Consider the following 55,979-nt stretch of genomic DNA (forward strand, 5'->3'; position numbering starts at 1 on the left):
ATGCCTGAATAAAACAGTCTCACCACCTAGTTTGTATTCTGTATCCCCTTTCCCTATAGTTATTGTCTTCATAAGTGGTGCTGTAGCCTCTGACAATTTTTCTATTGATTCCTTGCTCATATGAGGACATTTGCTTATTTCCGCCGCTCCAGATGCCACTTTCATTGAAAAAGCCAGGCAGGTTGGAAATCCGCAGTCCTTACAATTTTTTTTCGGTGTTAATTTAAATATACCTAATCCTGTTAAAGCCATTTTGAATCCCCCTTAATTTAAATACTAGTATAATTTTTTATTATCCCAACAGTTCACTGATAAAGCTTCTCATTACTTCCACGGATTTAGGATGGCGAAGTATTATTGCATTACTTCCGGAAGCCAGTACTCCTGCAGCGGCTGCAACTTCCATGGAGATTCCCCTGTCTTCCTGATTTCCCCACTCCGGAGCTTCTTCTTCAGGTTCCACAGATTCTTTTGATTTCCATGTTTCAGAAGAAACCGGAGATATAATTGGAATCTGAAGGGTTTTATCATTTTGAGTCAAGGCTGCAAGTTTCACCCTGTCCAAAGTTGATATAACATATTCATAACCATATCCACCTGCCGAACATCCTACATTATCTACAACATTTTCATTTCCTATTCCAAGCTGATTTATCAAAATATTGATCTGTTTTGCCAAATTTATATCCACTGAAGATTCAGCTACAACCTTGTTATTATAAGCCAGAACACCAGCGGCAGCGACGGTTTTATAATTGTCCTCTACTGCTGACATCAAAAGTACATTGTGCCCTTCAGCAGCCTGGGCAATTTTTTCAAATAGCTTGGCATCTTTTTCGTGATTTCCCGTACCCGCAACCAAAAGTGGAGTCTTTATAGCTTCAACCACTGCTTTGACCTTTTCTGCACAATCTTCAGGTGACGAATCCTTACCATTGGGATCCGCACTTACAAGTCTCAGGCATATGAAATCCGGACTATATTTTTTCTCAACAAACTGCGCCCATTTTACAGTATCATTTGAAACGTCTTTGTATAACTCCTTTAATGTATTTGTCCAGCCTTCCGGGTAAACATCTGAAATTTCCATACCAATTTTGGGTGTATTTCCCGTATTTCCGTCAAAGCTATAAAATGGAAGTACCGACTCTCCTCCAAGTTTTACAGCTTTCTCTCCAGTGCCAATTTCAACTTCACCAATTTTCCCTGTATATTTCTGTATTGGTTTTTTAAACATAATGCTGCCTCCTTAGTTACTTTTAAATTCAATTTTCGATAATATTTCATTTATTGCCTTTCTGCAGGATGAATCCTCCGGCAAATCCACCAGGGCTTTACCATCTGAATCATAGTCATATACCATCTGATCCATAGGCACAACTCCTATCAAATTCAGTTCCTGTTTTTTTATTTCCTCTTTTATGCCGGAATTTAACTTACCCTCTGGTGCCCTGTTCACTATGAGAAAAATCTGACCAACTTTCAAATTCAATTCAAGAGCCAGACGTTTTATTCTACCCACAGCCTGAATGCCCCTCCTCGAACAGTCACTTATTAGAAGCAGGGCATCAATAGGATCTATGAGCTTTCTGCTCAAATGCTCCATTCCAGCCTCATTGTCAACCACTATATAATCATAATTGCCTGAGAGCAGATCCACTTCTGCTTTAAGTATCCCGTTAACATAGCAATAACATCCAGGGCCCTGGGATCTTCCCATAACAATAAGATCATATCCGTCACCTTCAGTTATTGAAGTATTCAATTTGTACTTCAAATAATCTGCTTTTCTCATTCCTCCAGGGAAACTGTCTCCTGAAAGTGACTTGCGATTCACATCTTCTTTTATTTCTCCTATAGTTTCTTCGATTTCTGTTCCGAGCACTTCATTTAAATTGGAATTGGCATCGGCATCAACAGCTAAAATGGAGCCCATATTCTTCCTTATCAAATAATCTATCAAAAGACCCGTCAAAGTAGTTTTACCTGTGCCTCCCTTACCTGCTACAGCTATTTTATATCCCATAGTACAACCTCCTCATATCGTTATGGTAAAGATTATTTACAACTTACTTAATGGCATTAATACACTGGCCATGGACATCATGGAGTGCCTCCATTATTCCCTCTGAAAGCGTCGGATGAGGGTGGATAACCTCTCCCACTTGTTCTGCAGTGAGCCCAAGTTCACAGGCTACAGCAAGTTCACCAATCATATCCGTGGCACGCTCTCCTACTATTGCAGCCCCCACAATAACATCCTTCTCATCTGTTATCACTTTTACAAATCCCTGAAATTTGCCCATTGCCTGAGCTTTCCCAAGACTTCTAAAATCAAATTTGCCAACCTTGTAGTCCATTCCCCTTTTCTTTGCTTCACTTTCTTTAATTCCTACAGACGCAATTTCGGGTTCTACAAATATACAGCTTGGTACAGCTTTATAACTCATCTTTTTCCTCTTATCCAAAAGAGCATTGTAGACAGCTACTACACCTTCTCTGGAAGCTACATGTGCAAGAGCCGGGCTTGGTATCAGGTCACCTACAGCATAAATACCCTCTATGTTGGTTTCCAGATATTCATTTACAATTACCCTGCCCTTTTTGTCAGTCTTAATTCCAACATTTTCTAGTCCCAATTTATCAGTATAAGCCCTCCTGCCAACAGCCACCAACATGGTCTCTGCTTCCAAAATCTTTCCGCTTTTTAATTCAGCAGTTACCCCGTTTTCTTTAACTTCCACACTGGATATGCCGTCTCCTACAAAATATTTTATTTTGTTCCGTTTAAAAGATCTCTGCAGCTGCTTTGCCACATCTTCATCTTCAAGAGGAGCCAGGTGGGGCAACATTTCAACTACTTTGACTTCAGTCCCCATACTGTGGAGGAAATACCCAATTTCACATCCTATTGGTCCCCCTCCTACTAAAATCATGGATTTAGGAAGTTTATTTAAATTTAACACCTCATCAGAAGTTATAACTTTTTTACCATCATATTTAAAAAACTTGGGTGTAACAGGCACGGATCCGGCTGCAAGTACAATTTTATCTCCACATACAATTTCCTTGGATCCATCTTCCCTTGTCACTTCTATGTTTCTGCTGTTTAGAAGTTTTCCACTCCCTTTTATAATTTTTACTCCCCTATATTTAAATATTGCCTCTATTCCCTTGACTAGTTGAGATACAATCTTATTTTTTCTCTTCATGATAAAATCGAAATCGACTTTTGCCTCTCCGCCAAGGTTGATTCCAAATTTAGATGAATTCTTTGACATTTCCAGCACATCCGAGCAGGCAAGCAATGCCTTAGTGGGGATACATCCGACATTCAGGCAGGTGCCCCCCACACATTTTTCTTCAATTACGGTTACATCTGCTCCCAAAATAGCAGCCTGAACAGCAGCTACATATCCGCCGGGTCCTCCCCCAATCACAACTAATTTCATTACAATCGCCCCTTTTTTTATAATCCTGCTTCGTCCAATATCAAAGGTACATTTTCCTCTGCACCAATGGCCATTATATGAACTCCGTCAAATAATCTTTCTTCCTTAATCATCCTTATAAATTCTCCGGCTATTTTTATTCCCTCTTTAGTTTTGTCCTCGGCATTTTTTATTCTGTCAATAAGTTCGTCGGGTACAAATATGCCTGGTACATTTTTATTCATATATCTGGCCATGCCTGCAGACTTCAAAGGTACTATGCCAATCATGATCTTTGCATCCAGATCTTTGGTCTTCTCTTTGAATTCTTTTAAAGTATCTATGTCATAAACAGCTTGAGTTTGAAAAAATTTAGCTCCGGCTTTGATTTTCTTCCTCATTTTAATAATCTGAAGCTCTAAGGGCTCATACTTGGGGGTGACACAAGCTCCCAGATAGAATTTGGGGATTCCACTTAACCCATTTCCGCTCATGTCCTTCCCTGCAGCTAAAGTGCTAGCCACCTGCAATATTCCAACGCTGTCAAGATCATAAACCGGCTTTGCCCCAGGATGATCCCCCACCCCGGTGTAATCTCCCGTAAGTGCCAAAACATTTTCTATTCCAAAAATACCTGCAGATAAGAGTTCCCCCTGAATTGCTATCCTGTTCCTGTCTCTTCCCGTTATCTGAAGCACAGGCTCCAGTCCTTCATCTTTTAGGATCTTACAGGTGGCAAGGGATGTAGCTTTCAATGTAGCAGATTGAAAATCTGTAACATTTACCGCATGAACCCTTCCCTTCACCTTATTGGCACACTCGATCAGGTGAGAGAGATCTGTTCCCTTGGGAGGTGCCATCTCGGCCGTAACTGCAAAATTACCTTTTTCAAAAGCTTCTTTCAGCAAGCTCATTTTTTTAAATCCCCCTTTTGACTATTACTTATTCCTCAGATTTATTTTACCAGGGTGCGAATTCACTTGATAATCTCTGGGTTCTCTCAACTTTTCCAGATTATCAAGTTGTCCTAATTCTTTCAATCTATTGTAAATCAATATCCATGCACAATCATTTTCGGGGTTAACTTCACATTTACCGTCCTTTGCCCCACCACAGGGTCCATTTAAAAGTCCCTTCGCACATTTAGTAATAGGACAAATCCCCCCGGTCCATCCAAGCTGGCAGTTTCCACAGGCCCTGCAGGCTTCAGAATACTTTCCTATTCTTTCCACTTCACCTATAAACATGGTATTGTTTCCTGGATAAACTGGAATATCAACCAATTTGGCTACAGTCTGTGTTCCATCCCCACAGGACAGGGACAGAACCGCATCTGTCTCTTTCAGCTCAGATCTTAACGATTTCAAATCCCTTTTTGTTTTCAAAAAATTACAGGCAGGATCAAGTATTTTATAACCTAGAACTTTTTTACCGTTTTCCTCCAGTTTGGCTTTCATTTTCAGCACTTCCTCCTCCCCGCCTACTTTACAGGTGGTAGCACACAGGGAGCATCCAGTAATCACCACTTTTTTGCTGTCCTCAAGACATTCCAGTAATTCCTCAAAAGGTTTCTTTTCCGAAATAATCATATTTTATACCTCCATTTAACCAAAGGTCTATAGGTTATTTTGCAGTTTGCAGGCTTTTACAATATGCTGTGCCAATATGGAAGAAGTTACCGAACCAACCCCTGCCGGCACGGGCGTAATCATCGAAGTTTTTGGCTGACAGTCTTCAGTGTTCACATCTCCGCAGATCCTTCCATTTTCATCTATATTTATACCGACGTCTACGACCACAGCACCGTCTTTTACATATTTCGAATCTATCATTTTGGCTCTTCCTATAGCCACCACAAGTATATCCGCTTCCGAACAAATCTTCGGCATATCCACAGTTTTGGAATGACATATTGTAACTGTAGCATTTTTATTTAAGAGAAGCATGGCCATCGGCTTTCCGACTATCATGGATCTACCTATTATAACCGCACGCTTCCCCTGCACAGGTATTTTATAATGCTTCAATATCTCTATAACAGCAGAGGGAGTACAGGGAGCAAACCCCGTTTTATCCTTTTCCATCACTTTTGCAACATTCACGGGGCTGAAACAGTCCACGTCCTTTTCAGGTGCAATTATATATTTTATAACATTCTCATCCAGCTGCCCCGGAAAAGGCCTGAACACCATTACCCCATTTACACTTTTATCTTCATTTATCTTCTTCAACTCATCAACAAACCTATCCTGTGTCACATCCTCGGGTAATTCTTTAACAGCTGCTTCTATCCCAATTTTACTGCATCTTTTTAAAGCTCCTCTTTCATAAGCAAGGTCACTTCCGTTTGCCCCAACTCTCACCAACGTAAGCTTTGGGGTAATACCCTTTACCTTCAAATTTTCAACTTCTTTAGTTAAAGTTTGACTTATAGCATCCGCCACAGGTTTACCTTTAATTATCTGACCCATACTTATAATCTCCTTCACATTTAAAATTGGCTTTTACAAAGTTTACTTAAAACCTTCTTGTACACTCTGTCAGCAACTTCAATACCATCCTCAACCAAAGGTTCTGTTTCCAATTTTATTTTTCTTACATACTCTTCATCTTTAATGGAATTTATGTTTATTATCACATTGAGCTGAGCTCCGATAATAGCAGCCTTAAGACACTGAACTCCAACACCCACATCACTTATGGCAAGTTTTGAACAATTGTCTACAAGTGCCTCATGAAGTTTAATTGCCTCATAAGCTTTCTTTAAAATATTCACCGGGACAGTGCAAGCTTTCTTTAGACATTTTTCCAAGGTTTCAAATTTCAATCTTTTTTCCTCTTCAGTTTCTTTAGGCATTCCATAGGCTTTGGAAAGCGGCAGAAAACATTCTGCATCTTCATCAACCAGTTCTAAAAGTTCCTTCTGCAGGCAAGCTGCCCTTTTTAATATTCCCCTTATTTTTTCATCATACTGGGCATATTTTTTCTTGCCTATAGTGAGGTTGCACACCATACTCCCCAGTGCCATACCTATGGATCCTACAATTGCAGAAGCCCCGCCCCCACCTGGTGCAGCTGCTTTAGAAGCCAGAACTCCCACAAAATTCCCACAAGTTTCATCTGCCAATTTCATATATCACTCCCCCTAAAATGTTCTAGAAAAGTCCACTTATCACTCCATTTTCATCCACATCTATCTTTTCGGCTGCTGGAACAGTAGGAAGTCCTGGCATCTTCATTATTGAGCCAGTTATTGCAACTACAAAACCTGCTCCTGCTGAAACTGTAACCTCTCTTACCGTAATTTTAAATCCTGTAGGCCTTCCAAGTTTATCTTTATCATCTGTCAGAGAGTATTGAGTCTTGGCTATACAAACCGGTGTCTTCCCAAACCCCAATTTTTCCAGTTCGTCAATTTGCTTGTTTGCCTGAGCTGTAAAGACTGCATCATCGGCACCATATATTTTCTGTGCTATAATTCTTATCTTGTCCCTAATCGGCAGCTTTTCGTCATAGGCAAATTCAAAATTATTTTTGCCGTTTTCTATAAGGTTCAATACTTCTTTTGCAACTTCTATTCCGCCTTCTCCGCCTTTTGCCCATACTTCCGACAGCTTTACATTAACTCCCAGCTCTTTGCACTTATCCTCCACCAACTTGAGTTCAGCTTTGGTATCTGTAGGAAATGCATTTAGTGCTACAACTGCCGGTAATTTGAATACTTTAGTTATATTTTCCACATGCTTCAGCAGGTTGGGAATTCCTTTTTCAAGAGCCTCGAGGTTTTCACTGTCCAGCTGTGTCTTTGGAACTCCACCGTTATATTTCAGCGCCCTCACTGTAGCGACTATTATAACGGCATCCGGTTTCAATCCACCCATTCTGCATTTGATATCCAGGAATTTTTCAGCGCCAAGGTCAGCACCAAATCCTGCCTCCGTAATTACATAATCACCAAGATGCAGTGCCATTCTCGTTGCCATTATGGAATTACACCCGTGGGCTATATTTGCAAAAGGTCCGCCATGTACAAAAGCAGGAGTTCCTTCAAGAGTTTGTACCAAATTTGGTTTCAGTGCATCTTTAAGGAGTGCCGCCATGGCTCCTTCAGCTTTTAAATCATGGGCTGTCACAGGCTTCCCATCTCTTGTATAGCCAACTACTATTCTCGCGAGTCTGGCTTTTAAATCTTTTATGTCACTTGCCAGACAGAATATTGCCATGATTTCCGAGGCAACAGTTATGTCAAACCCGTCTTCTCTCGGTGTACCGTTGGCTTTTCCACCCAATCCATCTACTACAAATCTAAGCTGCCTGTCATTCATGTCAACACATCTTCTCCACGTAATCCTCCTGGGATCTATATTGAGAGAATTGCCATGATAAATATGATTGTCTATCATAGCGGCCAGCAGATTATTTGCAGCGGTCATGGCATGTATATCTCCTGTAAAATGCAGATTTATATCTTCCATTGGAACAACCTGGGCATAACCGCCTCCCGCAGCTCCTCCTTTTATTCCAAACACAGGTCCCATAGATGGTTCTCTAAGAGCAACAATCACTGATTTATTAAGCTTTGCAAGTGCGTCTGCCACTCCTATCGACGTAGTGGTCTTTCCCTCTCCGGCAGGCGTAGGGTTTATAGCTGTACACAGTATGAGTTTTCCCTTTTTGCTGGGCGTGGTTTTTAATAAATTGTAATCCACTTTTGCCTTATATTTTCCATATAACTCAATATCATCTTCAGAAATACCAATTTTCTTTGCAATATCCTGTATATTCTCCATTTTACATTCCTGAGCTATTTCAAGGTCTGATTTATAAGCCATTATTATACCTCCATCTCCAATTTTTCTTTTATTTTTTTTATCTCCTCTACAGTTTTATTGTCAGAATCATAGGGAGATTTATTAACTCTGTCGGAATTTCCCACAGCACCACTATAGTGTATAAACCCAAGGCATTCTTTTTCATCTATATTTTGAAGTACAAACTCTTCATCCTCACTGTCTTTAATTTTATTGGCCACCACAAATATCTTTTCAATACCTATGTCTCCCGCCAATTTTCTTACATGTTTAAAAGTTTGTATACTCCTTATACCAGGCTCCACGACAACAATAAATACATCTACACCTTGAGCTGTTCCCCTTCCTAAATGTTCAATTCCCGCTTCCATGTCCATTATTACAATGTCCTTATTTTGAAGCAATAAGTGAGAAGTCAATTTCTTCAGCAAAACATTTTCCGGGCAGAAACACCCCGTACCGCCGGTGTTAACCGTTCCCATTGTCAAAAGTCTAACACCATTATATTCTCTGCAGTATCTCTCCGGTATATCATCCACTTTAGGATTTAATTTAAACATTTTTCCAAAAGTTCCCGGTATAGATTTAGTTCTTTCAGCTACCAGCTTTTTCATTTCTGAAATCGGCACGATTTTTTTAGTTATCTCAGGGGGAAATCCTAAAGCCAGCGCTAAATTGGGATCAGGATCTGCATCCACAGCTAAAACCTTATACCCTTCTGATGCATATATTCTGCTTATCACTGCTGCAAGCGTAGTTTTTCCCACACCACCTTTACCCGTTATAGCCATCTTCATTTTCACCTATAATCCCCCTCTTTCCTTGATATATGCTTTTATCAAAGTGATACGTCAATATATTATGTATCACTTTGATAACATATTTTGTATCATTTTAATAATTCATAAAATTAAAACCCACTAGTATCCTGTTTCAGACACTGGCATATTAGTTGCTTGTATTTTAAACCTAAATTCCTATTTTTTTGCGTTTTTCATTCATCCTGCTGAGAATTTGTTCAACTGCCTTTTTAGGATCGGTTTCTATAAAAAATTTAGCTCCAACCCAATCCTCAATTTTGTTGGTAAGGATATCCACAACTTCCGGTCCGCCCGTTACTGGAGGAACCACACCCAACCAGACATCAATGCCAGAACTTACTACATAGGTAGCTATTGCTACAGCCTTTTCCGACATCCACTCCGGTGCTACACCTACAACTGGAAGATCATTCAAATCAGACCCCAGCTGATTTGCCACTCTTCCAACCAAATCCAATATACGACTTATATCTACACAAGAGCCCATATGAAGGACAGGTGGTATATCTACAAGTTTACATACAGTAGCTAGTCCAGGTCCAGCATACTTTACTGCTTCTTTTTGTAATAACCCGTATTTTGCCGCCGCCTGGGCTGCACATCCCGTAACAACTACAATAACATCATTTGCTATCAAACCTTTTATAGTTTCAATGTGATTATAATCTTGAATCGTTTTAGGGTTATTGCATCCAACCACAGCTGCAGCTCCCCTTAACACACCGGATGTTATAACATCTGCCAGAGGTTTTACAGTTTGCATTGGCCCTATCTCGGTGTTCACAACTTTGTCCAATTTATTTAGAATTTCTTCTACACTGTATCCTACAATTGCATTTGATTTTAACTGAGGAATCATTACTTTACTCTGATCTCTATTTTTAAAATTCAATATTGCTTCTTTTAAAATCTTTTTGGCTGAATCCAGTGGACTTTCTTCATCCAATTCGATATAAATTGAATCTTCAATGTGCGCCTTTGGTGAAGTTGTTATAAACTTAGTATGGTAGGACTGCGATAATTTTGCAAGTGCCGGCATTATACATTGTACATCTACTATCAACGCGTCTACCGCACCTGTAACAACTGCCAATTCCTGCTGCATGAAATTTCCCGCTATTTTAATACCATGTCTCATGGAAATTTCATTTCCGGTACAGCACATTCCACAAAGATTTATACCATCGGCACCTACCGATTTAGCCAAATCTATCAGTTCCGGATCAGAAGCTGCTTGTACTATTGATTCTGAAAGGATTGGCTCATGTCCATGCAAAACTACATTTACTGAATTTTTTTCAAGTACCCCAAGATTAGCCTCTGTATCCACAGAATGTGGCGTTCCATACATTATATCGCTAAATTCCGTACCCATATAAGAGCCAAGCCATCCATCCGCCAGTGAACATCTCATAGACATCTTAATCATATTCTCCGCATCTGCATTGCATCCCATGTGAGTTGAGTGCATAATTGCCGTTACTTCCCTGTCAATCGCCCTCGGATATACGCCAAGTTTCTTCCAGATTTCCTTTCTCTTTTCCGGAAGTGAAGGTGGTAAATTTACCTCTCCAAGTTGTCTTCCAAAATCATGAAGTCCCTCTTTAGCCACATCATGTGCTATATCGTACTTATTTCTTCCCTCGGTTTCAACATTGAACCTATCCGCAGATTTTTTTAATTTTTCTTCATCTTTTATCTTTATATTTCCGTCTTCCCTGGTACGATATAAAGCAAGAGCTATACTTCTACCATGATCTGAATGAGCTGCCGTACCTGCTGCAACCATCCTTGCAAAATTTCTGGACACTATGACATCTGCCGTAGCTCCACATATCCCCCTTGAAACTCCTTTTCCAGGTACAGGACTCACCCTACAGGGTCCCATAGCACAATTTCTACAACAGACTCCTGCTGAACCAAACCCGCAGGGTACCTTGAGTGCCGATTTTCTATCCCAAGCCGTTTCTACCTTATCATTTTTGGCTTTTTCAAGCAATTCCAATGTAGCCTTGTCAATTGAGATAGCAGTTTTTTCCATATTAATAATTCCCTCCTTCTTAAAACAACTGCCTTATAACAGCAGTCATTTTTAAGTTAACTTAAATTACCTAATGCCCAACATCATATTCATAAAATAATTGTATTTAAATACAACTATAGATATAACTTAATGTTAAAAAATAAACATATAATTTAAATGAATTTAATTAATATTTAGAAATTAATTATTAAAATTTATCTTTGCTCAATTCTAAAATAGATATATAAAAATTTATCAATAAGATAAGCACTAAAAACTTTTTATCACTTCTTACATATATACTAACATAATATCAATTGATATGAAAAGGTTTTTTTATAAAATTATTTGTTAACATTTTTTAATAAATGCATCCAAAATATTTAAATATTTTGATTATATAGAAAATTCAGTAGAAAAAATAAGATTTACTTAGCATCAATTATATTTAAATGTAATATTTTACAAGATATAAGTATATTACTTTGGTATATATTTAACAATTATTAATGCATATTTACTATTATATTAAATAAAATAGTATTTATTTTCAGGTTAAAATTTGTAAGCTTTTAAGCAAGTCCCTGTAACCAAAGACTATATAATTCCATATATTATAATTAACCAAACCTTTAAATTGACAATTTTTTTATTACAACGGAATAATACTCTAAAATGAGGAGGCAATATTATGGCTATTTTTAAAGCTTATCCAACTGATGATGTATATATATCAGAGTTTTTTCCAAACACAAACTTCATATCATCACCGGTTTTATATAGTGGGGAATACACCCAGTACAACGGATGTCCAGATGCTTATGCAAGTTTACTGAAATTCAGTATTAAAAGCTCAATACCATATGGATCTGTAATATCAAAAGCCTATCTATATATTTACGTAAACAGGAAAAATAAACTTGACTGTAAATATCCATGCCAATCCATAACGGTCTATAATAATTTAAATAATTTTAGCGGAAACACAGCTACATGGAACAATGCACCAGATATTTCCATAACTCCTTATAAAAAAACAGTATCAGATGCAGATGTTGGAAAATTTATAAAAATAGAAATAACAAACTTAGTAATTGGCTGGTATAATAATTATCTTTCAAATAACGGCATAACTTTAGTTGGAATGGAAAATATCGTGGACAGTTTAATTGGATACGATAGTAGTAGGACTCCTAATTCGCCCTATTTATCAATAGAATATAACTGCAATTCAAGACATCCAGATCATAATAAGCCTTGTCCTCCAAATCATAAATGTAAACCTGGCCCTCCCGGTCCTCAGGGTCCTAAAGGTCCCCAAGGCGATCCTGGATGCCCTGGCCCTCAGGGCCCTCAAGGCAAACCTGGTTGTCCCGGCCCTCAGGGTCCTCAAGGTCCTCAAGGTGATCCTGGATGTCCTGGCCCTCAGGGTCCTCAAGGCAGACCTGGTTGTCCCGGCCCTCAAGGTTCTCAAGGTCCCAAAGGTGATCCCGGTTGCCCTGGACCTCCTGGACCTCAGGGTCCCAAAGGATGCAAAGGCGATCCAGGCTGTCCCGGCCCTCAAGGCCCTAAAGGATGCAAAGGCGATCCCGGTTGCCCTGGACCTCAAGGCCCTAAAGGATGCAAAGGCGATCCAGGCTGTCCTGGACCTCAGGGTCCTAAAGGCGAAAAAGGTGATCCCGGCTGCCCTGGACCTCAAGGTCCTAAAGGATGCAAAGGTGATCCCGGCTGTCCCGGCCCTCAGGGTCCTAAAGGATGCAAAGGTGATCCAGGCTGTCCCGGCCCTCAAGGTCCCAAAGGTAAAAAAGGTGATCCAGGAGCTCAAGGCCCTCAAGGTGAAAAGGGTGACCCAGGTGCCCAAGGTCCTCAAGGCGAAAAAGGCGATCCCGGCTGTCCCGGCCCTCAGGGTCCTCAAGGCAAATCCGGTTGTCCCGGCCCTCAAGGCCCACAAGGCAAGCCCGGTTGTCCCGGCCCTCAAGGTCCTAAAGGCGACCCCGGCTGTCCCGGTCCTCAGGGTCCTCAAGGCAAACCTGGTTGTCCCGGCCCTCAAGGCCCACAAGGCAAGCCCGGTTGTCCCGGCCCTCAAGGTCCTAAAGGCGACCCCGGCTGTCCCGGTCCTCAGGGTCCTCAAGGCAAACCTGGTTGTCCCGGCCCTCAAGGCCCACAAGGCAAGCCCGGTTGTCCCGGCCCTCAAGGTCCTAAAGGCGACCCCGGCTGTCCCGGCCCTCAAGGCCCACAAGGCAGACCTGGTTGTCCCGGCCCTCAGGGTCCACAGGGCAGACCCGGTTGTCCCGGCCCTCCTGGACCTCAAGGCCCTAAAGGTAATCCCGGACATGGTTCCATAATACCTTTTGCATCAAACGATCCTATTACACTAACTTCCTTTCCAAATGGAACAACTAATACGGTAAGTATAATAGGATTCGGAAACTCAATCAACGATATTAATATCTATGAAGGCAAAATTTATCTCGGTGGAATTCAAAATATAGCTTTCTCTATTCCGAGAAATGGAACTATAACCTCAATATCAGCATATTTCAGCACCAGCAATTCATTCTCATTAGGAGATGGTTCTGCAACTATTAAAGTACAACTATACAGCTCGGATACTCCGGATAACAGTTTTGAACCAATTCCAGGTGCTAGTGTGATACTGCCGCCTTTGGCTGGACAAATCGTCGATATTGATACCATTACAAATAACCTCAGTACTAATTTGAATATACCGGTTCATGCACAAACCCGTTTATTAATGGTATTTTCTATAACAACATCTGATATTTTCTGCAGCAGTATAATAGAAGGCTATGCAAGTGCAGGTATTACTATAGAATAAAATAACATTCTTAGAATTATAAATCCACTTTTAATATTCAGGGAAGTTTGTTTCATTCAAGCTTCCCTTCAATTCTCAAATTTTTCAATAGTCATTATTATAAATATATAATTTCTATTCTCTCTTTTTGAACAATTTTGTTATAAGCGATTGGCTTTTCCTAATTTCCAATTGATTTTTAAGCTTTTCATTTTCTTCAAGTAAATAATCCACTTTTTCTTTTAACAGTTTATTATTTTTTTCCTTTTCCTCTAACCTATTCTGAACATTTTCCGTAATAATTTGCTGGCTTGAAAATTGTTCTTTAACTTCGTTCATCTGCTTTTCAATATTTTTTTTAACTTCCATAAAAAAATTTAAATTTTCCTCTAGTCTTCTTTTCTGCTGAACAATTTTAGAAAACTTATCTTTATATTCATCTGCAGCATATTTTTTCTTTTGTAGATACATGCTAAATGAATCAATTTTTTCTTTAAGAACAATATTCTCACGGCAAATATTCTTAAACTTTTCTTTTATCTCTTCAATACTTTCATTTTCTTCATCAATATTTAACTTCTTATTGTAATGTTTTTCTAATAAATTTATATTGTTTTCTGCCAGATCTGAAGGTGAAAAAATAAGCAGTCCATTTTCTTCTATTCCATAAACCTTATATGGATACCTGCTTTTCCCAATATCAATAAAATTATATACTCTAACTGTATTCTCCGGCTTCTTACTAAAAAGAACTTTACGACTCCATTTCCCAAAACTATAACTTGAGCAAAATAGATCGTTGTTTTCCTGCCAGCAGGCAAAAAGATCATTATCTTTATAAAATATAATTGGTTCAATAGGTTCCATGTTACTTTTATAGATTTCATATTTTTTCATATAAATATCGCTTTCAACACAAACATGTTCAAGCAAATACACAGATCCTTCTTTAGTTTTATTAATTATATTGAATATATTGGAACTGCTCACTGCTTTGAACAGTACATTATCCCCCTGCAGTCCATAAAGCCTTCTATCAGAAGTCCACAAACCATTTTCATATTCACAATAAGACAGTGATATTTCATCGCCGCTATCAGAGAGAAAAAAGACATAAATGCAATCATAATCTTTTACTTCAACCTCATAGTATTTCTTTATTTTATCTGACAGAACTATATTTTGAATAGTGTAAAACCTTATTTCCTTTCCGTCCCATATGTAATGTTTTAAAATTCCGCGTTTACTGCCGTCAGATACTTTAAGTAGATAAAAGAAATTCAATTTGCCCTTTAGAATCACTGCTTTTAATTCTTCAATTTTAAATTGACTGCTATCTATATAATAAAGTAATTTACCAAACCATTTGCCATTTTTCATAGTACAATATCTCATTTCATACTTTTTATTGACATATATGATGTGAATTCTATCATCTTCAATACAAACAGCAAATTCAACCACTTCCATATCAATAGATTTCTCTTTTGTCCATTTCCCCTGATCTTCCATTAACTTATACACCAATGTACCGGTATCATTCAAATAAATTTTCCATAAATCATTATCGATATTAAATATCCACGGATATACATTTGCCATAATATCTTTCACCCCTTTAAATTATATTTTTATTAATATAATTTATAACTTATACAATTTACATTTTATAAAATTTTGCTAAATATATTATGTTTGTATATCACAACTATGGTATTCAAACATAATATATAATGAAGTATTAAATATTGTCCCACACCGTCCAATGAGCTATTTATAAGAAAAACATAAAAAACCAATGGTAAAAAATTAGACAAACAAATGCCTACGGTATACCGCGGACAGTTAAATTATAATTTTTAAAGGAGGAAAATCTATGTCCATAAATTTTAATAAATTTGTGCCCCGTCCAGGTCTTGTAAACAAACAAGGGCATTTACCAGATCCTTCCGAACTAGTTTGTGTGGAAGTACCTAAAGTATTCGATCAATGTTTGATCAAAAGGTGTATTTCCTATTGTGAAGGTCCTGATACAGATACAACAGATTATGAATTGAGAAGCAACCCATTGGATAATCCAAAAATATACATTGGCTGTAGAGATTTTAAAATTACATTGACATCAATAGAAAAAATACCTCTATCCTGTGAAAACGGCTATAAAAAATTAATTATCAATTACACTATTTCATTTTATGCAGATTATATAGACTGTAATGCAGTAAACAGGTGTGAATTATTTGAAATCAACAGGCAGGATGTAATTGGCAAATTTTACTGCCCCAATTCATTATCCAAGGTGACAGATACTTTAACTTCCAAAAACTCAAAAAATAATGACGAAAACATTATAAAACTTGAAATGGTGGCCGATGCACTTCAGGCCGTATTACATGAAGACGAAAATAAATGTAAAGTTCTGGATATTACTTTGGGATATTATATAATTGTAAAATGCGAACTTATAGTCCAATTGCTCATGCCAGCTTATGACTATTGTCCTGTTCCCAAAGAACCTTGTGAACCTGAACCCGAGGAAAATGTATGTGATAAATTCAATAGAGAACCAGTACCAAAATTTTATCCAGATCAAAATTTAACTCCGCTATTCCCCGATTGTGATCCGGATTGTGAAGATGATTGCAGACCAAATTCTACAGAAAACAATGGACATACCAATTAATTGCATCCAGTAAATTCTTTATTTTAATAGAGAGGCATATTAGTCAAATTGCTTTTGTATGCTTCTCTATTAAATACATATTTCGGAGAAATCTAAGAATCACTTGGTCCTTCTAAGGTGACAACATATTTTTTATACCTGCAGGGTTCAATTGAAGATATATTATCTATATTCACAACTACCCCATTATTATTCCTGCAATCTTGAACTTTTAAAAACCTATTTTCTATAATATCAGGGCTCGATATAATCTGCTGTGGATTTTCATTTACAATATATTCGGTACCGCTGTTCATAATTATCTTAAAATTACACATCATATAACTTTCCTTTCCATCACCTATTCTAAATATAATATTTCCATAAAACCAGCTATTTATAAGTAATACAGCGAAGTATTTTATATAACATATTTGATTCCAACTGCCCAGGTGCAGAGGCAGCTTTAGCTGAACCAAAGGTAACTGCCGATCCAAAAATCTCACCCGATATACGGGTGATAACTCCCAATGGTCCCATGGATATGGCAATAACCGGAGTCTCATTGTGGTAACATGCCATTTCATCAGTAGAAGACAATAAAGCAAGTACATCTTTTGCACTGTGTGGCATTACTGCAACCTTGGGTAAATCAGCACCCAACTGCTGCATTTTACACATTTTATATACTAGCTCATTCTTTGTAGGTGTCCTTTTAAAATCATGACTGGATATAATAACCTTGACCCCATATTGATGTAAGTCATTCACAATTTTCCTAACCAGTCCAGTATCTCCGATAGACAATTCAACGTCGGCAATATCAATATTTCCAGTAGCTGCAGCAGTTTTTATAAGTTCTTCGTAATATTTTATTGTGATTTTCTTTTTTCCGCCTTCCCTCTCAGTTCTAAAAGTAAAAATCAAAGGAATATTGCCCAAAACTTTCCTGGCCTCTGCAAGGACTCTTTTCATTTTTTGAATATCATACACATCTTCATAATAGTCAATTCTCCATTCTGCCAAATCCATATTGATTGTCTTTAAATACAATATTTCCTCAATAATATCTTTATCGCTGGAACCCATAAAAGGTACTGCAATTTTGGGGATTCCATCTCCCAATTCTATGTCTCTCACTTGTACTATATTCTTCATTTTTCTCCCTCTATCATTTACAATTTTATAATAATTATATTATAAAGTTTATTTTTAATATTTTGTTAAAATAAAGTATAATAAATATAAGATGATTGGTTAATCATTAATAAATTTATACAAAGCGGTGATAATTATGGATAAAGAAAATGTTAAAAATCAGGTATTAAAGGCATATAAATTCAGACATGCCTGCAAAAAATTCGACGGTACGAAAAAAATTTCCGACGATGATTTCAACTATATACTTGAAGTAGGAAAATTATCTCCAAGTTCCTTCGGATTTATACCGTGGAAATTCCTGATAATTCAAAACAATGAAATCAGGGAAAAAATATCGCCCGTAAGCTGGGGTGCAAAACTCAAGCTTCCCGATGCAAGTCATTTTATAGTAATACTGTCAAGGAAAACACCGGATCTAATATATAATTCAAAATATATTTCACATATCATGGAAGATGTCCAGAAGCTTCCACAAAATATAATAAATCAAAGGAAAAAGGGATATGAAAATTTTCAAAAAAATGATTTTAAATTGCTGGAAAGCGACAGGGCCATGTTTGACTGGGGATGCAAGCAGACTTATATAGCACTTGGAAACATGATGACAGCAGCAGCTTTCATAGGAATAGACTCTTGTCCCATAGAAGGGTTCAACAGAGAAAAAGTAGAAAAAATACTGGAAAAAGAAGGATTGCTAGATAGAGAAAAATTTGGAGTTTCCTGCATGGCAGCCTTCGGATACAGACAGAAAGAACCCAGACCTAAAACTAGACCGGATTTAAAGGATTTGGTACAATGGGTTAGATAAAACTTTATAAATGAGTTCAACAAAGTACAAACATAAAAATATCAAATCCGGTTGACTTTCGGTTTTTATCCGAAAATCTCCGTCATTTGATATTTAATCAGGCTTCATTTTCCCATTTTCTATAATCTTCTTATCAATTCCCACACCAATATCATAATTTCATGGGGAATAAATTTGGCAACTATTCTATGAATAAAACACACCGGTCCCGGAGTAGATACCGGAAGTCCCATTCTACTGTCATTAAGAGCCATAGCAGCTACACTTCTTGCTTTACCTGCAAATATGAAATTTTTTATTTTTCTACTGTCTCCATTTTGTTTTGCCTTTGAAATAAATTCAGTATTTTTAATCCAGTAAGGACAAACTGCTGTTACATGAATGCCTCTTGGCAGTAATTCTATTCTAAGAGCCCTGCTGTATCTATATAAAAATGCTTTTGTAGCGGCATATATATTCAAATATTGAAATGGCTGAAAGGCAGCTGTTGAACATATTTCAATAATTCGACTTTTCTTTCTCATATACGGCAATACCGCCACAGTCATGTCCATAGCAGCACGGCAATTCAAATCTATCATATCATCGCTGTCTAAAAGGCTTATGTCTTTATAACTTCCGATCTTCCCAAACCCCGCTGCATTTACCAGTATATTTACATGCGGTTTACGTTTCGCCAAATATTCTATAAAATAATCTATATTTTCCCTCTTGACGAGATCAAGCGGTATAACCTGAACTGGAACATTAATTTTATCGGCTAACTCTTCAAGACGTTCTTTTCGCCTGGCAACAGCCCAAACTTCATCAATATCCTTTTCTTTAGAGGCAATTTGATAAACGAATTCTCGACCCAGCCCGCTTGAAGCACCAGTTATTATGGCAATACCCATTTTACCCCCTCCTCATGTTTCATATTTTTAAAAGTCTCCGTTACAGTTGGGTACTGTGATTTTTCCCCCATTGACACATAGCCTCTACAAGTGGTATGAGACTTTTTCCCTTTTTGCTGAGAAAATACTCTACTTTGGGTGGAATCTGCATATACTGTCTTCTCAGTACAATTCCCTTTCTTTGAAGTTCCTTTAACTGAGAGCTCAACATTTTATGAGTAATTCCATCAATATTTCTTTTCAATACACCATATCTTATAGTTCCCATACAGGCCAGCAAATAGATTATTTTCAATTTCCATTTTCCACTTACAATCGACAGAGTGTATTCAAAAGGTTCTTTATTTCCCACATAACAAAGCTTTTCCGACATATCAATACTCTCCTTTATGATAGTATAGCACAAAAAAGTGCATACTATTATTTATATTCATACCAGTTATAATAGAGATAATCAAATTTTTGAAAAAGGAATGATATTTATGATTATCGATGGACATTCTCATCTTACCTTACCTGTGAAAGAACATATAAAAATCATGGACAAGGCAGGCGTAGATAAAACAGTGCTGTTTTCTACATCTTTTCACCCGGAAATGGATAAAAATGCACAGGAAGTAAAAGCCTCAATGAATTATCTCAATGAGCTTCTGAACGGTAAAAAGGGAAATATGACTGAAATACGTAAAAAATCAGTCCAAGAACTGGTAAAAGCCATTAATCTGTATCCCGAACGTTACACCGGCTTTGGTGCTGTACCTCCCGGATTGGATTTAAACACCACAGGACAATATATTTCAGATAATATTAAAAAAAATCATCTGGCGGGAATGGGTGAGTTCACACTAGGAAGTGGACAAATTCCTCTTTTGGAAAATATTTTTAAACTATCACATGAATTTGGAAATCTTCCAATTTGGATACATGGCTTCTTCCCACTTGAACTGCATGATATTAAAAAAATATCCAACTTTGCACGGAAATATCCTTCTATTCCCGTTATTTTGGGACATCTAGGTGGAATCAACTGGCTTGAAACAATGGATATGGCAAAAGAAATTCCCAATTTATTTCTTGATACATCTGCTTACTGTTCTACCTTTGTTTTAGGAACTGTTGTCAACGAATTACCTAAAAAATGTATTTTCGGAGTAGACAGACCTTTCGGCGACCTTGAATTATCCAAAGAAGCCCTCTTGAAAGTAGCTAAATCAAAATCCATCGCCAGTGCAGTATTGGGAGAAAACATAGCACAGATATTGAAAATTTAATTTAAAATACAAAGTATAAATATAAGCAATTCTAAAAAATAGAGAGCTAAAAAATCAGCTCTCTTACTCTTATGCCTTGTACGCTTTTTATGCGGTTTTTTTATTTTAAATGGCAGGGGTAGAAGGCTTCGAACCCTCAACCAACGGTTTTGGAGTTCTTTATCTACTATGTATAATACTTTTAAAATTTATTAAAATCTTTGATTTAAGCCATCCTACAACCCGTTAGGATTAATTTTTTNTTCTTTATCTACTATGTATAATACTTTTAAAATTTATTAAAATCTTTGATTTAAGCCATCCTACAACCCGTTAGGATTAATTTTTTTGAATAAATTTATTAATTTTTTTGAAAATTAGACAGCCATTAGACAACCAAATAATACTTTAGCTTAACGAATTTATATATGTCTTTAAATTATTAAGTATCAGTTTTAAGCTTTTATTCTCATCTTTCAATGTTTTGTTTTCTGCTTCTAGTTTTAGTTTTTCTTCCTCTTCTAATTTCAACTTTTCATTTGTCATAAAAATCTCCCCTTTAATTAATTTATTTTTATTATAATACGTAATCATCAGCAAAAAACTTTTTTATTTCTTCAATATTTCTTATATATAATACCACTTTTAACCAGATAAAGCAAACATACGTTCGATATGTTAATTCCATATGAAATTTCCGTATATATATTATAAGCCCATTCTTGTTTACTGGCAGCAAAGGTTTCGACAAATGGAGGAAAATCGTTCTACATAGTCTAGCAATTTCCAGCATTTTAATATTTATTTTTTACCATATTTTATATTATTATAAAATAGATGTCGAATTATAGGAGAACACTTTAAATGTTACTGATAAAAAAATATAGACTTGCCAAAAATATCACCTTAAGAGAACTCTCTATTTTAGCTGGTTGTTCCTATGGATATTTAAGCCAGCTTGAAAATGGCAAAAGGAGGAATCCATCATGGAAATTAACTAAGAAAATAGCACGTGCACTTAGGATATGCCCTATAACGTTATTAGGAGGTTACTGCAGCCGTTTTTGTAATCCTAAATGCTATTATTATAAAAAATATTTTGAATAAAAGGTTATTAACTGTTTATAACTTTTAAGACACAGTTATAAACCTTTTATATACTTTATTTAGGTGAGACGTATGATAAAAAAAGAAAATACAATAGTTACAGCTGTTATTCCTAAAAAGGTATATGAAATGCTTGAAAAAGAAGCCGAATATGAAGATAGGTCTGTTAGTGGAATGGTACGTAAAATTATAAAAGATCATTATGGAATAAAAGATAATGAATAGAGAAAGAGCCCCTAAATAAATTAGGGGCTCTTAGACTTTCATGAGGTTCCTTATTTCAAAATGGCACAATGATTTAAGCGCTAACCTCATGTTTGTTTCTTACCACACATAAGAAACATTTTTTAAATTACACGAAAGAGAACTTTTTACTGTCTGTTATACATTTAATATCTCTATTTAATTATATTTTACCATTTATACGCTGCTAGTCAATACTTTTGATAAAATATAATGCAGCTTTACCTTGCTGCTTTTATTACTATAAGAATATAAACTCTCCAAACCTAAATGCATAGCAAAGGCTTCAATTCTTTTGTGAGAGTGTGGATCTCACCAGAAGGCCTGTATTTATACCTAATTGAAGCAATATGGGTGGGAAGAAAGAAATGCAGATCAGAGAAATATACCTATTTTGGATGATTATTCTGATTTTTTGCAGGCATATATAGAACTGCATGGGAGGCTTGACTATTCAACTAGATATATGAGTAAAAATAAGAGAGAAAGATATAGAGGACTTAGGCTAAGGATATATGGCAATTACATAATAATAAATTCTATCAACAATATATTACATAGATACATAAAAGTTAGTTTAAAAACTCCACAGCTTAATATAAACAAGAAAACAGCTATCCTTTACTACACCTCGTTCAAAGAAATAGATGCTATTATAAATTACATATCTGGGACACCTTGTTTCCTAGAGTTTTGGCAAGATGTAGATATGAAATTAAAGAAGCCAGTAATTTATAAAGAACCCCTTAAAAAACTTTTAAAAAACTTATAAAAAAGTATTGACATTGTACGTACATGGGCGTATAATAGCATTATAAGATAAAGAAAGTAAAAAATAATGGAGGGTTTTAAAAATGGGAAATGTTAAAATTTTAAAAGATGAAATTAAGGGAGCTATTAAAGAAAAAGGATTAGACGGATATGGACAGATTGAGTTAGATTTTGCAGATTTAGGCGAAGAGGAAGAAATTCGAGAGGCAAGTAAAGAACTAGGGTTTAAAATAGAAAAAGGCGAAGGCCAGGGCGTATACTGGTTAGTATTGCAGGAAGAAAAATATATAGATGGTGTATTAGGATTGGATGGTACAGAGTTCCAGATGAATGGGAACTCTGTAGAACTGAAGGTAGAGAAAGGGGATTACCCAGAAATATTCCTTACTATTATAGTGAACGGTCAAGTGATGTTTGAAGAACCCTTCAAACTGATTGATGAGCAAGATATGATATGGATGGATGATGTTGTCCATACCAGAGGATATCACGAGGAAGACGGGGAATATACTGAAGAGTTTGAGCATGTTGAAAATCTATTACTTACAAGTTGTGGTATGGAAAGTTCGTTATATTAGAAAATATTTTGGTTGGCAGTTATCCAGAAAACTGCCAGAAGGAGGGAATAAAAATGCTAGATGATAGAATATATCTCCGGGCGAATAGTTCGGAGAAAAGAATATTTAGAGAAGTAGCTAAAAGAAAAATACAGGATGGGAACGCTGTAATACGGGTTATTATGCGTAATTACATTAAAAGTTATTTTGTAGAAGAAATTCAAAGTGTTACTCTCCCGGCAGAAAAAGCACTTTGTGATGAAGAATGGGCAAAAGAGAAAAAAATACCTTTAGATGCAAATATAGAAGTTGTGTTTAAAGAAAATAGAATTGAGTACAACAGAAGTGACAATAACTCAAATGAACCCGTATTGGTAGGGCTTGACAAGTGGGATGATATATTTGAAAATTATCCAGAATTATTGGAATACGCTTTAGGAGCATAGAAAAATGGGAAGGATAAAAGACTTAACCGGTCAAAGGTTTGGAAAGTTAATGGTATTAGAAATAACGGATAAAAGGGATTTACATAATTCTGTGATATGGAAGTGTAAATGTGACTGCGGGAATATAGCTTATGTCTCAAATTCAAATCTACAAGGCGGACAAAAGTCATGTGGATGTCTAAGGGAGGAAAGACTAAAAGAACATAGGAAGAAAAACTTTAATCTAGTTGGAAAGAGGTTTGGGAAATTAGTTGTTTTAGAGCAGGCAGGAGTAGATAAATACCAACATTCTTTATGGAAATGTAAGTGTGATTGCGGCAATATAGTAATAGTTAGGAGGGAGAGCCTTACTCTAGGCATGACAAGATCGTGCGGATGCATGGTAATGAAACATTTGGAGGATATAAAAGAAAATAATTCTGTGGACAATACAAACATTGCTATTATTAAAAAATTAATAAGCAATAATAAATCTAAAGTAACCAAAAGTGGAATAAAAGGAGTAGGTTGGAGCAAGAAAAGGGAAAAATGGATAAGCTATATAATGTTTCAAAAGAAACAACACATATTAGGCTATTTTACAGAGCTAGAAGATGCCATAAAAGCCCGTAAAGAAGCGGAAGAAAAATATTTCAAATCGTTTTTAGAGAAACATAATAAAAAATAAAGCCCGGTGGGGATAACCTACCGGGCTAAAACTATTTCTGTGGAGTTGTTGTATCCTTCACGACAGCTGGAGCCACTGCACTTTGTACAGTAGAAAGTTTGTTTTGCAAGGTGCTTATATTGGCTTTTAGTTCTGTGTTTTCCTTTGTGGTCGCATCCAGTTTCTTCTGTATCGGTGCAATTTTCGCGTCTATGAGTTTGTTTATATCGGCAGAATCGCTTTCCTTTACAGCCCACTCCACAATTAAGCTTATAACATTTACAAGGGTATCGCTTACCTTTATGCCTTTACTTGCTAGAAAATCAGTCAACCCTTTTATGGCTGTATTCTTCCTATCTGCGGCAGAAAGCTGGCCAGATAAATACAACTGTTCCACTCCGCCGACAATCTTTAGGGCCATGTCAAACAGACCCGTGATGTCTATTTTCTTATATCGTAGGTACCCAAATACAAACAGAAGAATTACAACTACTGCAACACCAGATATTATATATACGTTATTCATTTTATTGCCTCCTAATTATTCAAAAATATCGACCAAGTATCAAGTCCCAATACTCCGCTTGTAGCTCTACCCCAATTTTTCTGGAGATTTGTAACTGCTTGGAATGTAGGCTCATCATATGTCATAGGCTTGTATGAGCCTTCTTTTAAATATCCATACATAACAAGTTTCTGCTGCAACCATAAAACTACATGAGACTTATGCCCCTTAGTTATCAAAGGTTCAATCCCCTGTAATGCCGCCGAAGTATTTCTTCCTGCTATACCGTCACATAAGAGTTTTGCATTGTAGTCATTGTTCAGTTGATATTGTAAGGCGCAAATCTGTTTTTGCAGCGTAGTAAGTTCCTTGGTTGGTATGACTCCTGTAAATATGGAATCGTTGAAGTAGTCCCTGTCTACGTCACCAACCATGCCTGCAACTGTTCCTGCGGCTGTATACTGCCAGCTTGCGGCATCTGGATATTGTACTGGCTGTTTTCCATAGCTTGCGAGCCAAATAGGTACGTTCCCGATATTTCCAGATAAGTATTCATAGTAGAATGAAAGCCCCGTATAAACGCCTATCTTGTAACCTCTGCCTTGAACATAGCCTATAAATTTGTTTGTAAAATCTATAGCCTGAGATTTTGTCCAATTCGGCTGATTCTCTATATCCAGCCATAAGATTGTGTCTAAATGTAGCCCCTGTATCTGGTTTAAAAAGTGTTGTGCCTGTGCTACTGGTTGACCGTTATTTGTGGCAAAATGGTAATATCCCACCTTAAAACCGTATTGAGGGAGCATAGAAGCTCTATAACTTAAAAGGCTATCATTATAAGTCATGCCTTCGCTAGCCTTCTGGATTACCACACTTACGCCAGAATTTTTAAGTTGCTGGTAATCTGAAATGTTGCTATACTCGTATACGTCCACACCTTTGTATATGTTTGTGGCTTGTACATTTGCGGGTATAAAAAAAACGCCAGCCGTAAACGCTAGTGCTACAATAAATGTTATTATTCTCTTTTCCATTTTATCCCTTCTTATTTTATTTGTTCTTCCAATCCATCTATTCTGTGATGAGCTGATGCCGTAGAATCTTCGACTTTCGCTAATCGTTCCCCCATATCTTGTTGCCTTACTCCTAATGCTTTAACATCATCACGTGTATCTTTTACATTGCCTCCCATAACATCAATTTTTGCTTCTATTATTGCCAAACCTTTAGTATTGTCTTTGCCGTCTTTTGTGTAAAGTCGGCTTAAGCTTATAATTGCAACAATAACTGCTATACCAGATATTACCGTTCCAATAATTTCCATTATCATTCCTTCTTTCAAGTAAAACAATTTATGATTTCTTATTTTTTAAGATGTATAATGCATATCTAGCCTCCTAAATTTTTGTATTAAAAAAGGACTTAGAAATTAATCTAAACCCTTGTCCATTTACTTCGCATTATTATTCGTTTATTTATATATTTGCATAGCTTTCTGTTTTATATTTTTATTTATCAAAATATTGTTTCCTACAACAGTATATTTATCAGGTACATCTTTCGTAACAACTGCATTTGCACCAATTTTAACATTATTGCCAACTTTAATATTCCCTAGAATTTTAGCTCCAGCTCCTATATAAACATTTTTTCCTATTTGTGGAGCAATCTTTACAATTTCTTGTTTTTCTATAGCCCCTATAGTAACCTGATGAAATATAGTACAATTTTTACCTATAGTAGTGTTCCTGTGTATTATAATTCCATATGGATGAGGTAATCTTAACCCTCCATCTATAATCGCTTTATATGGTATCTCTGTATTGAAAGGTATTTCTACTAAAATAATTTGCAAAATTCTTAGTAATGTTAAAAGTATTTTCTTTATTGTTTGTGGAATTTTAGAATAATAAATTTTGTTACCTAATCTATACCAAGTTAATACCCATACAGCCTTAATTTTAAAACCCGACTGCTTACAATCCAATCTTAACTTTATCATAGTATTCCCCCTATATTTACGATATATTTATTATACTGCAACATAAGGTAAAATGTAAGTATTATGAAGTTTGTCCTTGATCTAGCAAATCAACAGCATCTTTATATTCATCTAATGTTTTAAGATATTCATATCCTTGTTTAATAAAATTTTTAGATAAATCAGATATGTCTGGTGTAAAAGTATACTGTTTTTGGTTATATTTTTGAGTAAGAGTTTTATCTTTATATATGCCTACCGTAACATTAATGGAAGTCTTGTCTCCTTTATAATCATCTATTTTTATATAGCAATTATCTAATTGCTTATCCTCACTTCTTATAAGTAGGCCTTCCATTGTTATTAGTACACAACTTATTGTCATGTTTTTTTGTAAAGCCATTTTATTACCTCCTCTATTGTATTTTTACTATAGGTTTAAAAGCATTAGTATCAAAAGAACCAGTTAAAGAAACATTTTGTATGCATAGATACATATATACATCTCCTGTATTTACAGCACTTGTATTAACAATCTTGTCTCCTTTTCTCCATCCACCATAAATCGGTACCGTATCTACATATACTATATTATTATGAGGTATAAATGAGCATCCTGATATTACGCTCATGCTTTCTATAGTTGCTGCCGATAAATCACACTTAATAAAATCCGTTGCAACTGAAAGGCTATTTATTACACCAGTTATAAGACATTTAAAATATTCTATATTTGATGCGTTTACATCTGATGTAATAGACTTAATTTTGCAATATATAAAATTAATCTTGTGGGGATTAACTCCACTATGATCTAGTGTTAAAGTGTTAATTTCTACGCCTATAAAATTTGCCATACCATTTCCATGATAAGAAATGTTTAATGTATTAATAAAACTATTTGTAAATTTATGCGAGCCGCCTTGACCTAGTAGAGTAACAATATCTGCATTAATATTTGTTACCATAAGTCTAATAGTTATGCCTGAATGAGTACAAATAATTGATTTTATATTTCTTCCTCCTGTAAAGTTATAATTACCTCCACCATTGATAACTACTCCATTTCTCATGGACGCAGAAACATTACAATCTAAAAATTCAATATCAGCTGCATCAGATACTAGAAAATCAAAGTTATTAAAATCTTCACTATTTCTTGTTTCTATATGTGGGCTTTTGAATGTAATTCCAATAGCTCCTGCATCATGAATCCATACATACGGTGATACTTTATTCTGCTCTATTTGGCAATCATTAAATCTAAGCGTATTGCAATGGTCTCCCGAAACAGTAGAAATAAAATGAAGTGGTGCATATAATGTCTTAGAATTATCCGCCCTATCAGTTAAAGATGAATAATCTCCACTGGTTCTTCCACAATTCTGAATTACTAATTTTGCACTAGAATCTTGACACTTATCTAGTAGAAGCCCAGCTCCTTTGAACCCTTCAATCACACAATCAAGGTCATAATAAGCTACATCTTGCAAAAATATTCCATGACAGGTACTATCATTCCCTATTAGATGTATCCCTTTAATTTCAATACCTGAATAATTTGGATTTCCTGTATCATCATGTTTATATTCAAGTACAGCTCTATCTTCATACCCCTCTGGCATAAATACATTAAATACCGTTTGTTTAAGTGCACTTCTTGAAACTAATCGCGGGCCTGAGTTATATTTAAAAATAATAGGCTGTCGTATCATATACCATCCTCTTGTAAGCTCAAAATTTGTATATCCATCATCTATTGCTTTCTGAAAAGCTGGTGCCCAATCTGTTATGTTTCCATTAGAATCTTTAATTGCATAATCTGTATATTCATCTAGTGTTGTTATTCCTTTTACTTTATTCGCAATATCCGCCATTTGCGAACTTAAACTTGCTATATTGTCTGCGTTCTGCTTTATGTTTTCTGTAGTTCTTCCCGTACCTGCTAAACTGTTTAAATCGGATTGTTTAGCAAAATAAGTAGAATCATGGGAATCTAAAGTATTTGCGTCCCCCGTAATATCTGCAGGCAACTTTTTATTTGCATCCAATCGTAATACTTTATTTGCGGTTGGGGTTGTTACTACTTCGCTGGCTGGTAGGGCATTATCTGCTTTTGTACCTTGCGCAGCTGTTGCGAAATCACCAGGGCCTTTACCTCCTACGGTATCGGAATTTCCACCATTTGCAGGCATAGAAGAAGGGATTTCATTCACCATAATAAAATTGCCTGTAGCTGTACTATACCTAAAGAAGTATATTGCATTTTTCTTTAAACTTACATCTTCTCCGCTGGAATTTTTTAATGCCTTTGCTCCTAATCCGTTCCAATTCAATGTAGCTGAACCTGTACTATTGGATTGTATTCTTACCATTACGCCAATGCCATCTACATAAGATGTAGGGGCTGGGTCTGTAGATATAGAATAACTATTCCCGCTTGCAGTTGCTACCCCTACTCCCGGCATACGAACATAATCCTTATTTATATCATCAAACTTTGTATTTGTATCTTTGGCATTGGTATCTACCTTGTCCCAGTTATCATTTAATGCCTGCTTCACATTAAAGTTACTGTTTGCATCTGCTGTTGAATCGTATTTAAATAATCCTAAAGTTTCAGTATTTGTCGACATATTCTCATCTCCTTAAAATGCAAAATTATTCATAGGAACTTGTTCAAGCTGTGTTATAGTCATATTTTCCACTTCACTTATAGTTAGATATCTAAAGCTATATAATATTGCCAGATGTGCGGGTTTAGCTTTATCCAATGCTTTCTTTAAACCGTCTAAATCATTTGGCACTCCATACTCACCTATAAACTGTACCTGTATTTTCCCGTTAACAAAAGAAATTTTACAATCTCCATTTTTCCAACTATTAGCAAGGCTCTGCAACAGATATATATCAGATTTCCCATTACTTTTCCATCTGGCTTCAAGTTGTGCTCTTCTATCTTCTATGGGGGTATTGGAATTAGTTTTAAAATCCAGTATTTTCTCCATTATAGGTATGCCCCATGTCATTTTAGTAAAATCATATTGATTTAAAACATCCTGTATATTCTCAGCCAGATTGTCCATAGTAATTCCTGTAGCATTAAATATGGAATTTATATATGGGTCATTCCTATACAATTCATGTAGATTATTAATTAACTCATCTTTAAACATAAGTAATCGTCACCGCCCCAAGTACTGGTATCTCACAGCTCTCATTTGTAAGACTTAGAGGAATATTAGCATTGCCACCATTTATAGTTAGAGAGGAATAGTCCATAACACCATTGGCATTTAAAATAAGATTACCTACCTTTGCATAAGATACATAATTGTTATCTTCATCTAAAGCTATGCTTTGTAGATATCCAGTTATATAATCCGTTATGTTTTGTTTTACCTCATCATCTGTATAATTTGCATCCTTGGATACCTGAACATTTATATTTATAGTTTTAGCTATAGGACTTGCTACAGTACAATATGCTCCCAGAGGTGCTGCCCCTGCCCCAACTCCCCAAGTATTGTTATTTTCTCCTTTAGGATCTATATACTCTTGCACTGCATTTATAAGGGTCTGGTCTGGTAATCCTTGGTTGCTGTCTGTAATTACAACTTTTACGGTATTGTCACCATTCCATAGAGAAAATACCATTGCCCTTCCAACTCCGGTATGGCTTTCTGCCCACTGCTTGTAATTATCCATATTCCCACTTGCGGAAGGCTCCTGTAATTCTTGATAGTACCTATCTCTAAGATGGCTGTCTGATTCAGCTTCATATCCTCCTGTGGTTGCCTGCAAATTCGTACAACCTGTAATTCCCTGCAAAGTAACCGGCATCTGTGTAATGCTGTTAGCTCCTACCATACCTATGGTACCAATTTGCGTACATTGTACATTTACAAGCCCTGTCCCACTTATTGCAGTACTACCATCTACGCAAGAAAACTGTATGCCAGAAGGTGTCTCAAATAGATCACCTTTGGATACAGTGCCATTCCCGATTACAGCTAATTGAGCTTTTGCATAACTTCCAGGTACTCTTACAACTCCCTTTCTCTGGTATACGTATTTTTCTAAATCTTCTCCACTTAATTTATCTACATCTATCAAATCTACAATTTGAGATAGAGCGGAATATATTAGAGCTTCTTCTATTGCAAAAGCTCTTGATAAATCATAGGCAAGTTCCCCGGGAGATTTCTCATAATCATCTGATATATTATCTAATATCTGTTGGTGTATACTATCTATTGTTTTATCTTCATACATAAATTCACCCCCTATATGATTTCTGATATGCTTATTTCTTCATCACTGGCAAGCGTCACATCAAAGTTTATGTTCACATTCATTCTTTCTTGCAAAAATGAAAAATTCCCCACTGACTTTATATATCTATGTGTCAGAAGAGAGCTTGTTATATCACTTATTATTTTACTTTGCATATCGGGGGTCAATCTTTTTCCAGATACATCTTTTACGTTACAATAGAAATTGCTGTCCGTATATACATTAAACTTGTCTTTATAGGTATTTAGAATAAGCTTTATCCATTGTTTCACGGCATCTATTTTATCCAGTTCAACCAATTTCCCGTTTTCCAAAACAAAAGAGTTTGTATTAAAATCAAATTTAAAACATTTCCCAAGCTCTTGTATATCTTTGGTTGGTTCTCCATTTGCACTGTCTATTTGCTCTTGTAATCCTGGAATTAAAGGGAATATGTTTGCCATTACATCACCCCCAATAGAAACAATTTCTGATTATCATCTGTAGCTACACAGGCTACTCTATCACCTTTTTTTAGTCCTTCATGCTTTGCTGTGCCTGTATATGTTCCGTCACCTGTCGTAACCGTAACTTGCATTGTATACTCCGTACATTCTTTAGCTACATATAATTTATCCCCAGAAAAAATTCCCTGGCCGTTATATATACTAACAGTTAAAGGATCAATTCCCTCCACAATACCGACTATGGCACCTATTTTTTCTTCATTATCTCTTTTTTTAAATTGTTTTGCTAGTCTAACATCCCACCTCGCCATAATATCAACCTCCTAACTCGATTGTGTCGGATCATTAAAACTGGCATTACTAAAATCTATAGTGACAGATATTTTATGAATGTTATCTGCCAATGTATGTTCTGCAGACTTGACCTTGTAGTATCCGCTTACGCCATATTTAGGTATCTGCACGTTCAATTTTCTATTTGCTCGTAAATTTTCACATCCATATACATCCACCACATTAAATGTAAGCTCTCTTTTGGTGGCATCATAAGCATTTAAATAATTCTGAGCTGTATTCCTTGCCTGTGATTCATTTTGGCTGTCTACCGATAGAACCTTTGTCATCCTCCCGAAAGTTTTAATATTATCATTGTCCTCAACGTGTGCCAATATAGCAGCCTCACTTTCACTGTTGCTAGATACTGTTACGGCGTTATACATTTCCTCCATGCTTCTATCTACGGAGAAATCATTACCAAGTATATATTTACAATCAAGTTTTAAATTGCTAACCTTATCTACCCATAAAACGATACCTCGCATCTCCATGAATACATCCTCACCTATTTCAGACGAGCACTGAGAAACAATATCTTTTATAATATCCGATATAGTTTTACCTTTATAAAATTTAGTTATCTTCGTAGCTAAGGGCAAAACCGCACCGCTGATATAATATTTACCCAAGAGTTGATATATTGCCGTTTTGGCATCTGCATTATTGAATTGCACAATATCTTCATTCTTATTTAAATAAAAGGCATAATCTTGCGCAGTGTAACTACTCTGCTTGTCTTTATTTGTCTTTTTAGTTATAACCCCATAGAATACCAATGAACTATCTTTTTTGAGCATTATATGGCTCCTGCCCTCCGCTAAATCCAGCAAACTATCAAATTCTAGAGAGACAGCCAACGTATCTATATCATCTGTCCACTTTAGGTTATTGGAATACTGCATTATATCCCTGAACTTTCCATCATTATCGCCATTCACCATGTAATCTGTTTTTAAATACCACATATTACCACCTTATATCCTTGCCGAAGTCTACAAATACAACCTTACCTATAGACTGCAATGATTCACTTATAGTCTTTTTTTGGTTGCCTGTCATAACAAGAGGTATCCTGTACTCTTTAAAGCTTGCCTTGAACTGTATATCTTTTGCCTTATCTGGATACCAGCTTAAACTCTCTACACTCACATACCAATCTAAAATTGTAGGGCTTATATTATTTTCATTTTTACCTCTCATCATGATACATTCTATGGGTGTTTTCTTGTCCATTGCATTATTCCATAAGTTTATTAATAAATATGGATTTATCTGGCTTCTGGCATAATCATACTTATTTGCATATTCTGGCATCCATGACTCTATAGAAAAGGTATTTAAAGTAACATTCCCTAATAATGAATAGTTGCCGTCCTGATAGCTTTCAAATTCTTCATTCTTTGAACTTCTTTGTACTTCCGGCATATCTTTTGGAGGGATAGGCAATTGATATGATTCCTTTCCATCCGAGCTTTTAAAATATATATCCATAAAACCACCTCTACATATTTTCTATAGCAGATATAACGGTATTCCCAAGATATTCTCCCATTTCCTTGGCATATTGTTCATTGCCTATAACATTGCCTTGGACATTCAGGTTTACGGTAAATTTGCTTTCTCCGCTTTTATTAAGCAAGGATTTGAGCCTCTTACTATTTACAACTTGTTCTCCGCCTTCAAAATATCTATATTGTTTACCCACAACTAATTCTGGTTCTCCGTTTTCACTTAATGCCGCAAAACCTTTCTTGGCATTATCTGTACCGCCTATATAACCAACATATCCGCCTCCATGCATCATGTTTCTTATGCCTGGAACATTTGCTATACTTCCATAGGTACCAATCATATATCTTATGGATGCTGCCGCATTCGCTACTGGATTCCAGACATCCCCCAAACCAGGTATAGCATATCTGCTGAAACTGCTGTCTATCATCTGCATCAGGCCCTTAGATGGGTGCCCTTCTATCGCATTTATATCCCAAAGATTTATAGCCTTAGGATTGCCTCCGGACTCATGCATTGCTATGCTCTCCAGCGCCGGCAAATAACTCATAGGGGTTCCTGTTATTGCCATTGCCGCAGTTAACCAACCCGATAAATCTCCACTTACGGAACCCGTTATACTGCCTATCCATTTTTTAATAAATTTTCCCATATCTTTATTGGTTAACCCATTTATAAAACCTTGTACTATATAATTGCCTATCTTAAAAAATACTTTTGAAGGGGAGGCTATTCCAAAGCCATTCCTAAAAGCGTTTATCACTTTATCTGTTAATGTTTTTACTACGGAAAGTATATTGCTCTGTGCTCCACTATTAGCAATGCCCTTAGCCAATTCATTTACTGCACTTATACCAACAGGATTACAGCTATTGGTGAAAATCATTAATCTTCCTGACATTCCGGCGGTCATATTGCTTGTAGATTTCCATGCATTTGGTGATGCTGCATTAACACCACTAGCAATACCATTTACAGAATTAGCTCCGGATGGTCTGCCGGTGTTTACATATGCCTGTACTGTATTTGCCATACCGGCAGTCATATTATTGGTAGATCTCCACAAGATCGGTGATGCTGCCGTCATACCTGTTGACATACCTGTTATCATATCGGGCATCCATTGCCCATATTGCTGAAGCGGTCCCTCGTCTGGCTTTGAGAAATGCAGAAACTTTTTAACTATATCTGCTATTCCTTTGGCAGCTTTCTTAATTGGGGCAAATTTTTCTTCGATCCCTTTTACGAATCCATTGATCATATCATGTGCCCATCCCCTAAATTTAGAGGGAAGAGTCCCGAACCATGCGAATACGGCATTTACTTTATTTCTAAACCATACATTTTTTTGGTATAGAACCACCAATGCGCTCCCCAATGCAATAATTACGGATATTACTTTTATGATGGGATTTGCGTTCATAGCCAAATTTAAAAGTCTCTGGGCTCCTGCTGCAATTTTTTGAGCTGCAGCTATTCCCAACGTTGCTCCCTTGAATATTGCCATTCTTGCAGCGTTTATAATAAATATTGCTCCTTGCTTTGCTATTCCCAAACCCATTAAAGCAACATTTTTCGCCGCTATAAGTGCATTTTTACCTACACCTAATAAATTAGATCCTAAAGTTCTTACGGAGCTTATACCTTTACTAAATCCAGCACCGATATTAACACCTACCTTTTTTACCGCATTTCCTGCATAAGAAGCCGCTATTCTTAAATCTGTAAATGTAGGAAGACTTGCTCTTATAGAACTCCCAATTTTAGAGAATCCGCCCCCAACCTTTTGTACAATTGAAAGATTTCCTGTAGCTTTTCTGGCATCATCTATTGCTTTTTTTGCATCTCTAAATGATTTAATAAATTGTCCCATATCAGTAATGGTCTTGGTGATTTTTATAGTTCCTATGGCCGTTATAAAGCCAGTTAATGCTACCCTAGTAAGCCCCATATGATTCTTCAAATAGTCCAGTACATCTCTTAACCCATATAGTGGACCTGTTACAAGGGCTGTTATAGTTTTCCCTAAGTTTTGTGTTGAGCCTCCGAATTTAGGTATCAATTGTAATACAATGCCTCCAACATCTTTTGCAATTCCAGTTATAACAGGTCCGGCTTGTTTTACGATATTTGTTATTACCTTCGATATTCCTGGCAAATATTTTTGAACAATTGTTGTGCCTTTAGGAATTTCTTCACCCAACCAAGTTGTAAATTTATAAAGATATGGTATAACCGTTGTTGCAATGCTGGCTCCCAATCCAGTGAATGTATTTTTTATAATTGCCGTTTGACCTGGTATAGTTTTCGCCGCCGCGGCAGCACTACCCCCAAACTCTTTGCTTACCTCACTTAGGATTATTTGTTGTGCTTTCGCAGTTTGCCCGGTTTGGGCAAGGCTTTTTATCATATTTTTCTGCCCAGATGTGAAATTAACACCCACTCTTCCAAGCGCCGTTACACCCTTGATCGGATCGTTCAAGGCTTTACCTAACTGAATCGCCGAAGCCTTTGTACTTTGCCCCAAAGCTGTAGACATATCATTTACAGCAACCAATGCTTGCTTAAAAACACTACCCTTTATATTTGTAAAGGTAAGTAATAAATTCTCTGTTGCTATATTGGCGCCCTTAGAATAAGTAGTTACCTTGCTCTGTGCTGCAGCCAAATCTAATAACTGTTTCTTGGTTAATCCTGCTGCACCACCTGTGGATTTCAAAACAGTGCTCATTTGTGCCGTAGCTTTTTGTGCTGCTGTTGCATTTGCGATCATACTTTTCAAATTAAGTCCACTGGCTAAACCTAAGCCAAAGGTAATAGCACTCCTAGCCATGTTTTTAAAGGAGGTGCTTATACCACTTCCAGCAGTTCTTACACGGTTGTGCAAATGTTCTACTTCATTGGCATAATTTCTTACAGCCCTGCTTCCGTCTTTATCTAGTGCTTTAGTTATAGCTGTGGCATTTTTTGTCACTTGAGTAAAACCCAAAGTGCTTCTTACACAAGCCTGCATAGGGTTTGACCAATGGTTTACTAGATTTAAAACAGTAGATATTTGCTTTGCCATATCATCACTTCCAATTATTTTTTGCAAAATAAAAAAGCCCATAACATAAAGTTACAAGCTTTGAAATATTATTGTTCGCCTTCCACATCTTCTGATTCTGGCGGTTGTAATAAATTTATTTTATCTTGGGATAGTTCTGGCCTGACTGCGACATTTATCCATGTTCTGTTTTGACCTTCAAGTGCAATAAACTGCTCCGATGTTAAAGCCATAAAATTTTCTACCTTTTGCAACTCACTTTGGTCAAACGTAAACGTGATTGCCCTATCTCTGCTTTGCTTCCCATATTTATCAGTGAATGTCCCCATTATACTTATATGGATAAGGCTGAATTTTTTAAAATCGCTATTTTTATATACTGCATTCAAGCCTTTCATACAGTCAGGGATTCCACCGGTAACCATCATGTTTGGGCTGACGTTATTTCCTGTAAATTGTATTGTCAATTCATTGTCGCTTTTCACGATTTTGCCATCTTTGAAGTTTTGGGCGACCAAAGATTGCAAATCTGCTTTTTTGGGTTTGGATTTTTGTACAGTTTTGGTCGGTGACGCAGTCTTAGATGAATTCTTTTCTCCAGAATCACCGCATCCAGCAAAAGATAGAACAAATAAACTAATTACGAATAAGCATAATACTTTTTTATACATGATAAATCTCCCTCTCTATCTATTTATTTTTTATTTGTTATATAGCCTAAATATATAATAGTACTAATCAGCCATACAATAAATTCTTTTTTAAATGTAAATGTGTAAAATGTAATAAACATACATGCGAATGTAATTATAAAATAAATAGATACAGCAAAGGGGTATTTTGAGAATGTCTTCTTTAATTCTCTGTTTTGTTCTTGCTTTTTAAGGCTTTTAAGCTGTCTTTTACTTTCTGCTTTGTTCCATGGTACTTGTTTTCTATATTGTAATCCGCCATATCCAATAGTAGTTCTCATACCTTGCTTATTAAAATTAATGCTCCCTCGTTTTGAACCATGTACACTCAAGCTTGGGCCTCTTTTACTTAAATTTAATTTTATATGCTTCCCTAAATTTATAGACTTTCTAAAAGTTAAACCCATAAAAATATCCCCCCTTCAATAATCACATTATATCAAATCGGAGAATATTTTTCCATTAAGTATCAAATTAGCAATCATCTTTCATATACTTTATATCTTCATCTCTTAACCTGTATATAGCATTTATATCCCACATATCTTCCATTTTAAAATATTTCAGCACTTCAATAATTGATGTTACCTTATATCTCTTATCCTTAATTTTTTTATATAAGAATAGAACATATATCTATGGTCAAATATTGAAGAGGGGTTATTTGGATTTACAGTGTGGGCACATAAACCGACAGGAAGAAGACTTAGGACTGTACTACCTGCAATACATCATACAGGGGGTTATATAAACAATGATGATTTGTTTGTAGAAACTTATTTACCATTTGCTGACGATAACGCAAAGACTATGTTTAAAAATACTTTACCTGTAGTTAGAAAACAAAATTAAGGGATTCACTTTATCAGCTTCCGGTATCCTTAATCCATTGTAAACCAGTTGAACATTCTTCCTCCGTTCCTTCTCTTTTATCCTTTGTTAGAAAGCCTCTAAAACTTTGCTTATAATTTTATATATCTTTTCTTCATACCGATTTTTGGCTTCTATATAAAATATTTTTTCTTCTTCACTTATATCTACAAATCTGTTAGGATCTACTCCTTTGACAACATAGAAAGCAATTGTACCCCACCAATTGTTTTCCTCTATGAGTTTTTTATTTGTTCTTGCATCGCCTTAATATCAAATCCCGACATTTCCATCAAATTTTTCATTATTTCTTGCTGCTCTTGTGCATTAAAAAGAGCATCTACTAAATCAGACGGTATTTTTACTTCATAGGCCTTCATAAGCTCTTTGTAATGATTTTTTACTTCCGGGCAGCAGCTATATATAAGATAATTCTGCGCCTGTGCCGCCTTTTCTTCATCATTTTTGCCTGCCGCATCAAGCGTTTTTTTCATGAGTTTGACAGGGGGTGCCACAAATGTCACAAGACCGCCCAAACTTTTAATCTCTATATCAACCGTCTTTTCCTTTTCTTTATCCTTATTAATTTTTGCTTTTATCATATCTGCAAAGCCTAATTTTTTAGTACTGCTATTGTCAGCCATAATTTATCTCTCCTTTTTAAAATATTGCCCCGTTCAAATCGAACGGGGTCATTCATTTAAGATAATTTTTCCAATATTTCATAGTCAATGAATCTAAACGGAATAGCTTCCTGTGAAGATTTCTTGGTTTCATAATTAAATTCCGATTGTGTAAATTGGACTCCATAAAGGGCAATTCTTTCACTTTCACCAGTCTGTGCATTGGTTACACTTGCTTCAATCTCTACATCCGGGAATTTGCCATCTCTAAATGCAGCACCTATTGCGTTAAATGCTCTTGAATGCATCTTAAACAATGTAAGCGTGCCAGTACCTTTCCAGCCCATGAACCTTCCCATAGTAGCATAAACACCGGCTATTTCAATATCATCAAAAACTCCTTCAATTTTTATTTCAACTTTATTGACTTCCTCTATTTGTTCTCCATTGATCCAAAGCTTGCCCTCTGTACCGGAGAGCACTTTATTTGCTATATTCTCTACGCTGGCCATTTATTTCACTTCCTTTTATAAAATTGGATATAAAAAAAGAACAATCCAAAGATCGTTCTTTAATTGTGCATTGTTATTCCAAAATATAAGTTTTCCATTGCGAAGAGTATCTTTACATCTCCCGCAAGGTAAATGTCTCTTTTATATGTCATGCCTCTTATCTGGGCATCCGTAAGTTTGCTCGTATCAGTTCCGGCATTTTCCCAAACCTGTCTTTGCTTGGGCACATCTATCTCGGCTTTATTATCGTACTGATCATCTAAAATATTGGCAGTTTCGAGGCTGTCAAAATATCTATTTACAGCTGATAGAAATAACATCTGGTTGTCCAGGTTATTCTTCAGAACACCAAGGTATCCGGATTTAAAGGCTGCTCTTATATCATCTTGTATCATATCCTCAGCTTCTACTATTTCAATATAAGATTCATCATTTTCAGTGCCCGTAGGTGATCCTTCTGGTGCATCTGTCAAACTGTTTATGCCAACGCCTATTTTAACTTCTGCATCTTCATTAATAAGTATCAACTGTCCTGCATTTATAGCTGTCTGTACATCTGCAGGCTCCGTAACACTAGCAAGGTTACTTAAAACTGTATAAGTAGTACCTTTCATTACATTAGCCCCCGCCAAATATCCTATGAGGGTTGGAATTGCCTTATCTCCTGTCTGTGTTACTCTGCTGTCCTTAAATGTTATATTGGTATTTCCCAGTACAACTACACCCTTATCATTGGGCGGTGTTGTCGGTGCAAATACAGCACATTTAAAGTTTTTCTTATTAGCTCTCTGACCTTTCACAAATGTAACAAGAGCATCTTGATCTGCCTGTGTGGAAGTTCCTTCATATATCCCTATCCAGCCCGTTTCTAGCCCTTGCACAACGTTTAGGGCATCCGTAAATACTCCATCTGTGGCATCCACCCTAACTACTGTAACCTTATTGGGCTTTCCAAGGAAACAATCACTTATATAGGCGTAATTATCGGCTGTATATAGTGCTTTGTCTGCATCTAAATCGGTTTGCTGATTGTACACCTTGCTTGTAAATGTCTTATCTGTATCGTCTTTTACAATTAATATCACATTACCACGTTCTGATCTCTCTATGAAAGAAGATGCAAGTTGTTTAAAAATAATATTAATTTGTGGTAAATTTATAGACATATTACCACTCCTTTCGTTTTATATTCGTATTTAAGTTTTCCAACGGCTCTGAATCGTCTGTATCCGGTAATCCCTGCATAGAATATAAGTAAAATTGCAACTGTAAAACACCGTCTGTAATAATAAAATCAAGCCCTGAATCCTGCCCATCCTGTTGAAATGTTGGCATAAAAAAAGAAGGCGTTATCCAAACCCCTTCAAGGAATATTTCTTCCAGCTTATCTTGTACGCTTAAAAGTTCAATCCTGCTGTCATATTCATCTGTTGGGAAATAATATGTCCTTATGCTTACGGTTTTTTCTTTTAGTTGTGTATTTAATTTACTGGCCATGTCCCTATCCATCTCTACATAGAAACATGGCCGCTTATAACCTTGCCTTATATCTGTGCTCTGCCTTTTTACATCGGGGAAATTCTCTTTCAACAAATTATTTATAGCTGCCATAATATCTTTTATTCCTACCATATAATCACAACCCATGTTTGTTAATCATATCATCAACGAATTGCTCACAATTGTTATAGTATTTATTTATGAAGTCTTCGTACGCTCTTTGGAATGGGTGAAAACCTGGCACGAATCCTTTACCCACGGAATTGCCTTCTTTATCTGTCTGCAAATGTCCATATTCCAATAAATGGGCATGAGGTGATGTATTATAAGCCCTGCAAGATAAAGCCCCGTTATATTTATATACTTTGCCTGACTTGAAACCTTCATAATAATTGCCTGTTTCTTCTATAATTCCTAATTGCTTAGCCTTATTCTTGGTGGCAGTCTTTAATTGGTTGGCATTTTTCTTTAGAAACTTAGAAGATTCCCGTGGCATTTCTTTTTCTGCCAGCTCTAACATATCTTTCGTAAAACTGTCTAGTTCCTCTAAACCTTCAAAACCAGTTTCAGCCATATAATCACCTCTATTCGATAATCTCTTGAACAAATATCTCTACTGTCTCGTGGCTAAAATTCGGATCAAGGATATATTTTATATTAAATCTATGTCCAACCTTTTTTTTCTGGTCGCTTAAATATATTCGCCTATCTGCATCTTTCTCAAAATACATTAGCCAATTTGCAGTAGTTAAATTTTTAGCAGAAGAATATCTCATTATAATTTTGTGGGTTACATTGGATAACAAAGTTCCTATATTCTGCTGTTTAATTAAAGAGCCAGTTTGTGGAATTATGGAAGCCCATACCGTTTTTATCTTTGCATTTGTAAAATCATCTTCTCCTAGTTCATTCTCATATGGAACTTGTCCCCATATTTCTACTCTTCTATCTAATTTTCCAGGGTTCATATCAAAATCACCACATTTCTTCTGTTGGTACAAAAATGTTCCCGATTAATTTGCGATATAAACGCATTTTAAACGCTTATTAATACAATTACATGTCTAAAATATAAAGTCTCTTATTTAAGGCGTTCCACTGGTTCCAGTAGCGGAATAGCAGTTTTGGAGCTGTATTATAAGGCATTGAAGCCCATATGCAAGTTTATTGGCATTTCCTACAGGTTCTCTATTCTCATACCAATGATTAATAAGCATTTTTTCAGCTAATTTTGCTACTGGGTCTCCTGGATTTAAAGTACATCCTGCGTTTAATAAATATTTTTCTGCTGTATCTATTAGTTCTTGTATATCATTATCACCGTCAGTAGTATCATCACAATGCAAGTATTCTTTTGCCTCTTCTAAACTAAGCACCGACATAATAAATCACTTCCTATGCAGCTATTATAGTTACTTCACAAGTTGCAGTTTTAGCCTGATCTCCATGCGATTTAGCCGTAATGGTTGCTGTGCCTTCTGCAATACCAGTAACTTTCCCAGTAGAATCAACAGTAGCCTTAGTTTCATCAGATGAAGTCCATACTACGCCCTTATCGGTAGCATCTTCAGGCAAAATAGTAGCTATAAGAGTTTCATTTGCCCCTGCAGCTATGGACGTTGAAGTCTTATTGAGAGTTACCCCTGTTACTGCAATGCTCTCAGTGGTAACTTGTAGTGCCGTACTTAAAGGGCTTTCTCCTGCTTCATTTACAGCACTTACTTGATAAGAATATTCCGTATTAGATTCCAGACCTGTATCTGTATAATCCTTTTCCGTTAATCCTTCTTCTATTTTTGCTCCATTTCTATAGATGTTATAAGTAGTCATATTATCACTCTCCTTTAAATAACCCCTGTGAAAGTTACTCCCATCCCAAGGTCACACTGTCACTCGTTATGGAAGTAGCTTTCAGTCCTTGGGGAGTATTAGGGAGTTGGTACTGCGCCTTTTTTGATTATTACAAATCCATTAGGGTCAAGTATCTTACCATCAGCAATAAGGATACCTTTATCAACTATTTCGTTTTTATCATGGTCTGTATATCTGACCATTGTAAGTTGCATATTTGAATTTATTGCATAGTTATTCATGTTGCCATATATTGAAATTACATCTCCTGTTGCGGCATCATCATAATTTGATATTATGTCATCCTCAACTTCAACAACCGGTTTACCTCCAAATCTTTCTTGTGGCCCATCTGTTATGCCATAATTAACCCTTCCTATTGGTTGTCCATTCTTGTCTACCATTCCATCAATATATCCTTCAAATGTTCCTGAAGCCATGTACAATGATGCGCCACCCTTATAGGATAAAGGCATCTTAGCGAATACTTTCTTCTTCCATGCGCTCCAATCAGCGAATTCATCAGGTGTAAGGGTAACTATCTGCCCTGCAGGAATCCTATCATCTACTGTAATTCCTTTGGGTTGTCCTATTCCGGAGCCTTTAATTATTGCAGTATCAAGTGCTTTTACAAATGCTTCTGCCAATAGACTTACTAAAGTATCTTCAAACATTTGTAAAGTTACAGTCTCAGTAAGTAATGATGTAGATATCTTACACTCCAATCCATAATAGCTAAACATTATATTTTGATTAATCTCAATTTTTTGTCTATCAGAAGGAGTAGTTTCACCAATCCAACTTGCTGATGGTTTAAGTGTAAGTATTGGTACTTGTACACCACCTTTTATTGATAATTTCCTTACGGCTGCATATATCTGTCCATAGCTTTGTACTTTCTGTATTACTTCTTGAAGAATTGTAGTTGGAATAACTGCTGAAGCATCCCCTGTTGTAGTTACAGTATCTGCATTTTTTATAATTGGTTTAATTAAATCGTTCTGTAATATAGGTGATACTTTACCACTAACGCAGAAATCTTTGAAAGCATTTCTATATTCTACGCTAGATAATGTATCTTCAAATCCTGCTTTTTTCTTAGGCTTATTCAGAGTTTCAGTTACTTGATTTCCTTCATCATCAAACTGTTTTCCTGAATCTAGGGATTTTTGAGTTTCAATTTTAGCTTTTATATTGTCAATTTCTTGAGTAGATTTATTAAGTTCTTCTGCTGTTACGTCATCTTTGTTCATCAAAGTTTGTGCCTTATCCTGTGCTGTCCTTAATTTATCAAATAGTGCTCTTAATTCTTTACTCATTTACTATCATTCCTTTCTAATTTTTTGCAAAATAAAAAGCTCTAAAGTAATCTGCACTTTAAAGCCAATTTAGCTTTTAACTGTTTAATTTTTTCTTCATCTTTCGGTTCTGGTTCTTTAGGGGCTTTATCCTCCAATTCGTCAAGCCTATCGTTAATTTTGTCAAATTTATCATTGATTTTCTCTAGTACTGCTTTAATGTCATCTTTAGGCTCCTGGATATTTCTGCTTTCTTCAATTTTAATAAGTTTTTGCATAGAATCTTTGGCACAGTTTTGAATTGCAAGCCTATTAAAGCAAAAATTTATAGCCTTATTTTTAGGTTCATCTTCCTCTTTGTCTGTATATAACATTTCATCTGCAAAACCATTCTTCATAGCTGTATTGGCATCCATCCAGGTTTCATCATCCATCATTTGGCTTATCTTGTTTCTGGATCTACCGGACTTTAATTGGTATGCGTTCACGATAGATTCTTTTACTGAATCCAAAACATCAGCCTGTTTTCTCATGTCACTTGCATATCCCTGCACTGAACTCAACGGGTTGTGTATCATCATTATTGCTACAGGTGACATCATTACCTTATCTCCTGCCATTGCTATAACACTAGCTGCCGACATTGCTTTTCCATCAATTTTAGTAGTTATTTTACCGTTATGATTTTTCAAAGCATTATAAATCCCTGCTGCTGCAAATACATCTCCACCATAGCTATCAATCCATACAGTTATATCCTTGCCGTCATATTCATTCAATTCATCTCTGAAAGCGTTAGGGCTTGCATGATCCATTTCAAGCCATTCATATATCCATACATCATCATCGCTCACTATATCTCCCTGTATCCTAAGCTCGACATTTTCCTCTTGCCCGTCTTCGGATTTATTGGTTATGAACTTCCAGAATTTACTCATTACTATCACCGCCTTTGTTATATTGTTTACCTACCATAGTAAGAGGAATATAATTTCCATTCACTATCAATTGGTCTCCTCCGTCTAATGGGGGATCTTCTTCAAGTGCTCTACATTCATTAGGGGTCTTAATACCGTTTTGTACTGCTGTTGTATATGCTTCAATCCTGCTCTTTGTATCACCCCTCAACATTACATCAGCGTTAAATTTCGTATAATATCCCTGCTTTATCTCTGCTGTTGTAAAAAGCTTGTAAGTAGATTCCTGCTCATACATTGTTAGAATGGCCATCATAGTGTCGCTATAGAATTCCCTGTTTGCTTCACTTGTACTGGAATAGGAACTTTTTACAAGCTCGTTTAACTGGTGCAGCTTTATTCCAAATGCCGCCGATATTTGTTGTGCACTATACTTTGTATTCTCAAGGAACTGTGCATCTGTAAGCTTTAATGCTAACGGCTGAAATGTATATCCATAAGGTAATAAACTTACCCTATTGGCATTTTTAAGTCCATTTGCCATCTGCTCAAATTTATTCCTGAATACTCCCTCTGCTTCCGGGCTTAAATCTCCGGTGTAATTTATAATACCTGCTGTCTGCATACCGTTCTGTATGCTGTTTTTAAGAAATTCTACAGCAGAGCCACTTGTATTTATAGCCCCTTGAAGTACCTGTATGGGACTTATTCCTACTATTCCATCTGTTGTAAGGCTTTTAAAATGCAGTAAATCATAGCTTTGTAGCTTATGCCTTACCCCCGCATTGTCCGTGTAAATATACCAGATAGTATCTTTAGAACTTATAAGCCCTTCATCATCAATCCATATTTCCATCTTGGTTGGATCTAATGGATACAGCCCTTGTATAAGCCCTGCATATTGCCCGCTCTGGATAAAATCAATCCATACATACGAATTACCATATATATTCCTAAGTGTTTCAACGCATTTCCAGAAATCACTTGCTGACATAAAAGGGTTAGGTCTTAATTTAAGTAATGGATATAAATAGTGTTCTGTAGCCTTTTTAATTCCCCCGCTGTCCTGGTATATCTTGCATGGAAGTTTCCCCATTGTTTCAGATAGTATCTTAATACACGTGTAGGTCACTACCTCATTTAAGGCATTTTTACCGCCTAAATTTAATTCTCCCGGGGCTATGCCTAAATACTGTACTAATTGGCTCATGTTAACGGGAACTTGTGTCCCATCGCCATTTAATACCGTCTGGTTTCTTATCCTGTTTATTGCATTTTTAAATAACATTCACATCACCTGCTATCCGTGGCCTTGCTGATTGTATAGGCAAGTATTAACAATATAATTCCTACTACGCATATACCAGCCTGCCACATAAAAGAAAAAGCAGCCACAGCAAAACAAATTAGTCCCATGGTTGCTAGAATATCATCTATATACTTTTTAAAAATCTTTCCTATTGTTTTTATCATGGCATCACCTCCATAATTTATCAAGGAATTCATTCGTTGCGTATTGGTTAACATCAACATCATATTCCTTATTTTCTATCATAACCTTGTGTACGTCTATAATTGCGTCCACAGGGTCTATCCTTTTAATCCTGTAGTTTTTATCTATCTTACATTCTCCAAAACTATTATAGGTAAGCTTTGCATTACATACTGACCATGTTAAAAGCCCGTTATTCTTGTCATATTGAATATTTCCACCGTCTACAGATAGCTTAAAATCTTCTGTAGCACTGTTTAAATTCCTTGCGGACTGTGTAATTTCAATACAATCACACCCAAAGGTATCTAAATCCCTTAAAAAAGCATCCGCATTATGGGGGTCATAAGCAATAAATTTATATTTCAGTCTATATTTTTCTTGTAAGTCTCTTAAATACTGGATTATATACTGGTAATCTGTTTTAACTCCGCCTAAAGTTTCAGTAAGAGTTATAAGTTTTTGTCTTACCCATATATCATACGGAGCCTTATCCGTCTGAATATGCTCCTGCAATCTTTTTTTAGGCATGAAACTATGAGAATGTATAAAATATTTATCTTTAGGAAGCTGAAATTCCAAGGCCAGAGAAGTCAGGTCTCCACCAGAACTTAAATCCAATCCTACACCACACTCTCTGCCAGACATATCTTCAAGAGTATAGCCAGTCCCACAGCTTTTCCAATTCACGATATTTATATAATCGTCATCAGCCATCTGAACCCACATATTAAGGTCTTTGGTCATAAAGTTCCTTAGTTCCTCGCCCTGCATCTCTTTTGCTTTTATTGCGTCTGCTTTTAATGCAGTAAGGGTTTCTGGTGTCCACAATGGATTAGCCTTCTGCCAGTTCTTTTCATTCCAAATATCGTCATTCTTGTCCAATTGGCATATATAAACAAATTGGGTTTCATCAGGTACAACGCCTTTTAGGACTTTGCAACAATATTCATAAAGGTCATAGCATGGGCCGTTAAGATTAAATCCTGCTGTAGTTATAACGCTTATCAAACATTGCTTTAACTTTTTAGTACCATCAGACAATAGCTTATACATCTGGTTGTCTCTATGAGCATGATATTCCAATATTGTTATCCTGTAGGCTTTTTATCCTACAGTTCTTACAGTTTCCTATAAGTTCAGCGTACATTTTCAACCAATAAAAAAGACAACCTTTTTATTGGTTGCCGGATACTCTTGGGAAGATTATATTTATTCACTTCCTACGCGTTACGGTGTTCTATAGCCTTTCGTAATCCATAGAATTACCTCGGTATTAGCATGAGCCTTTTGTCCATTCCGTAATAGTGGTTCTATGCTTATTTAATAAATTAGCAATGCCTTTAACAGTCATACCTTTCTTTCTTAATTCTAACGCTTTAGCCTTCATTAATTTATTTTTTTCTTCCCTTGCCTCTTTAGTAGCATCTTTATACATATATTCACTTAAATTATATTTTTTGATTAAATCTTTTTTACTCATACCATTTAGAAAATCTTCTTTTACTTTTTCGTTTCTTTCGGATACCAATTGATTTATTGTTTTGCCCGTTGCTTTCTTTACCGCTCTATAATCATACCCATACTCATTCACTATATCATGAATAGAAATGCCTCTGTTAAATAAATTTTTTATTTGTTCATACATTTGTCTTATTCCGATTTTATTTTGTTGCTTTAAATAGTCATTCAAATCTTCTCTTATATACCCCCAGTTTGCACCGGTTTGAATCTTATTTATAGTGGTATGGTCCACGTTATATTTATTAGCTAAATATTGTTGGCTTTTCCCATGATAAAGAGCAATTTTAATTTCTTCAACTTCCTGCGCATTTAATTTATTATTTTTGCCTCTGCTTGAATTAATCATTTTATTTATAACTTTTTTACTATGATGTTTACCATACATTGGATTTTTATCTCCAAGTTTCATTAACCTCATCTCGTCTGAAATTTCCTTATTCTTTCTTCCCCCTCCCTCTATGTTGTAGCCTTTGCTTCTTGAGGTAGACTCATAATAATTAATCCAATATATTTCTCTTTCATCTAGTTTATTTATTTCCACATATTCAAGTATTTTAAATTCAAAATTGGTAATCCCGTATTTTTTAACTGATCTTTGTAGATATGAATTCTCATGTTTTCCTTCTTTAAGTTTGCATTTGTGAATGCTTAAGCGTTCTGTAAGATTATAAGTTTGTCCTATATAAATTTTACTATTTACTAAATTTTTAATGTAATAAATCCCACTTTTCACAGTATAACACCTCATTAATATTATACCATAAAAATCTACGGATGTAAAATGCAGCTTTTATCCTCCACCGAATTTACCCGGTTTTCACTAATAAATCTCTTTATTAGGTGACGAATAACTCATCAATGCTAGCAAAATAGCTTCTGAAGCCATCTATACTCTTGGAATCTCTACCTAAAGCCCTAATGGTACCGCCTGTAAGATTACACTCTATTGTGCTTTTATAATCCTTTATTGTAAATAATCCTTGCTTTGTTTTTGTGCCAGATAATTCTTTATCTGCATTTATAAATTTATAGCATTCTTTTAATACTATTTTTGCCTGGTCCTCTTTAGTTGCGACTGTATAACATTGCGGATAGTTATACCCTGAAAAATTGGAATAATATAAAGCCGGTACTGCATTCCCGACACTCTTACCATTTTGCCTGGCAACTTGTATATACGAAGTTCTAAATCTTCTATATCCGGTGTCCTTATGCACCCATCCATTCCATGAGCCAAACATAAAACATTGAAACGGATATAATTTCATAGGTGCAGGTTCTTCACCTTCGGCGAGTATTAAATTTTCAGCAAAATCTATAATATCATTTGCCTTGTCTTCATCCCATACATAAGGGAAATCATCAGTCCCTTGTCTTTCTAAATCGTTAAGGTGTCTTTTGCAAGATAATATTTCTAGCTCGCCTTTATTGTATTTGCCGTCGCAAACATCAGCAGCAAATTGAGTAGCTCTATCCATTATTACCACTTCGCTTATATCTATCCCATTTACTCTTAGGTTTGTCTTCATCCTCATTTTTAGGTATCACAAGTTTACATCTACTAGATATAGTCAATCCCAAATCAGACGCCGCAGATCTGCACTGCTTAAAATATTTGTCTTGTATACTTACAATATCTTTATCAAGCAAGTAATTTGCGTCTTCAAGCATTTTCCGTGTAATATTTATATACATCTTTTTTGCAATAATAAATCTAGCCAATGCATCTTCATCAAGATTACTCATTATCTTAATCCTAATGAGTTCCTTGGCTATTTTATTGAATTCTTCTTTTAAATCATCATCTAAATAAGACGGTGCTCTTATATTATCATTTGGTGCTTTTACTTCTGTATTTTTTCTTTCCTCAATTTCAGCCTTAGTTAAATGCTTTTTCCCTTTAGCTGCAATCAAGTCTATAGGCTGTCTAGGTCTAGCCATTCTATGACCTCCTTCCTTCATTTCACGTTATGAATGGTGCATAAAATTCTATTTAGGGACTTCATGCGAGAGAACAGGCCCCCATGTGGTGCTACGCAGTGAGCCCAAACTTTTTTATATCCCCCTCATACCAACGGTTTCAGGACATAGGCTTTAGAACTAAATTCCCTATCATAAGCCCTTTTACTTTATTTCCCAACCGTTGTATAATTATTGCATAATTCATAATGTCATCTTGCAAATTGTTTATTCCATTCATTCAATATGAATCTTAATCGTTCTTGTGCCCTTGCCTTATCCTTCTTATATAGTTCATGTATATATCTATGGTTCATATCGGTTAGTGGTATAAGGTTATCTATCTCTAGTCTCTTACTATAGTCATCTTCTATCGGCATGATATGGTGTACTACATTAGCTTGTACTATCATGTGCTCTATGTAGTAAGACCATAGACATAATCCTTTATACTTTATATTTATATATTGTCTTACCTTTCTCCATTCATTAGTAGAATAGAATTTCCAGTTCTTATTACCCTTTCTCCTGTTGTCATACTCTTTATATCTTTCCTTCTGCCTTGCTTCATACTTCTTGGTACATTCATTACAATACCTTTGTCCTGCATCTATTAGTCTTCCACACTTAGGGCATAGCTTCTTTAGCGCCATATATAATCATCTGCCTTTTAACATTGTCTTGCTGGGTCATTAGGTTTACTTCCTATCGGTGGTTCGCTATTGATATCTCTAGTACTATGACTATTAGATATCTCAGTCCCTATACAAGATGTACTTATCATCTGACTTGGTATATATCGTTCTGCTCTCTCCATATTCATTACTAAATCATAGCAATACTTTATTCCTCCTTTAAAATAAAAAAAGAGAGCCACATACTACAGAATTTAATCTGTAATACATGGCTCTCTAGGTGCTCTATATTATTCTATTTAATCATTTTCTTTGATGTAGATCCTGTTTTAATGTCCTTATATGTAATTACATTTTCACTCCTATTTATACTTGTAATGACCTTCCAATTCCTAAAATCTGGCGTTCGTAAAGTATCTATCAAAAATAGAATTCCTAAAATAACGCCTATTATTGTCCATATTCCCATTCCAGTAAATAAATATTGTGCCAACCCATTCATATTGTTTCGCTTCCTTCTTCCCTATCTATATCAGTAAGCTTTATACTGTATTTATTTAGAGTGCCACATCTAGGACATTTTATTTCTGCATCTGCTGTACCATCTATCTTTCCTAAAAACTTACCACATTTAGTACATCTTAACTTCATATCTCTAACTCCTTCACATAAAAATAGAGCCTATATTATAGACTTCTACATCTACAATATAGGCTCTCTAAGGTGCTCTTATTATTTAATTAATTCGGCTATCTTTTTAGCTTCTTTTTCTATGAAATCCCATAAATCAGTAGTCAAAATAAATCCCCTAGGTATTTGTATATTGTATGGTATTATTACGGTCTTCTCATTCTGCGTTACTTTTAAATTAAACTCAATTGATGTTATAAGTTGCTCGGTTCCACCTATACGTACAAGATCTACTTTATTCTCTTTATAATTCAAAACTTCATATCCCATATTTACTCCCTATGTATTTAATGAACATGCTAATATATATTCTGGAAACTTGCTTAACGCTTCCTCCTTCATTTCTTCTGGATATAAATTTTCAATTATTAGTCTGTTTTCTATTTGTCTTTTAACCCTATCCGTTAGATAATCTATTGTTACTGGAGCTAATCGTATTCTTGTATTTTTATCTAGAGGTATGTATTTAGCCATATTGTCTAATTCCTTTTTAAGCATCTTATTAATTTCTATATTTATTTCATTAATATTTTTATTATATATTTCTTCTGTTTTTGTTTTGAAATCCATAGTGCCATCTTCTGTAGTAATATCTGTCTCATTACCTCTAGCCTGTCCATCTATGTATATAGTTGAATTACTCATATATCCTCCTATCCCAGTGCATAGACACATATATTATCCATGCATCTACAAGAGCATATTAATTTTGTTCCTCTATTTTTGCACCCTCTACAATGCTTGACCATAAAATCCTCTTCACATTCAGCCCTTTGCTCTCTATTTTTCCCACATGTTGAACATTTCTCCGTACATGCTATTTTATTTTCATCTGATTCACTCACTTATCTAACCTCCCTCAAGGCTCCTTTAATCCTCTTGTACACCCTATTACCCATACATTCCTTTAAATTATCCGTAGCTTTCTCTGTATGTAATTTAGAACTAGAACAATAAGGGCATCTTAATTCTCCATTAAATCTCTCCTGCTGTTCTGTCAGTAATACAAATTCTCTACTACATCTATTACATTTAATACTTATGTATATTGGTTTCATTATTATCAACTCCTTTCAGGCATAAAAAATAAGTACCAGGTTTTCTGGTACTCTAAGCTATCTTCTTTATATATTTTTGATTTAATATATCCTTAATTTCATTATATCCCATACCTAATGAAATTAATCCTGTTATGATATTCTCAAGTTCCTGAACTTCTTTCAATTCATCAGGGTTAAAATAATCTCCTGAAACTCCACGTGGCTGAAGCCAGTGGAGTTTCAGTACTTCTCTTAATCCTCTCATATTGAACCCTCCCATAAATTTGTTACTCCAGGAGCAGCCGGAACATACCCGGCTATTCGTCTCCCCTGGGAAGGTGGCAGGTGTTCTCCTACAAACCTAAAAAGCTTGGCTACTTATTAGTATCTCCACAACCAAACTTTTTAACTAACCTATATATAAATATGTTGACATTTCCGATTGTTTTTATTCACCAAACTAGATTTTTAAGTCTAAAAAAGTACCCGGGATTAACCAGATACCTTGCAAAAAACTATTTTTATATTTTTTCTATTAGCCCAAATCCAATTCCATTTTTACTTCCCAAGCCTGCTTCGTATGCCATTTCAATCAATTCTCTACTTCCCTGCATAGCAATTATGCCTATATATCCTTTGTATACATTCCGCTTGTATTTGACATACTGTCTTATATAACTCATAAACTTTATTTTTAACTCCATGTTTTCAGGAAATTTCTCATACATGGAATAATACTTTTCAAGCAAATTATTTACTAACTTATCTTCCATATTGCCAGGTTTTAAATATCTATGGTTTACATCTTGCAAAAATATTGGGCTTTTTATTTTTGCCATCATCGAATTTGTATATTTGGGTTCATCTATATTTTTTATAGATATTATATCAAAGCTATGGCTCAATAACTGTACCTTGCCTATTCTTATAAGCCCTCTAGTAAAATGTATTATTGTTTTATCTAATGTAGATGATAAAATTAATGTTGCCATCCCTCTATTTAAAGTATCTTTTACACAACTACCGTTTTGGGATAATGAATAAACATGGTATACAAATTTCTTATATCCGCATTGTCTATATCCCTTATCATGTAACATCGCACCATATCTTTTGTCTGACAGGCTTATACATCTATATATAAATGCTGTCATAGCCTCATTAAGATTCTTATTGAATTTAAAATTTTCATTTACATAAAAGTCTATTTTTATCCTCATAATGTCCCTCGTTTCCGCATTATACACTTATGCACCCTAATACTACCTGCTGTTCTTTTTATAATGTCTGAAAGCTCTTTGGAACTAAGATGTGGCGAATATCTAAGCATATTTTCTTCCGCACTAGTCCACTGTTTTTGCCATTTAGGATATGGCTTTTTTAGATATTTTATTTTATATTTTTCATTTTCAGGTATCTTATATAATTTCTTGTTTTTGTATCTATAGGCGTGTATTTTATCTTGCTTTATATAATTAATAACAGTTTTTCTATCTACACCTAGCTCTCTTGCAAATTCAGATGCGCTATCAAACATCAGGCATCACGCATAATACTCGATTATCCTGCCTCCAATATGGTGGAATTGTAGCATATTTTTGTATGTTTATATCTTTGCTTTTTTTTATATATTCTTGGCATTGCAAACCAGGTATTGGGCGCATTGGCTTCCCATCTTTCCATATGCTCCAATCTTCTTCTATAGTTTCAAATTCCCATTTCCTAACCTGTCCATATCCCTGTGAACTCTTCTTACCTAAATAGAATATATAGTTTTCAAGTAGACTTTTTATTTTGTTTAAATCACCACGAACATAAAATACAATTTCGGGGTATGTTTTTAAAACTAATGGCATATGATAAGATTTAAAAAAGCCAGAACCTATATCTACTCTGTGCCTGCCTTTGCCTTTAAATCTAACTATATCATCATGCCAATCGTCCCATCTCTTACACCACGATGATACATATTCTTTATTATCTCCTATCCCTATAGAAGTACAATATACTCCGTATTTTCTATCCAGCACTTGTCCTAAATATTTATCAACCCATTCTTTCGTTCCATAAATATTTTCTCCAGAGTAATATTCATCTCCATTAATTTTTTTTGCTATTGCTGCAGCTATAACACTATCCAATATAATAAAATCCGTAACTGCTATAGGGCTTGACATATGAGCTGTTACTTTAAAATTGTTAAACATATACTCCTCCTTCACATAATATTATATTTTTATGCATAACTCTTAAATATAGGGAATTTTGCTATAAGTTTTTGAAATAATTCTGGATAGTACCGTTTTATAACCCATATTCGGCCTTCCGATATCCCATGGTCACCTACCCAATTTGAATACCTCTTATTTTGCCTATCAAAATCATTTTCAGAAGTTATATCATAATAGTTTAGGTATTTAAGTGCATTTGTAAAAATATAAGCCCAAATTTCATACGACTTCCAATACAATACGGGTGAGCACCATAATACCTCGTTTTTATCTTTTCTTATTGCGCCATATGTCATTGCATAATGTCTTCTACCTTTTGATTCTTCTGCCCTAAGCCCCCATATAATACCATCCGTATTTGATTTTTTTGTATATTTATTAAATGTCTCCTTTAGCTGTTTTGTAATAAGCCTCTTGCTTGCTATTTCATCAATTGGGTACATATTAAATAGCTCAAATAACGAATGTGGTGTTTTAAGATGAATTAAATTCATATTGCGCTCTTTTTTATAATAATCTATTAATTTATAAGTATCAGGCAAATCCCCACCTTCGCCCCTATCAACCCATACTACACGAATGTCTGGTTTAATCTTTAGTATAATGTCCATGCAAACTAGGCTGTCTTTCCCAAATGACACAGATATGTATGGATTTTTGCATTTATTTAAAAACTTTTTTATTATATTTTCTGTTTTTTCTATTTTTTTAAACATTTTTTGATAGACAAATGTGTAATATTGCATTTCAAATGTCGAAAAACCATCCATAATACCCCTCCTGCAAAAAATATCCTTATAGTCCCATAAGTCTTCCATAATGCAGTAACATCAAAATTAAATATTACCACTGCAATTGCTGCAATTAATATTAGCAGCATTTTTATTCTTCCTGTTTTTAGAGTATTACTGTTTTTATAATATAGCGTAGTTATTGCACTATATGAAGCACTTAAAGTGCTCATTAGACCCATCATAATGCCAATTACAAGAACAATAAGGTTAAACCCTGAAAACATTTTTATTGAAACGTAATTTCCGTTTTCTCCGCTAATCGCTCCTAATAAAGATAGACATATCAATGGAATGCCAAAGAAAAAGCCTCCATATCTGTATGGGGTACCATCTCTTTGCGTATTATAACTGCGTTGCCAATGTTGGTTATCCATAATAGGCCCGGAAAACAGTATTAATGTATACCACATAAAATCAAATATCGAAAATGTGCCAATTTTAAATATTTGTGTTTTTGTTGCAAATAATGCCACAATTATTAAATATATTGTTATGATTATTAATATAATTTGTTGCCACATATCTGTAATGATTGAGTAGTGCAAACCGCCTATTAATGTATATGCGAATGTTACAATTAACAAGATTAATGAAGTGGTATAGTAATTTAAGCCCAATGTTAGCTTTAAGATATTGGCACCAGCAGTTATGTTTATTGCTATGCAGCATATTTGTACAAAAATGAATGAACATTCATATATATTTTTCAATATCGTATTATTAACTAGGCCTGATGCTGTAAGTATATCTTTATTTACGTGTTGCATCAGCCACCCAAAGA

At 35.5% G+C, this 55,979-nt stretch carries 72 protein-coding genes (1 of these 72 running past the window's edge); 11 read left to right on the plus strand and 61 right to left on the minus strand.

The window, feature by feature from the left end; genetic code table 11:
• The 11 genes from AB8S09_RS06515 to cooS form a co-directional block, all read right to left on the minus strand.
• Positions 1-252, minus strand: a 252-nt coding sequence (locus AB8S09_RS06515) for a (Fe-S)-binding protein (RefSeq protein ID WP_369868711.1), incomplete at its 3' end; no start/stop codon positions are given.
• 40 nt (positions 253-292) lie between these two features.
• Positions 293-1,237 (minus strand): acetyl-CoA decarbonylase/synthase complex subunit delta, encoded by a 945-nt coding sequence (gene acsD / locus AB8S09_RS06520; RefSeq protein WP_294180118.1) that lies wholly within the window; start codon positions 1,235-1,237, stop codon positions 293-295.
• Positions 1,238-1,249: 12 nt separating this feature from the next.
• The gene (locus tag AB8S09_RS06525; RefSeq protein WP_294180116.1) at positions 1,250-2,026 is read right to left on the minus strand and encodes an ATP-binding protein; all 777 of its coding nucleotides are present in this window, start codon (positions 2,024-2,026) and stop codon (positions 1,250-1,252) included.
• 43 nt (positions 2,027-2,069) lie between these two features.
• The gene (gene lpdA / locus AB8S09_RS06530; protein ID WP_294180114.1) at positions 2,070-3,452 is read right to left on the minus strand and encodes a dihydrolipoyl dehydrogenase; all 1,383 of its coding nucleotides are present in this window, start codon (positions 3,450-3,452) and stop codon (positions 2,070-2,072) included.
• A gap of 17 nt (positions 3,453-3,469) precedes the next feature.
• Positions 3,470-4,345: a methylenetetrahydrofolate reductase gene (locus AB8S09_RS06535; protein ID WP_294180112.1), complete on the minus strand. Its 876-nt coding sequence runs from the start codon at positions 4,343-4,345 to the stop codon at positions 3,470-3,472.
• Positions 4,346-4,369: 24 nt separating this feature from the next.
• Complete coding sequence (locus AB8S09_RS06540; protein ID WP_294180110.1) at positions 4,370-5,020, minus strand: methylenetetrahydrofolate reductase C-terminal domain-containing protein; 651 nt, start codon at positions 5,018-5,020, stop codon at positions 4,370-4,372.
• A 27-nt stretch (positions 5,021-5,047) separates the two neighbouring features.
• Positions 5,048-5,902, minus strand: a complete 855-nt coding sequence (locus tag AB8S09_RS06545) for a bifunctional 5,10-methylenetetrahydrofolate dehydrogenase/5,10-methenyltetrahydrofolate cyclohydrolase (protein ID WP_294180108.1) — start codon at positions 5,900-5,902, stop codon at positions 5,048-5,050.
• 20 nt (positions 5,903-5,922) lie between these two features.
• Positions 5,923-6,564, minus strand: coding sequence for a cyclodeaminase/cyclohydrolase family protein (locus tag AB8S09_RS06550; protein WP_294180107.1), 642 nt, complete (start codon positions 6,562-6,564; stop codon positions 5,923-5,925).
• A gap of 22 nt (positions 6,565-6,586) precedes the next feature.
• Positions 6,587-8,263: a formate--tetrahydrofolate ligase gene (locus AB8S09_RS06555; protein WP_294180105.1), complete on the minus strand. Its 1,677-nt coding sequence runs from the start codon at positions 8,261-8,263 to the stop codon at positions 6,587-6,589.
• Between the two features lie 2 nt (positions 8,264-8,265).
• Positions 8,266-9,039, minus strand: coding sequence for an ATP-binding protein (locus AB8S09_RS06560; RefSeq protein ID WP_294180312.1), 774 nt, complete (start codon positions 9,037-9,039; stop codon positions 8,266-8,268).
• Positions 9,040-9,211: 172 nt separating this feature from the next.
• On the minus strand, positions 9,212-11,104 hold the full coding sequence (gene cooS, locus AB8S09_RS06565; protein ID WP_369868712.1) for an anaerobic carbon-monoxide dehydrogenase catalytic subunit: 1,893 nt from the start codon (positions 11,102-11,104) through the stop codon (positions 9,212-9,214).
• Between the two features lie 673 nt (positions 11,105-11,777).
• Between cooS and AB8S09_RS06570 the strand changes: the two genes are divergently transcribed.
• Complete coding sequence (locus tag AB8S09_RS06570; protein WP_369868713.1) at positions 11,778-13,925, plus strand: exosporium glycoprotein BclB-related protein; 2,148 nt, start codon at positions 11,778-11,780, stop codon at positions 13,923-13,925.
• 114 nt (positions 13,926-14,039) lie between these two features.
• Here AB8S09_RS06570 and AB8S09_RS06575 read toward each other — a convergent pair whose 3' ends face one another.
• Positions 14,040-15,506: a hypothetical protein gene (locus tag AB8S09_RS06575; RefSeq protein WP_294180100.1), complete on the minus strand. Its 1,467-nt coding sequence runs from the start codon at positions 15,504-15,506 to the stop codon at positions 14,040-14,042.
• Positions 15,507-15,780: 274 nt separating this feature from the next.
• Between AB8S09_RS06575 and AB8S09_RS06580 the strand changes: the two genes are divergently transcribed.
• A complete protein-coding gene (locus AB8S09_RS06580; RefSeq protein WP_369868714.1) occupies positions 15,781-16,587 on the plus strand; it encodes a hypothetical protein in 807 nt (268 codons plus the stop codon).
• Positions 16,588-16,679: 92 nt separating this feature from the next.
• On the opposite strand, the gene AB8S09_RS06585 is transcribed toward AB8S09_RS06580, so the two are convergent.
• Together AB8S09_RS06585 and aroD are read right to left on the minus strand one after the other, a co-directional pair.
• Positions 16,680-16,907, minus strand: a complete 228-nt coding sequence (locus AB8S09_RS06585; RefSeq protein WP_294180095.1) for a hypothetical protein — start codon at positions 16,905-16,907, stop codon at positions 16,680-16,682.
• Between the two features lie 52 nt (positions 16,908-16,959).
• Positions 16,960-17,724, minus strand: a complete 765-nt coding sequence (aroD, locus tag AB8S09_RS06590; protein WP_294180092.1) for a type I 3-dehydroquinate dehydratase — start codon at positions 17,722-17,724, stop codon at positions 16,960-16,962.
• A 136-nt stretch (positions 17,725-17,860) separates the two neighbouring features.
• Here aroD and AB8S09_RS06595 point away from each other — a divergent pair, with 136 nt between their 5' ends.
• Positions 17,861-18,535: an NAD(P)H-dependent oxidoreductase gene (locus AB8S09_RS06595; protein ID WP_369868715.1), complete on the plus strand. Its 675-nt coding sequence runs from the start codon at positions 17,861-17,863 to the stop codon at positions 18,533-18,535.
• Positions 18,536-18,654: 119 nt separating this feature from the next.
• On the opposite strand, the gene AB8S09_RS06600 is transcribed toward AB8S09_RS06595, so the two are convergent.
• Together AB8S09_RS06600 and AB8S09_RS06605 are read right to left on the minus strand one after the other, a co-directional pair.
• Positions 18,655-19,428 (minus strand): SDR family NAD(P)-dependent oxidoreductase, encoded by a 774-nt coding sequence (locus tag AB8S09_RS06600; RefSeq protein WP_369868716.1) that lies wholly within the window; start codon positions 19,426-19,428, stop codon positions 18,655-18,657.
• A 40-nt stretch (positions 19,429-19,468) separates the two neighbouring features.
• Positions 19,469-19,801 (minus strand): winged helix-turn-helix transcriptional regulator, encoded by a 333-nt coding sequence (locus AB8S09_RS06605; RefSeq protein WP_294180087.1) that lies wholly within the window; start codon positions 19,799-19,801, stop codon positions 19,469-19,471.
• Positions 19,802-19,910: 109 nt separating this feature from the next.
• On the opposite strand from AB8S09_RS06605, the gene AB8S09_RS06610 reads away from it, so the two are divergent.
• The gene (locus AB8S09_RS06610; protein WP_369868717.1) at positions 19,911-20,699 is read left to right on the plus strand and encodes an amidohydrolase family protein; all 789 of its coding nucleotides are present in this window, start codon (positions 19,911-19,913) and stop codon (positions 20,697-20,699) included.
• Positions 20,700-21,086: 387 nt separating this feature from the next.
• On the opposite strand, the gene AB8S09_RS06615 is transcribed toward AB8S09_RS06610, so the two are convergent.
• A complete protein-coding gene (locus tag AB8S09_RS06615) occupies positions 21,087-21,224 on the minus strand; it encodes a hypothetical protein (protein ID WP_369868718.1) in 138 nt (45 codons plus the stop codon).
• 318 nt (positions 21,225-21,542) lie between these two features.
• On the opposite strand from AB8S09_RS06615, the gene AB8S09_RS06620 reads away from it, so the two are divergent.
• From AB8S09_RS06620 to AB8S09_RS06645, 6 genes are all read left to right on the plus strand, one after another.
• Positions 21,543-21,785, plus strand: coding sequence for a helix-turn-helix domain-containing protein (locus AB8S09_RS06620; RefSeq protein WP_369868719.1), 243 nt, complete (start codon positions 21,543-21,545; stop codon positions 21,783-21,785).
• Between the two features lie 72 nt (positions 21,786-21,857).
• The gene (locus AB8S09_RS06625; protein WP_369868720.1) at positions 21,858-22,010 is read left to right on the plus strand and encodes a ribbon-helix-helix domain-containing protein; all 153 of its coding nucleotides are present in this window, start codon (positions 21,858-21,860) and stop codon (positions 22,008-22,010) included.
• Between the two features lie 412 nt (positions 22,011-22,422).
• A complete protein-coding gene (locus AB8S09_RS06630; RefSeq protein WP_369868721.1) occupies positions 22,423-22,800 on the plus strand; it encodes a hypothetical protein in 378 nt (125 codons plus the stop codon).
• Positions 22,801-22,882: 82 nt separating this feature from the next.
• A complete protein-coding gene (locus AB8S09_RS06635; protein ID WP_369868722.1) occupies positions 22,883-23,377 on the plus strand; it encodes a hypothetical protein in 495 nt (164 codons plus the stop codon).
• A 53-nt stretch (positions 23,378-23,430) separates the two neighbouring features.
• A complete protein-coding gene (locus AB8S09_RS06640) occupies positions 23,431-23,802 on the plus strand; it encodes a hypothetical protein (RefSeq protein WP_369868723.1) in 372 nt (123 codons plus the stop codon).
• A 4-nt stretch (positions 23,803-23,806) separates the two neighbouring features.
• Positions 23,807-24,469, plus strand: coding sequence for a hypothetical protein (locus tag AB8S09_RS06645; protein ID WP_369868724.1), 663 nt, complete (start codon positions 23,807-23,809; stop codon positions 24,467-24,469).
• Positions 24,470-24,500: 31 nt separating this feature from the next.
• Here AB8S09_RS06645 and AB8S09_RS06650 read toward each other — a convergent pair whose 3' ends face one another.
• From AB8S09_RS06650 to AB8S09_RS06720, 15 genes are all read right to left on the minus strand, one after another.
• Positions 24,501-24,974 carry a hypothetical protein gene (locus AB8S09_RS06650; protein WP_369868725.1) on the minus strand — a complete coding sequence of 158 codons (474 nt, stop codon included), beginning with the start codon at positions 24,972-24,974 and terminating at the stop codon, positions 24,501-24,503.
• Positions 24,975-24,985: 11 nt separating this feature from the next.
• Positions 24,986-25,987 carry a GH25 family lysozyme gene (locus tag AB8S09_RS06655; RefSeq protein WP_369868726.1) on the minus strand — a complete coding sequence of 334 codons (1,002 nt, stop codon included), beginning with the start codon at positions 25,985-25,987 and terminating at the stop codon, positions 24,986-24,988.
• 11 nt (positions 25,988-25,998) lie between these two features.
• Positions 25,999-26,277, minus strand: a complete 279-nt coding sequence (locus AB8S09_RS06660) for a hypothetical protein (protein ID WP_369868727.1) — start codon at positions 26,275-26,277, stop codon at positions 25,999-26,001.
• Between the two features lie 147 nt (positions 26,278-26,424).
• Entirely contained in the window at positions 26,425-26,955 is a 531-nt protein-coding gene (locus tag AB8S09_RS06665; RefSeq protein ID WP_369868728.1) for a serine O-acetyltransferase, read from the minus strand.
• A 61-nt stretch (positions 26,956-27,016) separates the two neighbouring features.
• Positions 27,017-27,337, minus strand: a complete 321-nt coding sequence (locus tag AB8S09_RS06670; protein WP_369868729.1) for a hypothetical protein — start codon at positions 27,335-27,337, stop codon at positions 27,017-27,019.
• A 13-nt stretch (positions 27,338-27,350) separates the two neighbouring features.
• Positions 27,351-29,570, minus strand: a complete 2,220-nt coding sequence (locus AB8S09_RS06675; RefSeq protein ID WP_369868730.1) for a hypothetical protein — start codon at positions 29,568-29,570, stop codon at positions 27,351-27,353.
• A 12-nt stretch (positions 29,571-29,582) separates the two neighbouring features.
• On the minus strand, positions 29,583-30,110 hold the full coding sequence (locus tag AB8S09_RS06680) for a putative phage tail protein (RefSeq protein WP_369868731.1): 528 nt from the start codon (positions 30,108-30,110) through the stop codon (positions 29,583-29,585).
• Complete coding sequence (locus AB8S09_RS06685; RefSeq protein ID WP_369868732.1) at positions 30,103-31,209, minus strand: baseplate J/gp47 family protein; 1,107 nt, start codon at positions 31,207-31,209, stop codon at positions 30,103-30,105. The genes AB8S09_RS06680 and AB8S09_RS06685 overlap by 8 nt, the downstream gene beginning before the upstream one ends.
• Positions 31,210-31,220: 11 nt before the next feature.
• Positions 31,221-31,673 carry a DUF2634 domain-containing protein gene (locus AB8S09_RS06690; protein ID WP_369868733.1) on the minus strand — a complete coding sequence of 151 codons (453 nt, stop codon included), beginning with the start codon at positions 31,671-31,673 and terminating at the stop codon, positions 31,221-31,223.
• On the minus strand, positions 31,673-31,987 hold the full coding sequence (locus tag AB8S09_RS06695) for a DUF2577 family protein (protein WP_369868734.1): 315 nt from the start codon (positions 31,985-31,987) through the stop codon (positions 31,673-31,675). The genes AB8S09_RS06690 and AB8S09_RS06695 overlap by 1 nt, the downstream gene beginning before the upstream one ends.
• Positions 31,988-31,999: 12 nt before the next feature.
• A complete protein-coding gene (locus tag AB8S09_RS06700; RefSeq protein WP_369868735.1) occupies positions 32,000-32,977 on the minus strand; it encodes an XkdQ/YqbQ family protein in 978 nt (325 codons plus the stop codon).
• Between the two features lies 1 nt (position 32,978).
• On the minus strand, positions 32,979-33,503 hold the full coding sequence (locus AB8S09_RS06705) for a hypothetical protein (protein WP_369868736.1): 525 nt from the start codon (positions 33,501-33,503) through the stop codon (positions 32,979-32,981).
• Between the two features lie 10 nt (positions 33,504-33,513).
• Positions 33,514-36,591: a transglycosylase SLT domain-containing protein gene (locus tag AB8S09_RS06710; protein ID WP_369868737.1), complete on the minus strand. Its 3,078-nt coding sequence runs from the start codon at positions 36,589-36,591 to the stop codon at positions 33,514-33,516.
• A gap of 68 nt (positions 36,592-36,659) precedes the next feature.
• The gene (locus tag AB8S09_RS06715; RefSeq protein ID WP_369868738.1) at positions 36,660-37,241 is read right to left on the minus strand and encodes a hypothetical protein; all 582 of its coding nucleotides are present in this window, start codon (positions 37,239-37,241) and stop codon (positions 36,660-36,662) included.
• A gap of 23 nt (positions 37,242-37,264) precedes the next feature.
• On the minus strand, positions 37,265-37,669 hold the full coding sequence (locus AB8S09_RS06720; RefSeq protein ID WP_369868739.1) for a DUF4236 domain-containing protein: 405 nt from the start codon (positions 37,667-37,669) through the stop codon (positions 37,265-37,267).
• A gap of 268 nt (positions 37,670-37,937) precedes the next feature.
• On the opposite strand from AB8S09_RS06720, the gene AB8S09_RS06725 reads away from it, so the two are divergent.
• Positions 37,938-38,114 carry a hypothetical protein gene (locus tag AB8S09_RS06725; protein WP_369868740.1) on the plus strand — a complete coding sequence of 59 codons (177 nt, stop codon included), beginning with the start codon at positions 37,938-37,940 and terminating at the stop codon, positions 38,112-38,114.
• A gap of 254 nt (positions 38,115-38,368) precedes the next feature.
• Here the strand turns inward: AB8S09_RS06725 and AB8S09_RS06730 are convergent, their stop codons facing one another.
• The 29 genes from AB8S09_RS06730 to AB8S09_RS06870 form a co-directional block, all read right to left on the minus strand.
• Positions 38,369-38,776, minus strand: coding sequence for a phage tail assembly chaperone (locus AB8S09_RS06730; RefSeq protein WP_369868741.1), 408 nt, complete (start codon positions 38,774-38,776; stop codon positions 38,369-38,371).
• Between the two features lie 56 nt (positions 38,777-38,832).
• Positions 38,833-39,267, minus strand: coding sequence for a phage tail tube protein (locus AB8S09_RS06735; protein ID WP_369868743.1), 435 nt, complete (start codon positions 39,265-39,267; stop codon positions 38,833-38,835).
• Between the two features lie 59 nt (positions 39,268-39,326).
• Positions 39,327-40,433: a phage tail sheath C-terminal domain-containing protein gene (locus AB8S09_RS06740; RefSeq protein WP_369868745.1), complete on the minus strand. Its 1,107-nt coding sequence runs from the start codon at positions 40,431-40,433 to the stop codon at positions 39,327-39,329.
• Position 40,434: 1 nt separating this feature from the next.
• Entirely contained in the window at positions 40,435-40,914 is a 480-nt protein-coding gene (locus AB8S09_RS06745) for a phage tail terminator family protein (protein WP_369868746.1), read from the minus strand.
• Positions 40,904-41,341 carry an HK97 gp10 family phage protein gene (locus tag AB8S09_RS06750; RefSeq protein WP_369868747.1) on the minus strand — a complete coding sequence of 146 codons (438 nt, stop codon included), beginning with the start codon at positions 41,339-41,341 and terminating at the stop codon, positions 40,904-40,906. The genes AB8S09_RS06745 and AB8S09_RS06750 overlap by 11 nt, the downstream gene beginning before the upstream one ends.
• Positions 41,342-41,351: 10 nt before the next feature.
• Complete coding sequence (locus AB8S09_RS06755; protein WP_369868748.1) at positions 41,352-41,735, minus strand: head-tail adaptor protein; 384 nt, start codon at positions 41,733-41,735, stop codon at positions 41,352-41,354.
• A gap of 117 nt (positions 41,736-41,852) precedes the next feature.
• On the minus strand, positions 41,853-42,149 hold the full coding sequence (locus AB8S09_RS06760) for a head-tail connector protein (RefSeq protein ID WP_369868749.1): 297 nt from the start codon (positions 42,147-42,149) through the stop codon (positions 41,853-41,855).
• A gap of 13 nt (positions 42,150-42,162) precedes the next feature.
• Entirely contained in the window at positions 42,163-42,597 is a 435-nt protein-coding gene (locus AB8S09_RS06765; protein ID WP_369868750.1) for an Ig-like domain-containing protein, read from the minus strand.
• Between the two features lie 98 nt (positions 42,598-42,695).
• Positions 42,696-43,937, minus strand: coding sequence for a phage major capsid protein (locus tag AB8S09_RS06770; protein ID WP_369868751.1), 1,242 nt, complete (start codon positions 43,935-43,937; stop codon positions 42,696-42,698).
• A gap of 41 nt (positions 43,938-43,978) precedes the next feature.
• The gene (locus AB8S09_RS06775) at positions 43,979-44,854 is read right to left on the minus strand and encodes a head maturation protease, ClpP-related (protein ID WP_369868752.1); all 876 of its coding nucleotides are present in this window, start codon (positions 44,852-44,854) and stop codon (positions 43,979-43,981) included.
• The gene (locus AB8S09_RS06780) at positions 44,847-46,121 is read right to left on the minus strand and encodes a phage portal protein (protein ID WP_369868753.1); all 1,275 of its coding nucleotides are present in this window, start codon (positions 46,119-46,121) and stop codon (positions 44,847-44,849) included. Before AB8S09_RS06780 ends, AB8S09_RS06775 begins: the two co-directional genes overlap by 8 nt.
• 5 nt (positions 46,122-46,126) lie before the next feature.
• Complete coding sequence (locus AB8S09_RS06785; RefSeq protein ID WP_369868754.1) at positions 46,127-46,306, minus strand: hypothetical protein; 180 nt, start codon at positions 46,304-46,306, stop codon at positions 46,127-46,129.
• Between the two features lie 4 nt (positions 46,307-46,310).
• Complete coding sequence (locus AB8S09_RS06790; protein ID WP_369868755.1) at positions 46,311-47,381, minus strand: terminase TerL endonuclease subunit; 1,071 nt, start codon at positions 47,379-47,381, stop codon at positions 46,311-46,313.
• Positions 47,382-47,601: 220 nt separating this feature from the next.
• On the minus strand, positions 47,602-48,582 hold the full coding sequence (locus AB8S09_RS06795) for a GIY-YIG nuclease family protein (RefSeq protein ID WP_369868756.1): 981 nt from the start codon (positions 48,580-48,582) through the stop codon (positions 47,602-47,604).
• Between the two features lie 103 nt (positions 48,583-48,685).
• A complete protein-coding gene (locus AB8S09_RS06800; RefSeq protein ID WP_369868757.1) occupies positions 48,686-49,327 on the minus strand; it encodes a terminase large subunit domain-containing protein in 642 nt (213 codons plus the stop codon).
• On the minus strand, positions 49,320-49,790 hold the full coding sequence (locus AB8S09_RS06805; RefSeq protein ID WP_369868758.1) for a phage terminase small subunit P27 family: 471 nt from the start codon (positions 49,788-49,790) through the stop codon (positions 49,320-49,322). Before AB8S09_RS06805 ends, AB8S09_RS06800 begins: the two co-directional genes overlap by 8 nt.
• Positions 49,791-50,020: 230 nt before the next feature.
• The gene (locus tag AB8S09_RS06810) at positions 50,021-50,461 is read right to left on the minus strand and encodes an HNH endonuclease (RefSeq protein WP_369868759.1); all 441 of its coding nucleotides are present in this window, start codon (positions 50,459-50,461) and stop codon (positions 50,021-50,023) included.
• A 277-nt stretch (positions 50,462-50,738) separates the two neighbouring features.
• Positions 50,739-50,945, minus strand: coding sequence for a hypothetical protein (locus AB8S09_RS06815; protein ID WP_369868760.1), 207 nt, complete (start codon positions 50,943-50,945; stop codon positions 50,739-50,741).
• Positions 50,942-51,094, minus strand: coding sequence for a Com family DNA-binding transcriptional regulator (locus AB8S09_RS06820; RefSeq protein WP_369868761.1), 153 nt, complete (start codon positions 51,092-51,094; stop codon positions 50,942-50,944). Before AB8S09_RS06820 ends, AB8S09_RS06815 begins: the two co-directional genes overlap by 4 nt.
• An 81-nt stretch (positions 51,095-51,175) precedes the next feature.
• Positions 51,176-51,403, minus strand: a complete 228-nt coding sequence (locus tag AB8S09_RS06825; RefSeq protein ID WP_369868762.1) for a hypothetical protein — start codon at positions 51,401-51,403, stop codon at positions 51,176-51,178.
• A gap of 9 nt (positions 51,404-51,412) precedes the next feature.
• Complete coding sequence (locus AB8S09_RS06830) at positions 51,413-51,778, minus strand: hypothetical protein (protein ID WP_369868763.1); 366 nt, start codon at positions 51,776-51,778, stop codon at positions 51,413-51,415.
• Positions 51,779-51,786: 8 nt separating this feature from the next.
• Positions 51,787-51,978, minus strand: a complete 192-nt coding sequence (locus tag AB8S09_RS06835) for a hypothetical protein (RefSeq protein WP_369868764.1) — start codon at positions 51,976-51,978, stop codon at positions 51,787-51,789.
• Positions 51,979-52,191, minus strand: a complete 213-nt coding sequence (locus AB8S09_RS06840) for a hypothetical protein (RefSeq protein WP_369868765.1) — start codon at positions 52,189-52,191, stop codon at positions 51,979-51,981. It lies immediately after the preceding gene.
• 52 nt (positions 52,192-52,243) lie between these two features.
• The gene (locus tag AB8S09_RS06845; protein WP_369868766.1) at positions 52,244-52,438 is read right to left on the minus strand and encodes a hypothetical protein; all 195 of its coding nucleotides are present in this window, start codon (positions 52,436-52,438) and stop codon (positions 52,244-52,246) included.
• Between the two features lie 256 nt (positions 52,439-52,694).
• Positions 52,695-53,393: a CRISPR-associated endoribonuclease Cas6 gene (gene cas6 / locus AB8S09_RS06850; RefSeq protein WP_369868767.1), complete on the minus strand. Its 699-nt coding sequence runs from the start codon at positions 53,391-53,393 to the stop codon at positions 52,695-52,697.
• Positions 53,390-53,710 carry a helix-turn-helix domain-containing protein gene (locus tag AB8S09_RS06855; protein WP_369868768.1) on the minus strand — a complete coding sequence of 107 codons (321 nt, stop codon included), beginning with the start codon at positions 53,708-53,710 and terminating at the stop codon, positions 53,390-53,392. The genes cas6 and AB8S09_RS06855 overlap by 4 nt, the downstream gene beginning before the upstream one ends.
• A complete protein-coding gene (locus AB8S09_RS06860; RefSeq protein ID WP_369868769.1) occupies positions 53,703-54,380 on the minus strand; it encodes a Csf3-related protein in 678 nt (225 codons plus the stop codon). The genes AB8S09_RS06855 and AB8S09_RS06860 overlap by 8 nt, the downstream gene beginning before the upstream one ends.
• A 29-nt stretch (positions 54,381-54,409) precedes the next feature.
• On the minus strand, positions 54,410-55,174 hold the full coding sequence (locus AB8S09_RS06865) for a phosphoadenosine phosphosulfate reductase domain-containing protein (protein WP_369868770.1): 765 nt from the start codon (positions 55,172-55,174) through the stop codon (positions 54,410-54,412).
• Positions 55,105-55,979: the 3' portion of a sodium:solute symporter family transporter gene (locus AB8S09_RS06870; RefSeq protein WP_369868771.1), read on the minus strand. Its footprint extends 175 nt past the window's final position; 875 of the gene's 1,050 nt are visible here — the last part of the coding sequence; its start codon lies beyond the right edge, outside the window; its stop codon occupies positions 55,105-55,107. The genes AB8S09_RS06865 and AB8S09_RS06870 overlap by 70 nt, the downstream gene beginning before the upstream one ends.

It is taken from the genome of Clostridium lapidicellarium (assembly GCF_041224415.1).
In the GTDB taxonomy this organism is placed as follows: Bacteria; Bacillota; Clostridia; order Clostridiales; family Clostridiaceae; genus Clostridium_B; species Clostridium_B lapidicellarium.

Bases quoted from the DNA above. Each gene is read 5' to 3' on its own strand.
- AB8S09_RS06655 (WP_369868726.1), bottom strand. From the start codon at position 25,987: ATGGAAAAGAGAATAATAACATTTATTGTAGCACTAGCGTTTACGGCT.
- AB8S09_RS06595 (WP_369868715.1), top strand. From the start codon at position 17,861: ATGGATAAAGAAAATGTTAAAAATCAGGTATTAAAGGCATATAAATTC.
- AB8S09_RS06695 (WP_369868734.1), bottom strand. From the start codon at position 31,987: ATGGCGAGGTGGGATGTTAGACTAGCAAAACAATTTAAAAAAAGAGAT.
- AB8S09_RS06730 (WP_369868741.1), bottom strand. From the start codon at position 38,776: ATGGCTGACAATAGCAGTACTAAAAAATTAGGCTTTGCAGATATGATA.
- AB8S09_RS06580 (WP_369868714.1), top strand. From the start codon at position 15,781: ATGTCCATAAATTTTAATAAATTTGTGCCCCGTCCAGGTCTTGTAAAC.
- AB8S09_RS06685 (WP_369868732.1), bottom strand. From the start codon at position 31,209: ATGTATGAAGATAAAACAATAGATAGTATACACCAACAGATATTAGAT.
- AB8S09_RS06825 (WP_369868762.1), bottom strand. From the start codon at position 51,403: ATGGGATATGAAGTTTTGAATTATAAAGAGAATAAAGTAGATCTTGTA.
- AB8S09_RS06675 (WP_369868730.1), bottom strand. From the start codon at position 29,570: ATGTCGACAAATACTGAAACTTTAGGATTATTTAAATACGATTCAACA.
- AB8S09_RS06800 (WP_369868757.1), bottom strand. From the start codon at position 49,327: ATGGATAGAGCTACTCAATTTGCTGCTGATGTTTGCGACGGCAAATAC.
- AB8S09_RS06670 (WP_369868729.1), bottom strand. From the start codon at position 27,337: ATGGCTTTACAAAAAAACATGACAATAAGTTGTGTACTAATAACAATG.
- AB8S09_RS06645 (WP_369868724.1), top strand. From the start codon at position 23,807: ATGGGAAGGATAAAAGACTTAACCGGTCAAAGGTTTGGAAAGTTAATG.
- cooS (WP_369868712.1), bottom strand. From the start codon at position 11,104: ATGGAAAAAACTGCTATCTCAATTGACAAGGCTACATTGGAATTGCTT.
- AB8S09_RS06615 (WP_369868718.1), bottom strand. From the start codon at position 21,224: ATGACAAATGAAAAGTTGAAATTAGAAGAGGAAGAAAAACTAAAACTA.
- AB8S09_RS06745 (WP_369868746.1), bottom strand. From the start codon at position 40,914: ATGGGTTGTGATTATATGGTAGGAATAAAAGATATTATGGCAGCTATA.
- AB8S09_RS06845 (WP_369868766.1), bottom strand. From the start codon at position 52,438: ATGAGAGGATTAAGAGAAGTACTGAAACTCCACTGGCTTCAGCCACGT.
- AB8S09_RS06830 (WP_369868763.1), bottom strand. From the start codon at position 51,778: ATGAGTAATTCAACTATATACATAGATGGACAGGCTAGAGGTAATGAG.
- AB8S09_RS06820 (WP_369868761.1), bottom strand. From the start codon at position 51,094: ATGAAGTTAAGATGTACTAAATGTGGTAAGTTTTTAGGAAAGATAGAT.
- AB8S09_RS06650 (WP_369868725.1), bottom strand. From the start codon at position 24,974: ATGAATAACGTATATATAATATCTGGTGTTGCAGTAGTTGTAATTCTT.
- AB8S09_RS06775 (WP_369868752.1), bottom strand. From the start codon at position 44,854: ATGAGTAAATTCTGGAAGTTCATAACCAATAAATCCGAAGACGGGCAA.
- aroD (WP_294180092.1), bottom strand. From the start codon at position 17,724: ATGAAGAATATAGTACAAGTGAGAGACATAGAATTGGGAGATGGAATC.
- acsD (WP_294180118.1), bottom strand. From the start codon at position 1,237: ATGTTTAAAAAACCAATACAGAAATATACAGGGAAAATTGGTGAAGTT.
- AB8S09_RS06755 (WP_369868748.1), bottom strand. From the start codon at position 41,735: ATGAACCCTGGAAAATTAGATAGAAGAGTAGAAATATGGGGACAAGTT.
- AB8S09_RS06625 (WP_369868720.1), top strand. From the start codon at position 21,858: ATGATAAAAAAAGAAAATACAATAGTTACAGCTGTTATTCCTAAAAAG.
- AB8S09_RS06525 (WP_294180116.1), bottom strand. From the start codon at position 2,026: ATGGGATATAAAATAGCTGTAGCAGGTAAGGGAGGCACAGGTAAAACT.
- AB8S09_RS06785 (WP_369868754.1), bottom strand. From the start codon at position 46,306: ATGATAAAAACAATAGGAAAGATTTTTAAAAAGTATATAGATGATATT.
- AB8S09_RS06770 (WP_369868751.1), bottom strand. From the start codon at position 43,937: ATGAGTAAAGAATTAAGAGCACTATTTGATAAATTAAGGACAGCACAG.
- AB8S09_RS06790 (WP_369868755.1), bottom strand. From the start codon at position 47,381: ATGTATAAGCTATTGTCTGATGGTACTAAAAAGTTAAAGCAATGTTTG.
- AB8S09_RS06865 (WP_369868770.1), bottom strand. From the start codon at position 55,174: ATGGATGGTTTTTCGACATTTGAAATGCAATATTACACATTTGTCTAT.
- AB8S09_RS06635 (WP_369868722.1), top strand. From the start codon at position 22,883: ATGGGAAATGTTAAAATTTTAAAAGATGAAATTAAGGGAGCTATTAAA.
- AB8S09_RS06555 (WP_294180105.1), bottom strand. From the start codon at position 8,263: ATGGCTTATAAATCAGACCTTGAAATAGCTCAGGAATGTAAAATGGAG.
- AB8S09_RS06860 (WP_369868769.1), bottom strand. From the start codon at position 54,380: ATGTTTAACAATTTTAAAGTAACAGCTCATATGTCAAGCCCTATAGCA.
- AB8S09_RS06805 (WP_369868758.1), bottom strand. From the start codon at position 49,790: ATGGCTAGACCTAGACAGCCTATAGACTTGATTGCAGCTAAAGGGAAA.
- AB8S09_RS06665 (WP_369868728.1), bottom strand. From the start codon at position 26,955: ATGATAAAGTTAAGATTGGATTGTAAGCAGTCGGGTTTTAAAATTAAG.
- AB8S09_RS06715 (WP_369868738.1), bottom strand. From the start codon at position 37,241: ATGTATAAAAAAGTATTATGCTTATTCGTAATTAGTTTATTTGTTCTA.
- AB8S09_RS06575 (WP_294180100.1), bottom strand. From the start codon at position 15,506: ATGGCAAATGTATATCCGTGGATATTTAATATCGATAATGATTTATGG.
- AB8S09_RS06690 (WP_369868733.1), bottom strand. From the start codon at position 31,673: ATGGCAAACATATTCCCTTTAATTCCAGGATTACAAGAGCAAATAGAC.
- AB8S09_RS06540 (WP_294180110.1), bottom strand. From the start codon at position 5,020: ATGATTATTTCGGAAAAGAAACCTTTTGAGGAATTACTGGAATGTCTT.
- AB8S09_RS06700 (WP_369868735.1), bottom strand. From the start codon at position 32,977: ATGTGGTATTTAAAAACAGATTACATGGTGAATGGCGATAATGATGGA.
- AB8S09_RS06840 (WP_369868765.1), bottom strand. From the start codon at position 52,191: ATGAAACCAATATACATAAGTATTAAATGTAATAGATGTAGTAGAGAA.
- AB8S09_RS06570 (WP_369868713.1), top strand. From the start codon at position 11,778: ATGGCTATTTTTAAAGCTTATCCAACTGATGATGTATATATATCAGAG.
- AB8S09_RS06750 (WP_369868747.1), bottom strand. From the start codon at position 41,341: ATGGCTGAAACTGGTTTTGAAGGTTTAGAGGAACTAGACAGTTTTACG.
- AB8S09_RS06760 (WP_369868749.1), bottom strand. From the start codon at position 42,149: ATGTCGGTGCTTAGTTTAGAAGAGGCAAAAGAATACTTGCATTGTGAT.
- AB8S09_RS06660 (WP_369868727.1), bottom strand. From the start codon at position 26,277: ATGGAAATTATTGGAACGGTAATATCTGGTATAGCAGTTATTGTTGCA.
- AB8S09_RS06720 (WP_369868739.1), bottom strand. From the start codon at position 37,669: ATGGGTTTAACTTTTAGAAAGTCTATAAATTTAGGGAAGCATATAAAA.
- AB8S09_RS06585 (WP_294180095.1), bottom strand. From the start codon at position 16,907: ATGATGTGTAATTTTAAGATAATTATGAACAGCGGTACCGAATATATT.
- AB8S09_RS06605 (WP_294180087.1), bottom strand. From the start codon at position 19,801: ATGTCGGAAAAGCTTTGTTATGTGGGAAATAAAGAACCTTTTGAATAC.
- AB8S09_RS06740 (WP_369868745.1), bottom strand. From the start codon at position 40,433: ATGTCTATAAATTTACCACAAATTAATATTATTTTTAAACAACTTGCA.
- AB8S09_RS06810 (WP_369868759.1), bottom strand. From the start codon at position 50,461: ATGGCGCTAAAGAAGCTATGCCCTAAGTGTGGAAGACTAATAGATGCA.
- AB8S09_RS06545 (WP_294180108.1), bottom strand. From the start codon at position 5,902: ATGGGTCAGATAATTAAAGGTAAACCTGTGGCGGATGCTATAAGTCAA.
- AB8S09_RS06705 (WP_369868736.1), bottom strand. From the start codon at position 33,503: ATGGATATATATTTTAAAAGCTCGGATGGAAAGGAATCATATCAATTG.
- AB8S09_RS06815 (WP_369868760.1), bottom strand. From the start codon at position 50,945: ATGAATGGGTTGGCACAATATTTATTTACTGGAATGGGAATATGGACA.
- AB8S09_RS06560 (WP_294180312.1), bottom strand. From the start codon at position 9,039: ATGAAGATGGCTATAACGGGTAAAGGTGGTGTGGGAAAAACTACGCTT.
- AB8S09_RS06550 (WP_294180107.1), bottom strand. From the start codon at position 6,564: ATGAAATTGGCAGATGAAACTTGTGGGAATTTTGTGGGAGTTCTGGCT.
- lpdA (WP_294180114.1), bottom strand. From the start codon at position 3,452: ATGAAATTAGTTGTGATTGGGGGAGGACCCGGCGGATATGTAGCTGCT.
- AB8S09_RS06765 (WP_369868750.1), bottom strand. From the start codon at position 42,597: ATGACTACTTATAACATCTATAGAAATGGAGCAAAAATAGAAGAAGGA.
- AB8S09_RS06640 (WP_369868723.1), top strand. From the start codon at position 23,431: ATGCTAGATGATAGAATATATCTCCGGGCGAATAGTTCGGAGAAAAGA.
- AB8S09_RS06680 (WP_369868731.1), bottom strand. From the start codon at position 30,110: ATGTTTAAAGATGAGTTAATTAATAATCTACATGAATTGTATAGGAAT.
- AB8S09_RS06620 (WP_369868719.1), top strand. From the start codon at position 21,543: ATGTTACTGATAAAAAAATATAGACTTGCCAAAAATATCACCTTAAGA.
- AB8S09_RS06735 (WP_369868743.1), bottom strand. From the start codon at position 39,267: ATGGCCAGCGTAGAGAATATAGCAAATAAAGTGCTCTCCGGTACAGAG.
- cas6 (WP_369868767.1), bottom strand. From the start codon at position 53,393: ATGAGGATAAAAATAGACTTTTATGTAAATGAAAATTTTAAATTCAAT.
- AB8S09_RS06535 (WP_294180112.1), bottom strand. From the start codon at position 4,345: ATGAGCTTGCTGAAAGAAGCTTTTGAAAAAGGTAATTTTGCAGTTACG.
- AB8S09_RS06610 (WP_369868717.1), top strand. From the start codon at position 19,911: ATGATTATCGATGGACATTCTCATCTTACCTTACCTGTGAAAGAACAT.
- AB8S09_RS06600 (WP_369868716.1), bottom strand. From the start codon at position 19,428: ATGGGTATTGCCATAATAACTGGTGCTTCAAGCGGGCTGGGTCGAGAA.
- AB8S09_RS06780 (WP_369868753.1), bottom strand. From the start codon at position 46,121: ATGTTATTTAAAAATGCAATAAACAGGATAAGAAACCAGACGGTATTA.
- AB8S09_RS06855 (WP_369868768.1), bottom strand. From the start codon at position 53,710: ATGTTTGATAGCGCATCTGAATTTGCAAGAGAGCTAGGTGTAGATAGA.
- AB8S09_RS06710 (WP_369868737.1), bottom strand. From the start codon at position 36,591: ATGGCAAAGCAAATATCTACTGTTTTAAATCTAGTAAACCATTGGTCA.